Raw genomic sequence first — 45,108 nt, 5'->3', positions numbered from 1 at the left:
CGGTAGTTCAGTTGGTTAGAATACCTGCCTGTCACGCAGGGGGTCGCGGGTTCGAGTCCCGTCCGTTCCGCCACTTATTAAGAGCCCTGAGCTAACGCTCAGGGCTTTTTCTTTGTCTGCAATTTAATTATTGCTGAATCCGCAAAAATCCTCTGCATTTTTCACTCTTTTTCTATAAAGAGCTGAAGCTCATAATCCTCTCAGTTAACGAACATAGTGATTAAAAAGAGGAATTCTATGACTATCCCTGCATTCGGTTTAGGTACTTTCCGCCTGAAAGACGACGTGGTTATCGCTTCTGTTAAAACGGCGCTTGAGCTAGGCTACCGTGCTGTCGACACTGCGCAAATCTATGATAATGAAGCGGCTGTTGGTCAGGCGATTGCCGAAAGCGGCGTACCGCGTAACGAGCTGTATATCACCACCAAGATTTGGATTGAAAATCTCAGCAAAGAAAAACTGATCCCAAGTCTGAAAGAAAGCCTGAAGAAGCTGCGTACAGATTATGTCGATCTGACGCTGATCCACTGGCCATCTCCAGGTGATGCGGTATCTGTTGAGGAATTCATGCAGGCGCTGCTCGAAGCAAAACAGCAGGGGCTGACTCGCGAAATTGGTATCTCAAACTTCACCATTCCGCTGATGGAAAAAGCCATTGCCGCAGTAGGTGCAGAGAACATTGCGACCAATCAGATTGAGCTGTCTCCGTATCTGCAGAGCCGTAAGGTGGTTGACTGGGCGAAAGCACACGGTATCCACATCACCTCTTACATGACGCTGGCTTACGGTAAAGCGCTGAAAGATGAAGTGATTGCGCACATTGCCGCTAAACATAACGCGACCCCGGCGCAGGTTATTCTGGCATGGGCAATGGGGGAAGGTTACTCCGTAATTCCTTCTTCTACCAAACGTGAAAACCTGGCAAGCAACCTGCTGGCGTTGGAACTGCATCTGGATGCCGAAGATAAAAAAGCGATCGCGGCACTGGACTGCAACGATCGTCTGGTCAGCCCGGAAGGCCTGGCCCCTGATTGGGATTAATTGCCTGACCCTCTGTACCCTTTAACCCTCTTTCACAGCTCCTTCGGGAGCTGTTCTTATATATTCACTTAAAAAGTCGATAAATGCCCGAATGCGCGTACTGACGGCACGATCGCTGTAATAAACTGCGCTAAAAGGCATCTCTACCGGCAGACGTTTATCTGCCAATAACTCCATCAGTTCACCCCGCGCGATCTCTTTATCTATCATATAATCTGAAAGACATGCGATGCCGTTGCCATTCAGGCAAAGCTGTTTTAGCGTTTCTCCACTGTTGGAAGAAATTCCGCACTCGACCTCATGCAGCTGTCCGTCGATACAGGCAATCGGCCAGGTATTGAGTGAAACCGGTTCGGAAAACCCCAGACACAGATGCTGGTTTAACTCCTCGACGCTCTCTGGCTTGCCAAAACGGGCAATGTAGTCCGGTGAGGCAATAATCTTACGATAGCTGGTAAATAACGGACGCGCACGTAGACTCGAGTCAGTCAGTGTACCCGCTCGTATAGCAACATCCACTTTTCGTTCAATAAGATTGATGAACGTTTCTGAGGAGACGAGAGACAGCGTCATCTCGGGATACCGCTCCCGGAACGGCTTGATTAGCGGCATCAGGAAATGCAACATCACCGGTGTTGCTGCGTCGATGCGCAGCAGGCCGCGCGGAGTATTACGCGACTCCATGATTTCCGTTTCTGCTGCAGCCATCTCTTGCAGTATCTGCTGCACCCGCCTGAAGTAGCGCTCTCCTTCTTCGGTCAGGCTTAGCTGTCGGGTCGTGCGATTAAGCAAACTGACGCCCAGTTTCATCTCCAGCTTTTTTACTGCCCGGCTGACCGCGGAATTGGCTTGTCCAAGCTGTTCTGCCGCCCGGCTAAAGCTGCCACTTTCCACTACCGCCACAAAAATCGCAAGTTCTTCAGAGGTTGCTTTCATTTTTGCACCTGACGCAAAATTATATTGAGATTTTGAATATTTTTGTCATTAAAACATCCTGGCATACTGCGTGTCATCTGATTACTGATGTTACGGAGTTATTTATGCCTCTCGCTTTATTTGCACTAACAATAAGTGCCTTCGCTATAGGCACTACTGAGTTTGTGATTGTTGGCCTGGTGCCAACCATCGCTCAACAGCTGGCGATCTCGTTACCTTCCGCTGGGATGCTGGTTTCAATCTATGCGCTGGGGGTGGCAATTGGCGCACCGGTACTGACCGCTCTGACCGGACGCCTTCCACGTAAACAGTTACTGGTTGCGCTGATGGTTCTGTTTACAGCGGGGAATTTGCTCGCATGGCAGGCACCCGGGTATATGACACTCATTGTTGCTCGTCTGCTGACTGGGCTGGCACATGGCGTATTCTTCTCGATTGGTTCTACCATCGCGACAAGTCTGGTGCCAAAAGAGAAAGCGGCTTCCGCCATTGCCATTATGTTTGGTGGCTTAACGGTGGCGCTGGTCACCGGCGTGCCGCTGGGAACATTTATCGGTCAGCACTTTGGCTGGCGTGAGACTTTCCTCGCGGTATCAATGTTAGGCGTGATTGCACTGATCAGTAGCCAGTTGTTGATCCCCGCTAACATTCCCGGTCGTGCAGCCGCCAGCATTCGCGACCAGATGAAGGTGCTGACTCATCCCCGTCTGCTGCTGATTTACGCCGTTACGGCACTGGGCTACGGCGGTGTATTCACGGCATTCACCTTCCTGGCACCGATGATGCAGGATCTGGCGGGATTCTCCCCGGCAGCAGTAAGCTGGATCTTATTGGGTTACGGTGTTTCAGTGGCTATCGGTAATATCTGGGGCGGTAAGCTGGCGGATAAACATGGTGCGGTTCCTGCGTTGAAATTCATTTTCGCCGCGCTGTTTGTTCTGCTGATGGTCTTCCAACTGACGGCCTCTACGCAGTACGCCGCGCTGGCTACCATTCTGGTGATGGGGATCTTTGCCTTTGGTAACGTACCGGGATTGCAGGTCTACGTGGTACAGAAAGCTGAGCAATTTACGCCTAATGCTGTAGATGTGGCGTCAGGGTTAAACATTGCGGCGTTTAACATTGGGATTGCACTGGGGTCAGTGATTGGCGGGCAAACGGTCGAGCATTATGGTTTAGCTCAGACGCCGTGGATTGGCGCCCTCATTGTTCTGGTAGCTTTCCTGCTGATGGGGGTCAGCGGTCGTCTTGATAAACCCGTGCGTGTTGCTCTGGGGTAAATCATTGATGTAAGCGCCCACTTACAAAACAAACTGCAATTGTTCGTTGAAAGTGAGTGCTAAAATCCCTATAACAGAAGAACCAGTCCGGCTGCGGACTGGTTGACGTTACAGAGGTTTGAAAGTCTAAAGTGCGAAAAAACACCTATGCCATGCGTTATGTTGCCGGACAACCCGCCGAGCGGATTTTACCGCCGGGGTCGTTTGCGCATATTGGCCAGGCATTACCCGCAGGCGTTCCGTTAAGCAGTGAAGACCGCATTCGCGTGCTGGTATGGAATATTTTTAAACAGCAGCGTGCAGAATGGCAGTCGGTGCTGAAGAATTTTGGCAAAGATGCGCATCTGGTATTATTACAGGAAGCGCAAACCACGCCAGAACTGGTGCAGTTTGCGACCGCTAACTATCTTGCTGCCGATCAGGTTCCTGCCTTTGTGCTGCCTCAGCATCCCTCTGGCGTCATGACGCTCTCTGCTGCTCATCCTGTTTACTGTTGTCCATTGCGCGAGCGTGAGCCTATTTTACGGCTGGCGAAATCGGCTCTGGTAACGGTGTATCCGCTGCCTGACTCTCGATTATTAATGGTGGTGAATATCCACGCGGTTAACTTTAGCCTCGGCGTCGATGTTTATAGTAAGCAGTTACTTCCCATTGGCGATCAGATTGCTCATCACAGCGGCCCGGTTATTATGGCTGGCGATTTCAATGCCTGGAGCCGTCGACGGATGAATGCGCTATACCGCTTTGCGCGTGAAATGTCGCTGCGCCAGGTACGTTTTACTGACGATCAGCGCCGACGCGCGTTTGGTCGCCCTCTCGATTTTGTGTTCTATCGTGGTCTGAACGTGAGTGAAGCCTCTGTGCTGGTCACCCGTGCATCCGATCACAACCCGCTACTCGTTGAATTCAGTCCCGGCAAACCTGAACAATAACGGTGTGTCAGGTCTGCCGTAGGGCAGGCCTGTGATGGTTGCCCTTCCTATTTCACAACAACCGAAGGACAACACAATGACAACACGCTCTCACCATGACAACGTCGAAAAACAGTTTGGCTCTCAGGCTAATGCCTATTTAACCAGTGCGGTGCACGCCTCTGGCCGTGACTTGCAGCGTCTGAGGGAAAGGTTATCGGCATTTCCGCAGGCCCGTGTGTTGGATATGGGATGTGGAGCGGGGCATGCCAGCTTTGTAGCCGCGCAACACGTAAAGCAGGTTGTGGCTTATGATTTATCGTCGCAGATGCTTGAGGTGGTCGCTGAGGCGGCAAAAGACAGAGGCCTGGAGAATGTCGCCACACGCCAGGGTTATGCCGAAAGTCTGCCATTTGAAGATAGCGAATTTGACGTGGTAATTAGCCGCTATTCTGCGCACCACTGGCATGATGTCGGACGCGCGCTGCGGGAAGTGAACCGCGTTCTGAAGCCCGGTGGTGTATTGATTGTGATGGATGTGATGTCGCCAGGCCACCCAGTACGTGATATCTGGTTGCAAACCGTGGAGGCGTTACGCGATACCTCACACGTACGCAACTATTCCAGCGGAGAGTGGTTGTCGTTAATCAATGACGCCAATCTGATTGCCGATACCTTGTTAACCGATCGTCTGGTGCTGGAATTCAGTTCGTGGGTGGCGCGGATGCGCACGCCTGCAGCGTTGATCGACGCGATTCGTGCATACCAACAAAGTGCTTCTGCACAAGTGAAAGACTACTTTGCGTTACAGGAAGATGGCTCGTTTACCAGCGACACGATAATGGTTGAGGCACATAAAGCGGGATAAATAAAAAAGGCACTGGGGGGAAACCAGTGCCTTCATTTCTACAATGCTATCAGGAGTCCGGCATGCCGTTGTTTTTTACAAACAACGTTAGCTGATCGCCTGGCTGTAGATTGTTCGTATCGCTGTTCCAGCGCATCACATCCTTGATGTTAACCCCGTGACGTTTGGCAATGCTCGAGAGCGAGTCGCCTTTACGTACACGATAGGTGATGCTATCGCTGTTGTTCGCCAGACGCTGTGCGCTGGTACCTGCGCCCACCGTCAGATTCTGGCCCACTTTCAGCGACGACCCGCGCAGATTATTCCACTGCTTAAGGTCATTGACGCTCACGCCAAGACGTGAAGCGACGCCAGAAAGCGTATCGCCAGAGCGAACTTTGTAGCTACGACTGTTCAGCGGCGTGTTATCCGCGACCAGCGTTGACTGCACGGCTGCAATTTCGCCTGAAGCCAGAGACTCACGCAGCTTCTCTGCATGCTTCTTTGGAACCATTACATATTGCGGGCCGCTGGCACCCAACGTGGAGCCTTTCACGCCTGCATTGAAGGTCTTCAGCTTGCTGACGGAAATACCCGCCATATCGGCAACCTGAGCCATCTCAACCGGGCTACTTAGGCGAACACGTGCCAACGCGCGGCTTTCGTCTGTTGTTGGCAGACGCACGCCATAGCGTTTGCTGTTTTTGAGTATATCGCTCAATGCCAGCATTTTGGGCACGTATAGCTTCGTTTCCTGAGGCAATGGTAACGACCAGAAGTCAGTGGGTTTACCACGAGCTTTGTTCGTTTTGATTGCCTTCATGACACGACCTTCACCGCTATTATAAGCAGCAACGGTCAGCAGCCAGTCGCCATCAAACATCTTGTTCAGACGCTGCATCATGTCCAGCGCGGCGGTGGTGGAAGCCACAACGTCGCGACGTGCATCATAACTGCGGGTCTGTTTTAAACCATAATTGCGCCCCGTGCTCGGAATGATCTGCCAAATACCTGCGGCATTGGCGCCAGACGTTGCGTGAGGATCAAAAGCGCTCTCCACTATGGGTAGTAGTACCAGTTCCATTGGCATGTTACGTTTCTTAACCTGCCCGGCTATCCAGTACATATACGGCTCTGCCCGTAAAGTTACATCGTGGAGATAGCTCTTATTACGTAAATACTTCTGTTTCTGTTCGCGAATCCGGTTGTTTTCCGGAATTCCCATCTTTAGCTCGTCACCAATGAAAGCCCACAAATCTTGATCAGCAGCGATAGATGTTCCGTCGTCCATCCATCGCGCCTGACTTGTAAACTTTCCTGCTTCCCCTTGACCAGCTGCAGAAAGGCTCTGTGCGTGTTGTTGGACGTTACCAGTATTCTGGCACCCAACAAGCAGGACAGAGGCGAGTAATATCGCTTTTGCCTTCATGTGTGTGTCAATAGTTGCTTAAAAGACGACCGATCATAACGGCGAAGTTTTCAAAAGGCAACCCGGAATTGTCAGAACGTATCTTTCTTTGACCTTAACCAGGCAAAACGCTCTTCAGGTTGTTGCAATATTGTTTCTTTGTTTATTTCATTAATTAAATCAATATCTTCTGTTCTCAAAAAAAGATTATTTCGCCGCTCATTTTTCAGAATTACGGGTAGTGTCATTTGTTTTTTTACGCGTAACTCATTAACTTTACGATAATATTCATTTATGAACGAATCGTGCGGGAGAATGCTTAAGGCAAACTTCATGTTTGCTAATGTGTACTCATGTGCACAACAAATTAATGTATCGTCAGGAAGTTCGTTTATTTTTTTAAGTGATTGATACATTTGAGTTGCTGTGCCTTCGAAAAGTCGACCACAACCGCCAGAAAAGAGCGTGTCACCACAAAATAAGTAAGGATGGCTAAAGTAACAGATATGTCCTAAAGTGTGACCCGGAGTAGCAATTACCCTAAATTCATGCCCCAAAACGAGTGCAATATCGCCATCTTCGACTATGTGTGTCGTTCCCTTATCTTGCGTTTCAGCCGGTCCGTATACCACTATTTGTGGGTAATGTTGCAGGAGTTCTTTCACACCGCCCACGTGATCCTGATGATGGTGGGTTAGCAGGATGGCTTCCGGCACCCAGTTATGCTCTGCAATGGCTTTCAAAACAGGAGCCGCCTCACCCGGGTCCACAATCAGACAATGCTGGTCATTATTTGACAGGACCCAGATGTAATTGTCCTGAAATGCAGGAATACTGTTAAGATTCATATATTACCTCTCAATGCGTAACGGAAGGTTGTGATGAAACCGGCAAGGATCCCTCAAACTGTCGTAGCGCCCGTTAGCTGGGATGATTTGCCCTGGGGCGAACACTATCGTGAGGCGCTGGAGCATCAGCTTAACCCGTGGTTTGCAAAAATGTACGGTTTTCATCTGCTTAAGGTTGGTAATTTAAGCGCAGAAATCGATTCTGAAGCGTGCGCGGTTTCTCATCAGGTAAATGTTTCTTTGCAGGGATCTCCCATGCAGGTGACGGCCGATCCTTTGCATCTTCCCTTTGCCGATAAGTCCGTGGATGTCTGTTTATTGGCCCATACGTTACCGTGGTGCTCTGATCCGCATCGCCTACTGCGTGAAGCCGATCGCGTGTTGATTGATGACGGCTGGTTGATTCTGAGCGGCTTTAACCCGGTAAGCTTGATGGGATTGCGTAAACTGATACCCGTATTGCGCAAGACATCGCCCTATAACAGTCGGATGTTTACCCTCATGCGTCAACTGGACTGGCTATCATTACTGAATTTTGAAGTGCTGCACTATAGTCGTTTTCATGTTCTGCCCTGGAACAAGAAGGGCGGGAAAATGTTAAGCGCCCATATCCCCGCGCTGGGCTGTTTACAGCTGGTGGTTGCGCGCAAGCGAACCATTCCGCTTACGCTCAACCCGATGAAACAAAATAAAAGCAAAACGCCTATCCGTCATGCCGTTGGCGCGACCCGGCAATACCGTAAACCGGACGCTTAAGCCTCAGCCTGATACCCAATATCATCCTGAGTCGGGCTCATGGCCGCGGTGCGCGCAAGCTCATCGCAGCGTTCGTTTTCCGGATGGCCCGCATGGCCTTTAACCCATTCCCATTTGATTTGATGCGGCCCCAGCGCGGCATCGAGACGTTTCCACAGATCGACGTTCTTTACCGGTTTTTTATCTGCTGTTTTCCAGCCGCGCTTCTTCCAGTTGTGAATCCACTGCGTAATGCCCTGGCGCACATATTGGCTGTCCGTGCTGAGTATCACTTCACACTGTTCTTTCAGGGCTTCCAGCGCAACGATTGCCGCCATCAGCTCCATGCGATTATTAGTGGTGAGGTTGTAGCCCTCGCTAAAGGTTTTTTCGCGCCCACGATAACGTAAAATCGCCCCATAACCACCAGGCCCTGGATTTCCCAGGCAAGAACCATCGGTGAAAATTTCTACCTGTTTAAGCATCTCTGGTAGACTTCCTGTTTTAGCAAATCGAAATCAAACGATAAGTCTGACATAAATGACCGTTATGAGCACTGGAATTACACGACAGATCGTCCTCGATACCGAAACTACCGGTATGAACCAGATTGGCGCCCACTATGAAGGCCACAAGATCATTGAGATCGGTGCGGTTGAAGTGGTGAACCGCCGCCTGACCGGCAATAACTTCCATGTTTACCTGAAGCCGGACCGGCTGGTGGACCCGGAAGCGTTCGGCGTACATGGAATCGCAGACGAATTCCTGCTCGATAAACCTACGTTTGCCGATGTAGCCGACGAGTTTCTCGACTACATTCGCGGCGCGGAGCTGGTCATTCATAACGCATCGTTCGATATCGGCTTTATGGATTACGAATTCGCGAAGCTCAAGCGTGATATTCCGAAGACGAATGAATTTTGCAAAATAACCGATAGCCTGGCGCTGGCGAGGAAAATGTTTCCTGGCAAGCGAAACAGCCTTGATGCGTTATGCTCGCGCTATGAGATAGACAACAGTAAACGAACTCTGCACGGCGCATTGCTCGATGCCCAGATTCTGGCCGACGTTTATCTGATGATGACCGGCGGGCAGACCACGATGGCGTTCTCAATGGAAGGCGACAGCCAGCAGCAGAATGACACGGGGATCCAGCGTATTGTGCGACAGTCCAGTAAACTACGCGTTGTTTTCGCCACTGATGAAGAGTTAGCGGCCCATGAGTCACGCCTTGACCTGGTGCAGAAGAAAGGCGGAAGTTGCCTCTGGCGGGCATAGTTTGTACGTTTACCGTATGAAAATGGCCATTCGGGTGATTTTTGCAGCAAACGATTAAAAACGTGAGAAAAAGCGTTGACGAGGCGCGAGGCAATCCGTAATATTCGCTTCGTTCCCAAGCGGAACACAACGCGGAGTGGTAGTTCAGTTGGTTAGAATACCTGCCTGTCACGCAGGGGGTCGCGGGTTCGAGTCCCGTCCATTCCGCCACTATTCAGAAAGCCTGAATCAGAAATGATTCAGGCTTTCGTCGTTTTAGCCCGCCAAAAATAATAATCTCATTATCACGCTTTATCGACCGCGCCCGAGCTTTCGGGTGGGCAACACATCAGGTCATCCTTAACCCGACGCACATCCAGAAGGCGATTAACTTGCGAAGTGATTCATCACGCAGGCGAAGCGGGGTGAAAAGTTATCGCCAATAAGTACCGTTTCCTCATTCAGGTGCTTTAGCATATACAGTTTGTCGGCACGTTCGTAAGCATCGAAGAAGAGATAGTCGACAGCGTCCGTTGCATCATCATCGGGGGATTTTTCTCGCCCATCGGGAGTGAGCATAAAAACGCCTGCGGTATGGCCGAGTGGACGGGCATAGCGAAAGAACAGTTTTCGGTTAACAGCGAACTCGCCGTCGTCACTTTTGAGTTTCCCCTGGACTGACAATGTAAGGTGTCCGGAGTTGTAGCTGGTTATCAGCATTATTCCGTGGAGTTCCTTTTTTGTATTCTGGATGTCGAGTATCGACGTGAATTCCGAGGAGCAGGAAAAACTGATTTCTTGTTTTTTCGCATTCCCGGCGATAATAAAAAAAGCGATAGCCGCTAGCCCAAAAATGGCAATCACGACTGACCATAGTAAAGGAGAGTGATCGCTTTCCTGCTTCATATCATTCCTCATGATGGCGATACTGGCTGATGCAATGGTAATAGCCGAGGTTTAGCCCGCATTCAGCGGCAAACGACCACTCAACCAGATTATGGTTGCTCGCCCAGGTATTGAGATACAGATCTTTTGGGTACGAACAGTTGGGGTTAATACCCACGGACTTGAAAATATCCAGCGCTTTTTTTTCGGTTATGGTGTCGGTGAGGGCGTTTCCTAATATATGCACACGGCATTGCTCGTAGTCGATAGTCCGCAGGATCGCCGCGTCCGTCATCGCGATTTCATTGGGTATCCATGTTAACCACGCTGTCGCCAGCACGGCGATGCCGGTAATTAACGTTGTTATCGTGACAGGCCACAGGTTTCGTTTCTTTTCCCTGGGCGTCAATGCAACATTGACTATTCTGGTGGGCGCTTGCGATTCCTCCAGTTGCTGAATATTGATACTGGCGTCGCTCATCCGAAATCCTATTCGCGGAATAGTGACGATCAGTTCTGCAGGATGGCCCGTAGACGTTATTGCTTTGCGCAGAAATGAAATGTGCTGATTGAGATTAGCATCCGTCGCTCTGGCGCCATTATGCTGGAAAACATTCTGCAGAATTTCATCGCGCGAGGATATCTCTTTACCATTTTGCAACAGATAGAGCAGTAATTGTGTTGCCACATTATTCAATGTGGCCATTTCACCAGATGCCAGGTCTTTTAGGGTATTTTTATGTGGTCTGAAAACTAAGCCATCACCAATAATTACGGATTTAATTTTGTTTATTGGTATATGAGAAATCACTGATGTCTCCTTTAAAGCAGGATATCTCGCATTCGAGTGGGGGAAGCAATAGCATAACATAATTCATTTATAAAAAATGATTGTACCATAGATCACTTTATTAATATTTATATAACAATCTCTTAATATATCTAATAGAATCCTCCAATCTCCTTCCTCTCTTTCACTATCTTATTGTCATTACTCGATTTTGATGCCCAATTTCATTTTTACAAAACATTCATAAATACATTTTGCCTGTTCTTCTGGCTAAATAAAAAAATAGTTGATAGATAAAAACTCTATAAAAACTATAAATGATAGACATTAACACTGGTATTGGCGTGTTTTTTGGCTGTTTTTTAGGTAAACGATCGCTCTACAGACAGTGTTACAACACGATTCCCTGAGTTTGATTAATACCAGATTTTTGCATTGTGTCATTTTTTCGTCGACTTAATATAAGCCCCGAAACAGCGTAAACAACTGTGGACGGTATTTCTGATGGAATACCAATGAAGTTCAAAATACGGGGTGGCTTGAGATGGATTGTTTGCAAGGAAATGCACTTCCGCCACCTGCAGATCAGGGTTTCCCTTGCATAAATTGTCTGTGGAAATAGATCGTCGGAATAACCAAAAAACAGATATAAGGTTAAGTAGTAATATGAAAATGAAAAACGTGGCTGTGGCTTGTGCGCTGATGGCGGGAATGACTTTTACTGCATCTTCTGCTTTCGCTGCAAAAAATGTTGAACCGACTAACGGTAAAATTCACTTCACTGGTTCTCTGGTTAATTCCGCATGCGGTCTGGCCCCAGAATCCAGCCCGGTGCAGGTTAATTTTGGTGAGATCCCAACTTCTCTGTTAAAAGACAACCAACGTGCTGGTGTTAAGCATGCCAAAATCGTTCTGCAGGGCTGCGATACAACTGTTGCGAAAACCGCCACAGTAACCTACACCCCGGCAACGATTGATACCGACAACAATGCGCTGGCTGCATTTACCTCGGGTACAGCAAAGGGCGCGGGCATCGGTATGATTGACAGTGGTAACCAGGACGTGAAATGGGGCGAAGCCGCATCTCAGGTCAACATTACCGATGGCGAAACCGACATTGATTTCGTTGCTTATCTGCAGGCCAACAACGCATCCGCAGCAGTAACCCCGGGTGACTTCGAATCTACCGTTAATTTCCAGATCGATTATCAGTAACGATCTGCTGCGGGCGCAATTATGCGCCTGCTTAACCCTTCCGCGAATAACTGAAAGGAAATGCGGTGATGCCTGGATGGCGTATTTTACTGCTTTTTATCTTCATATCGCCTGCATGGGTTTTGGCTGACACCCATCGTCTTGTCAGTACGCCCGGCAAAATGCGCATGCGGGGAAATATTATTGAGGCTGCCTGTTATGTCGATCCACACGACCGGTCGCTGCTGGTTGAATTTGATGACCTCTCAGCCAGAGATATTTCCGGAAAACCTGAAAAAGTATCTGCGCATGATTTCAGCATTCATTTGCTGGGATGTTCATTAGGGGATTCTCAACACCCCGGGAATCTGTTCCAACGCGCCAATATTACCTTTTCCGGCGCACCGGATAGTGACAATCCTGATTATCTGAGCGTGCAATCGGAAACTGAAAATTTAGCGATAGAAATATATGACGGCAGAGGCAAGCAAATTCATTTGGGTGAGCCATCACCGGATTATGCGCTTAACCCAGGGAAAAACACGCTCAATTTTACGGCTTATTTGATCTCCCGCGACGGAAGAATGACGTCTGGTGAATTTACTGCAGTCACGCATTTTGTTGTGAATTATCTCTGAGCTGCACAGCAATTCGGGTATCTGAAGGTTTGCGAACGAAAATGATCACGCTGAAAACAGATAAAAAACGTCTGGCGCTTTTAATTGCTCTGGTCTGTGCCTCTTCATGGGCTGAAGCGGATGAGTCTATTGAATTTAATACTGACGTCCTGGATGCCAGTGACAGACAAAATGTCGATTTACAGCGTTTTTCCGAAGGCAACTTTGTGACTCCCGGAGAATATCTACTGGATGTTCGTATTAACAGCCAGGAGATCCCTCAGCAGTCGATCCGTTATATCGTTGATCCTGCCAACGCGCATAAATCCATGGCGTGCCTGACGCCGCAACAGCTCGAATTACTGGCGCTCAAAGAAGAGGCGCTGACCTATATTCATCCGATTAGCGCGACCTGCTATGACATTTCCCGCCTGCCGGGTGTGGTGCTGAATAATAGCGCAGGCGTACTGGACATTACCGTGCCACAGGCATGGATGAAATATACCGATCCAGACTGGACGCCGCCGGAGCGCTGGGATAACGGCGTCGCGGGACTGATTTTCGACTACAGCGTTTCGGGCCAGGCCACACATTACGAACAAGGTGGCGATCATTACCGCTCACTGTCTGGTTATGGACAGACGGGCTTTAACCTCGGCGCGTGGCGCTTTCGTGGCCAGTATCAGGCCAATTATGCTTCGGATGAAAATCGTGGGCGTATCGACTGGGATCAGATCTATGCCTATCGCCCGTTACCGATGCAGGCTGCAAAACTGACGGTCGGTGAAATATATCTGAATTCCCAGGTGTTTGATTCAGTGCGATTTACGGGGGCTAACCTCGCCAGCGACGAGCGCATGCTACCACCGAATTTGCAGGGCTACGCGCCCGAAGTGCACGGCATCGCCCGCAGTAATGCGAAGGTCACCGTCAGTCAGCAGGGGCGTGTTATCTATCAAACCACTGTTCCAGCGGGGCCATTTAATATTCAGGATCTACATGGCTCGGTACGCGGCACGCTGGATGTTCGCGTCGAAGAGCAGGATGGCAGCGTACAAACCTTTCAGGTCAATACGGCCGATATCCCTTACCTGACGCGCCCGGGCTATGTTCGTTACAACGCCGCTGTCGGTAAGCCATCGCGTTATAACCACGACGTCCAGGGACCTGCATTTTATAGCGGTGATTTTTCATGGGGGGTCAGCAATGCGTGGTCACTGTACGGTGGCGCGTTGCTCACTGGCAATCGCTATAACGCCTGGTCGATGGGGATTGGGCGGGATTTGAGCTGGTTGGGCGCGCTGTCGGCTGACGCGACGCAATCCGTGAGCCGGGTGAAGCATCAGGCTGAACAAAAAGGGGTGTCCTTTAAGCTCAGCTATGCCAAAACCTTTGATGAATACAACAGCGCCATCACCTTTGCCGGTTACCGTTTTTCACAGCGTAACTTCCGCACCTTCTCGCAGTTCCTCGACGAGCAGTATGAAAATAACAACAGCGCCGGTAACGAAAAAGAGATGTACACCATCACCGGTAACAAGACCTTTTTTGCCGACGACCCGCAATTAGCGACCACGCTGTACCTGACCTATACCCACCAGAATTACTGGGATCGTGGCTCTCAGGATCGTTACGGGGTGTCGATGGGGCACAGCTTTTCGTTCGCAGGCATTCAGGGGATCAGCGCTAACCTTGCTGCTTACCGCTCTGAGTATCAGGGCAAACGGGACGACAGCCTTTCGCTGTCCATTTCGGTGCCATGGAGCGATGGCCGCTCAATGGATTATGAAGTGCAAAACAGCGGCAGCCAGACCAGTCAGATGGTTTCGTATTCCGATAACCGCGACCGTAACAATCCATGGCGACTGCGCGCAGGGGTTTCCGGTGAAGGGCACACCGCGTTTGATGGCTACTACAAGCATCGCAGCATGATGGCGGAACTGGAATCTAACGTCAGCTGGCAGCAATCACGCTATTTCTCCGTTGGTGGCACGATGCGCGGCGGCTTTACCGCAACGCGTCATGGCGCGGCGCTACACAACAGCCAGGCGTCGATGAATACCGCCAGGGTGATGGTTGATACCGACGGTGTGGCGAATGTACCGCTGAACGGCGAACAGGCGCACTCAAACCGCTTCGGTATTGCCGTCGTACCGGACGTCGTCAGCTATCACAGCTTTGATACCCGTATCGATGTGGACGCAATGGACGAGGACATTTCCGCGACCAAAGCCATTGTCACCAACACCCTGACGGAAGGCGCGATTGGTTATCAGCGCTTCGCCGTGGCGCAGGGGCAAAAAATGATGGCGCTGCTGCGCCTGAAAGATGGTTCGGTACCGCCGTTTGGTGCCGAAGTGTTTAACGCCAACGGTGTTAGCGTCGCCATGGTGATGGAAAACGGCATGGCCTGGATTGCGGGTGTGAATCCAGCCGAGCGTCTTTCTGTTGCCTGGGGCGGTCGCGCGCAGTGTCACTTACAGGTGCCTCAACAAATCAACCCGGAAGGTAACGTGCTGTTGCCTTGTGAATAATATCAATAACCTGAATGAATTTTGTCATGAAAAATCAAGCATTTTACTCCGTGCAGCGTTGGCTCAAACCCGTGGTCTGCGGTCTGCTTTTTATTGCAGAGATCAACGCCTCATGGGCGGGTATTGCACTTGACCGTACCCGTCTGATCATCACCGGTGATGCGCGATCTGTCAGCGCGAACTTAACCAACACCAGTCCAAGCATTCCGTTTCTGGCTCAGTCGTGGGTGGAAGACGCCAATGGAACAAAAATTACCTCGCCGTTGATGGTTTTACCGCCGCTGCAGCGGATTAACGGCGGGCAAAAGGGCATTGCGCGTGTGACAAAAACCAGCGGTATTAACGCTCTGCCGCAGGATCGCGAAAGTCTGTTCTACCTGAATGTGCGTGAAATTCCGCCCAAGCCGGATAAGCCGAACGTGCTGCAACTGGCGATGCAGTCACGCATCAAACTGTTCTACCGTCCGACCGCCATCGTGCCGGAAACACCGGGCGCCGTGTGGCAAAACCAACTGGTCTTTCATAAGCAGGGGCAGCGCTGGAGTGTGGATAACCCTACGCCGTACTTCGTTACCTTAATCGGTTTAAGCCGCAAGCCTGAAGCGCAGGGCGGCGACAGGCTGACTGACTTCCCTGGGATTATGGTTTCACCAAAGTCCTCTCTCGATTTCAGCGTGGCCGACGGCAGCGTTAGCCAGTTCAGCATGATGTATGTGAACGATTTTGGCGGTCATCCCGAATTGAAATTCAGCTGCACAGGCAATGTGTGTAAAGCATTGCCGATGGAGCAACAGCCCCGGTAACAGGATTCGTAAATGAAAAAGATGCTTTGCGCTCTGCTGATGGCGGGCATGGCCTGCTCGGTTCAGGCCACAAGCGGTCGCCAGGATATGAGCAATGTGTCCGGCGAGTATGGCAACGTCCGCTTTCATGGGCGAGTGTTCGTTTCGCCGTGCGTGCTGGATATGGCCTCCCGCGATCAGACTATCGATCTTGGTGATATTTCCGCCAGCCGTTTTCGCCAGGGCGGCGATCGCAGCGATCCGGTATTGGTCACGCTGTATCTGAACGGCTGTTTAAAGGGCTCCGGTCATACCTTAAGGGATTTCCCCGGGCAGACCAGTGAGATGCCGGAGCTGGCGCATAGCACGGTGGAACGTGGCGTTTCGATGACCCTAATGGCTGAAGGCGCGCCGGAAAACAGCGATTTGGGGCGCATTCGCGGCGATGTGCGTGGTGCAGGCATTCGGCTACTGACCGAACGCAACCAGTTGATCCACCTGAACCAACCGCAACGCATGTGGATCCTCAAACCGGGCGATAACGCCATTCATTTTCTTGCCGCGCTGGAATCTTTTGGGAGAGAGGTGACCGCCGGAGAATTTAACGGTCTGGTCAGACTCAAGCTGGAGTATCTATGAGCGTATTACGTAAAACGCTGTTGTGGGTGGTGCTGGCAGGCTGTCCGATAGCCGGGCAGGCATTTACACAGGGAGAAGGTGAGCCGGAAGGTGGGTCGCCGCATCAGTACGATATTGAACTGAGCTCGCTGGATGTCAGCAAAAACCACGTGGGTGGCAGAACGGAGCCGTTCCCATGGAATCTGGGTGGCTGGTATGTGGTGAATTTCTATTGCGAACAGGCTGACATCTCCCGAGCACCAATTTACTACACCACCACAACCACGATGCCGCCTTCAAATCAGGGGGCGAACCGTTTTCGGCTAAACGAGTATCTGGATGTGGAAGTTCAGGTGTGGGTTGCCGGGGGCTATAAAAAATATGTGCAGGCGCCTTTTACCAACGTTTCAAACCGCAACAGCAACAACAGCTGTAAAAAGCGTAAGGGCTACACGCGAGCGACTAACGTTGAAAGTGGTTCAAAAGGGAAAGTGACGTTTATTGTCACTAAACCCATTATCAATGGCATCAATATCACTTCCCAGTCGCTGGTGGAGGTGGCCGGGCGCATGGGAAGCGCGGGACCTACGCCAACCACGGCGATTTCTCGCGTGGTGATTAAATCCGGGCTGATTACCGTCCCGGACAAATGCACCTTCAACCGGGGAGACAAAATCAGCATTGAGTTTGGCGATTTGCCTGGATCCGCTGCCCGGCTCAACGGCACTAACTACAGCAAGTCAGTCCCTATACATGTGGTCTGTGAAGGCGGGAGTTTCGATCAGGGCGCGCTGAACATTAATCTTGGTATACAAACGACCACGGCGTCAGGTACGGCGGGGTTTAACGGTAATCTCCTTGGCACGCTGAGCGGCGGACAAAAGCGCGACGATCTCGGCATTATGCTTAAAGACGAAAGTGGTGGCACCGTCGTGCCTAATCAATTCTACAACGTGAAGGGGTTTTACCAGAATCAGGGCGACTGGAATCTCACCGCTGCGCCGGTGGCAAAGCCGGGCGTGGGAAGCGTGAAGGAAGGTGAATTTGAAGCCTCTGCTACCGTTGTCGCGCAGTTTCAGTAGGGGGATGTCATGAGATTCTCGGCGTTATTCGCGACCAGTATGTTACTGCTAGGTGGCATGGCGCAGGCCGACACCAAACTGGTCGGCGGCGACATGTATTTTCACGGCACCATCAGAGCGCTGGCCTGCAGCCTTGCACCGGGAGGCGACAAAATCGAGGTCGATTTCAAGCAAATCGCGACACAGGATCTCTATCTCTCGGGGCGCAGTAAGCCGGAAAAATTCAGCATCCAGTTACGCGACTGCAACCCTGAGGTTTTCCGTGGGATCTCGGTTACCTTCAGCGGTCGTGAGGATGCGGAGCTGACCGATCATCTGGCGCTGGATAGCAGTGAACAAGGCGGCGCGTCAGGGATCGGGATTGGGATGAGCGAAGAGGACGGTACGGCAATCCGCCTTGATGAGAGCACGTCAGTCAAAGAGATAACAGAAGGTTCGATGACGCTGAATTTCTTGGCGTGGGTCGCAGCGGAGCCATCGGCGATAAAAAATCAGTCTCTCGAATACGGTCCGTTCAGCGCCAGCGGGACCTGGACGTTGAACTACCAGTAGCATGATGAACGTACTGAATCGCATTGCGCCGCTGCCTGCGCAGAAATTATTGCTCAGTATTAGTCTGTTTTTTTGGTGTGGGGCCATGCATCTCTACTGGCCGAACAACGGCGGCAGCGGTCTGTCGTTGCCGCTTAATATTACGAGCTGGATCTACGCTGTTGTACTGGCTGCAAGCGTATTGATGCTGGTGCCTCGTCAACGCTGGCGCATCACTGTGCCCGCTGCGGGTTTTACAGTCGGGGCGTTCATCCTGACGTTGCTTTGCCTGCTAACGCCTGATGTCTGGCAGGCCGAGGCACTGCTGGTGGCGGGGGCGTTACTGGGCGGTGTGAGCGTCTATCTGGTCACATTACAAATTCCGCTCACGGCAAACACCCTGACGGCACTGCTGGCTCTGCTATGGGGAGCGTGCGTGATTGAATGTCTGGCGTTTGTCTATCAGTACTGGCATTTGCCGGGCGTTGATTACTGGGAGTTTGCCTGGCGGCGCGGTACGCGACCCTACGGGATATTTCAGCAGGTCAACCTGATGGCCAGCTTCACGGCATGCGGTGTGCTGCTGTCAGCGCCGCTCTTTTTACGTCTGCACCGCGGGTATCGAATTGCCATTGGAATAGGCCTGGTAATGATGGGATTTGTACTGCATGAATCTCAGTCGCAAACCGGCTACTTGTCTCTGGTAGTCGGTGAAGTGCTGCTGCTGGCGGTTTTCCCGGCGCAACGGCGCACGCTACTGCTGCTTCTACTGCCGCTGGCGTTAGGCGTGGTGATAGGGGCAACGGCCCGCCATTTTTTGTCTGTGGTCACGGTCGATCATCTGACGACTTCTCAAGTGCGCTGGACGGTGTTGAAAACGTCGCTGGCATTATTTGTCGAACGCCCGTGGATGGGGTGGGGCGTGGGCAGTTTTGCTGCCGTGTTTCTCGAACGCGCGGGGCCATTGGGGCTGGGCAGCATTTCGCATCCGCACAACGAACTGGTGCTGTGGCTGGTGGAGGGCGGTCTGGTTGGGCTTGCGGGGGTACTCTGTTTTATAGCGGGTGGTTTCTGGCTCTGGCTGCACGGTAATTGCTGGCGTCGCGCCTGCCTGGTGGCGGCACTGCCGGTGGTTATTCATATGTTGACGGAATACCCCGTCAGGCAGTCAACGCCACACTGGCTGCTGTTGATCCTGTTGCTTCGATGTGCAGACAGCGCGCGAACGGGAATACGCCTGGTGCTTACGTCAACGTCGCTGATTCGCGCGGCAGGGTTTATCTCGTTACTGACCGTCGCGCCATTGCTGCTTCTCACGCTGCACACGCAACAGCAATTGACGCTGGCGGAGAGGCAGTCAACGCAGTGGCGTCTTGCCGAACCGCTCCCTGTCGGAGGCTGGCTTCTTACCAGTCGCTATCGGTTTGATGTCCAGATGGGGTATCTGCAACGGTATCAGCGTACCCGGGACGCACGTTGGCTGGAAGCGGTTCGCCGCTGGGCGCCTGATTATGTGCGCGTTCACCCAGACCCTAATGTCTCCTTCACGCAAATCTTACTAGCGTTGCACCAGCGCGACCTGGTCGAGGCGCATCGTTTGGCGACGCGCTTTTGCCTGATATACCCAAACGATCGCCGTATCCCGTGGCTGCAGGATGCACGACGTCCTTTTAATAAAATAATGGAATGATATGAACAGATTCAGTGAACAGGCCCGTTATGTGCCAGAACTTCCCCGCAACGCCGAATTGCTGCGGATCACCGGGATCCGTTTGCAGCGCATTCATTTTTTTGATGACGCATCGCTGGATGTTTGTGAGGTGTTAAGCCAGGTACGCACACCGCTCCCACTGGATCTGTTTTTCAAGCACCTTTCCATCACGGCAAAACAGCAGCTTTTTCTATGGCAAATGCAGCGGGTGCTGGCCCTCTCGGGAAGCTATTCGCTGAATTTATCCGTCAGGATGCTGACCAGTCTGTCATGGATCACGCGTCTCACAAAGCAGGGGCATCAGGGGAGGATTGTTATTGAGATTCAGGATCCGGGCTCCATGATGCGCCTGGATAAGGCAGAGCAGCAGGCCGTATGCATTGCCGTAAAAACGCTGGTGCGTAACGGGTTTCGCGTGTGGCTGGATGATGTTTCGCCTGAGCTATTTTTTGTCTGGCGGCTGTCGGGCATCCGTTTCGATGCCATCAAAATTGAAAGTGGAATGTTTCATCAGTTCAGAACATCGGAGTGGCAGTTGAGGGTTCTGGTCAATCAATTTCGTGGGCTGGGTGAACGGGTTGTCATTGAGGGGGTAGAAACACCACAGGATTATGCCATTTGCCGTATGAGCGGCGCAGATGCTGTACAGGGCTTTCTGTTTGAGCAGGAAATTTTACCGAAAAGCCTGAATCATTGCTGACTCAGGCTCTGAAAATTACTCGCTCAGCGTCTGTGCGATATCTTTTTGCACCTGCTGGCGCTGTTCTGGGGTCAGCACTTTGTTCAGGTCAAAATAGTATTTTACGCGATAATAACGCGCCTGCTGTTCGATGTTGCTGAACGCAGAAAGCTGTTTCTGAACGGCAGCTTCATCCCATTTCCCGGACTTGATGACGTCAATCAACGCGCCGTCTTTAACATCTTTCACCGAAATCTGGCTGACGTTGGTTTCAAGCTGCTGGTGCAGTTTTTTAATCTGCGCCACCTGGTCGTTGGTCAGCTTAAGATGCTGAACGACAGGGTCCTGAGCTGGAGCAGGAACATTGGATACGTTTGCTGCAAGCGTACTAAAAGAAGCGCCCGCTAAGGTAGCCGCCAGCAAAGTCATGCGTAAGAAGTTCTTCATGTCGAGATCCTGATAAGGGAATTATTAACATTGTCAGTCACTCGCTGGTTGCGAGTGATTATCCTTTGCAGAATACGATGCCCGCCGCATGTCGCCACGCGAATTTGTTTTGCGGTTGGTTACGGAGTGAAACAATCCCGCCACGGAAAACGTTGTGCAGCGGGAGTGAAGGCGATAGTTATAGCGTGAACGGGTCGGCGTCTTGCCAGGCGGGAAACTTCTCGCGATACTCGCGTAGCGCTGAGAGTGACAGTTCGGCGTCAATGCGTGTGGCCTGATGCGGCTCGGCGGTGGCAATAATCTCACCCTGCGGATTAATCACCCGGCTGTCACCGCGATAATGATGACCGTTACCGTCTGTGCCCACGCGGTTACATCCTGCTACATAAGCCTGGTTCTCAATCGCCCGTGCGGCAAGCAGAAGCTGCCAGTGCAGCGAACGCGGCGCAGGCCAATTGGCAACATACAACGCCAGGTCGTAATCGTTGCGATTGCGCGACCATACCGGAAAACGCAGGTCATAACAGACCAACGGCAGAATGCGCCAGCCGCGCCATTCAACAATAACGCGCGCGTCACCCGCATGGTAATGCTGATGCTCGTCCGCCATGCGGAACAGATGGCGCTTGTCGTAGAAATGCACATTACCTTCGGGCTCAACCAGAAAAAAGCGGTTTACCGGGCCACGTTCAGACTGGGTAGCAGCGCTGCCCGCGATCAGGGCGTTGGTCTGTTGCGCTTTGGCACGCATCCAGCTTACGACTTCTTCTTGCGGCAACGATTTATTTGCCGCTTCCATGGCAAATCCGCTGGTAAACATCTCGGGCAACACGATGACATCACGTCCGGCGACGGTTTCCAGTTGTCGGTCAAAATGGCGCAGGTTGGCCGGGCCATCCATCCAGATCAAGGGTTGTTGCAGCAGAGTAATTTTCAAACCAGGCACGATCGAGGCTCCTCGTTGAACAACATTTTGACACTGTAGCATGAGCATTAATGAAAATGTGGCAATAAAAAGCCCCGCATTAAGCGGGGCTAAACGTTGTGCGTATATCGTTATGCGGCTTCGACTTTACGCACTTTCTCTGGCAGCTTTACCGGCTGAGTCGCCAGCTCCTCGGGTTCAAAGTCATCCACGTTGATACTGCGCAGGCGGCTCGCTTCAGCTTTCACCAGAATCGCGGCTTCATCTTTATCAATCAGCCCTTTCGCCAGCGCATTGTGCGCCAGTTCGTCGAGACGGGTAAATGGCAGGTTTTTACCCAACTCTTTACAGATCCGCTGGTGGATAGGGTCGGCTGCAATCACGTCCAGCAGCGCCTCTTCCAGCAAACCAACCGGGTTATGCTCGCTTGGCGTCAGATATTGACCACGACCAATACGAGAACGAGTCGCGCTCGGAACCTGCAAAATCTTCGCAACTTTATGGTCCAGCTTGTCAGACGGAGCGTCGTAGTGGCGACCGGTCGGGAAGATAACCACGTTCAGCAAGCCCGCGACCAGACGGTTCGGGAAGTTTTTCAGCAGATCGTCCATCGCCTGTTCCGCTTTGTACAACGCATCCTGTACGCCCCAGTGAACCAACGGCAGGTCTGCTTCATTACGGCCTTCATCGTCATAACGTTTCAGTACCGCGGAGGCCAGATACAGCTGACTTAACACATCGCCCAGACGCGCGGAGATACGTTCACGACGCTTCAGACTGCCACCCAGTACGGCCATGGACACATCTGAAAGCAATGCCAGGTTGGCGCTCAAGCGGTTCAGGTGCTGGTAGTAACGTTTGGTCGCATCGCCGGTTGGCGTGCTGCTGGTTAAGCCACGTGTCAGACCAAGCCAGAAGCTGCGTACTTTGTTACTGCCAACGTGACCGATGTGTTTGAACAGCAGCTTGTCGAACGCATTCACATCGTTACTCTGTGCCGCAGCCATCTCTTCCAGAACATACGGATGGCAGCGAATCGCACCCTGACCGAAGATCATCATGCTACGGGTCAGAATGTTGGCACCTTCTACGGTAATGGCGATTGGCGCACCTTGATAAGCGCGGGCGAGGAAGTTGCTTTCGCCAAGCATAATGCCTTTACCGCCAGTGATATCCATCGCATCAATGATTGACTGCTGCCCGCGGTGGGTACAGTGATATTTCACGATAGCCGACAGCACCGCCGGTTTTTCACCCAGCATAATGCCGTAGGTAATCAGTGATGCCGCAGCGTCCATCACGTAGGCGTTACCGGCAATACGTGCCAACGGTTCTTCAATACCTTCCATCTTACCGATGGAGATTTTGAACTGGCGACGAATGTGTGCATAAGCGCCGGTGGCCATCGCGACCGATTTCACGCCGCCCGTCGAGTTAGACGGCAGGGTAATACCACGTCCCACAGACAGACATTCCACCAGCATGCGCCAGCCCTGACCGGCCATTTTCGGACCACCGATGATGTAATCAATCGGTACAAACACATCTTTACCGAGGGTCGGACCGTTCTGGAACGGCACGTTCAGCGGGAAGTGACGACGCCCAATTTGTACACCTGGCGTTGAGGTTGGGATCAGCGCACAGGTAATGCCGAGATCTTCTTCACCACCCAGCAGTTTTTCCGGGTCGGAGAGTTTAAATGCAAGACCCAGTACCGTCGCGATAGGCGCCAGCGTGATATAACGTTTGTTCCAGGTCAGGCGCATACCCAGCACCTGCTGGCCCTGCCAGTCGCCCATACAAACCACCCCGGTATCAGGGATGGCGCCTGCGTCGGAGCCTGCTTCTGGGCTGGTCAGAGCAAAGCATGGGATCTCCTGACCGCGAGCCAGGCGCGGCAGGTAATGATTTTTCTGCTCTTCGGTGCCGTAATGTTGCAGCAGCTCGCCTGGGCCTAATGAGTTAGGCACGCCAACGGTGATCGCCAGGATCCCGGAAACGCCGGAGAGTTTCTGCAGAACGCGAGCCTGAGCATAGGCTGAGAATTCCAGCCCGCCGTACTCTTTCTTAATGATCATCGCGAAGAAGCGGTGTTCTTTCAGATATGCCCACAGTTCCGGCGGCAGATCCGCGAGTTCGTGAGTGATCTGGAAGTCGTTCGCCATGCGGCACGCTTCTTCCACTGGACCATCAATAAACGCTTGTTCTTCAGCGGTCAGATGCGGCTGAGGATAGTTATGCAGTTTTTTCCAGTCAGGCTTGCCCTGGAACAGGTCACCTTCCCACCAGGTCGTACCGGCATCAATCGCTTCTTTCTCAGTACGCGACATCGGCGGCATGACTTTACGGAAACCGCGGAACACCGGCGCAGAGATCATAGATTTGCGCATCGGCGTAAAGTTAAACGGTACGAGAATAATGGCCAGAGGAACCAGCAGCCAGACTGACCACAGGCCAGCCACGCCAAGCGCAGCCGTCCAGGCGAGCAAAATTAAGCTGCTGAGGAATAAGCTCACGCGGTGATAAAACAGAACGCTGAGCAGAACAACCGTAGCGATAATACTCAAAATCATCATAACGAAAAGCTCCCTTGCTTGTAGGAGGTCTGACCACTTGTGATGATATGTTTGTAGTGGATGTAAATTCTTTTAGCAATGTGTTTACAAAATAATTACAACAAAGCTCACATTGTTGCTGTTTTAACCGGCACAAAAAATCAAAAGCGACAGCCATTCCTGTGGCTTGTACTTCTCGCTGGTAGCGCTATCCGGTACACTGCGTCTTGTCATTTACATTCATGCTGAAGGATATCCTCATGTACCAGGATCTTATTCGTAACGAACTGAGCGAAGCGGCGGAAACGCTGGCTAATTTTCTTAAAGATGACGCCAATATTCACGCCATTCAGCGCGCGGCGGTTCTGTTGGCAGACAGCTTTAAAGCGGGCGGTAAGGTGCTTTCTTGCGGTAACGGCGGTTCCCATTGCGACGCGATGCACTTTGCTGAAGAGCTGACCGGACGCTATCGTGAAAACCGTCCTGGTTACCCTGCTATCGCAATCTCTGACGTTAGCCATATCTCCTGCGTCAGCAACGATTTTGGTTACGATTATGTGTTCTCTCGCTACGTAGAAGCCGTGGGTCGTGAAGGTGATGTCCTGTTAGGCATTTCGACTTCGGGTAATTCCGGTAACGTAATTAAAGCGATTGCCGCAGCGCGTGACAAAGGGATGAAAGTGATCACCCTGACCGGTAAAGATGGCGGAAAAATGGCGGGCAGCGCGGATATCGAAATTCGTGTGCCGCACTTTGGCTACGCTGACCGTATTCAGGAAATTCATATCAAAGTGATCCATATCCTGATCCAGCTAATCGAAAAAGAGATGGTTAAATCATAAGAAGACGATTGCCGGATGGTGGCTGAAGCCTCATCCGGCCTACATGAGCGCCACGTAGGCCTGATAAGCGCAGCGCCATCAGGCAGTTCACGGTTTTAAGGTAGGTGATGTATGTGCGAACTGCTCGGGATGAGCGCAAATGTGCCAACCGATATCTGCTTTAGCTTCACCGGGCTGGTTCAGCGCGGCGGAGGGACCGGGCCGCACAAAGACGGCTGGGGTATAACGTTTTATGAAGGTAAGGGCTGCCGTACGTTTAAAGATCCGCAACCCAGCTTTAATTCGCCTATCGCCAGGCTGGTACAAGACTACCCCATCAAATCCTGTTCCGTGATTGCCCATATTCGTCAGGCGAACCGTGGCGAAGTGGCACTGGAAAATACCCATCCCTTTACCCGCGAACTGTGGGGACGCAACTGGACCTATGCTCATAATGGGCAGCTCAGTGGCTATAAATCGCTGGAAACCGGAAATTTCCGCCCGGTCGGTGAAACCGACAGCGAAAAAGCGTTCTGCTGGCTGCTCCACAAGCTGACGGAGCGTTATCCGCGCACGCCTGGCAATATGACGGCAGTGTTTAAATATATCGCGATGCTGGCAGGAGAACTGCGGGAGAAGGGCGTCTTCAACATGCTGTTGTCTGACGGACGCTATGTGATGGCCTTCTGTTCGACCAACCTGTTTTGGATCACGCGTCGTGCGCCGTTTGGCGTGGCAACATTGCTGGATCAGGACGTGGAAATCGATTTTAGCTCAGAGACCACACCCAATGATGTGGTCACCGTGATTGCCACTCAACCGTTAACCGGCAATGAAACCTGGCAAAAGATTATGCCAGGCGAGTGGGCATTATTTTGTCTCGGGGAGCGTGTAGTTTGATGCCAGTTGCGGCTGAACCACTTCGTGACTCAACGGCTTGCTGACGACGTAACGACCATCGACGACGGAGACGGTCGGTGGTTTACGTGTTTGTTCAAAGTAATCGTATCCCGGCTTTAACTGGGCCCAGAAATCTTTGTAATACGAGAACTTATGGCGCTGCATGTTGGCATCGGTCATGCGGAACGGGTAAATGCTAACCTGTACGCTGGACTGCCCGAACACCAGAGCACCGGTCACAAACTGGAAAATCTCATCAATGCCGTTGTCGGTCATTGCGTAGCAGCCGACGGAAACACAGGCACCGTGGATCATCAGGTACTTACCTTCATAACCGTGTGCGCGGTCATAGGCATTAGGGAAACCAATGTTAATCGCTTTATAGAAGCGACTATCTGGTTTCAGCTGTCCACGCTGAACGCTGTAAAACCCTTCCGGACTTTTGAAATCACCCTGACGCTGCTTCGGACCTAAGCCACCGGAATAATTACAGATCTTATAACTGTCGAGCAATTGATACTGTTCGCCCATCTTGACGTACAGATCCAAGGTTCGCTCTTCTTTGAAGATCTGGATATAAACGGGGGAGCCCATTAATTGCTGCTTATATTCTTTGCTGACAGGCGTAGTCGGGCTGCTGCTGCTCAGCAAACCGGCAAATGAAACGCACGGTAATAAAAGCATCGCAAGAAAAAATGCGATTTTACGCATACTGCTTATTCCTTGATAAAACGATCACACACGCCAGGACGGCAAAAAGAATCCCCAAATCGGATAAATCTGGATCTGGAGCGCTCACATTAGCACCAAGAGAGTTTTTCGCAAGTCTCTCGTGCGGCGTTTACACTTTAGTTTTTCTTTATACGGAAAATTGCGCTTAAAGGCAGTCAGACACTGGCGTATTTTGCTGGTTACTGCGCTTCATTGGGTCTTAATCGTGCTGGATGGATAATGGGTCAGGAACGGCTCAGCATTAGGTACAACCAGACTTCTCACAACATAAAAATACTGTATACTTAAACAGTGATGTGGGGGACAAACGATGCGTAAAATCATACATGTCGATATGGACTGCTTTTTCGCGGCGGTGGAAATGCGCGATAACCCCGCCCTGCGTGATATTCCCATTGCTATTGGCGGCAGTCGAGAACGTCGGGGGGTCATCAGCACGGCCAATTACCCGGCGCGCAAATTTGGCGTGCGTAGCGCAATGCCAACTGGAATGGCATTAAAGCTGTGTCCGCATCTCACTTTATTACCTGGTCGTTACGAGGCCTATAAAGAAGCCTCCCGCCAGATTCAGGCTATTTTCTCCCGCTATACCTCGCAGATAGAACCACTTTCGCTGGATGAAGCCTATCTGGATGTGACCGACAGCACCCACTGCCACGGCTCAGCTACGCTGATCGCTCAGGAAATCCGCCAGACAATTTTTAACGAGTTACAGTTAACCGCCTCTGCCGGAATTGCGCCGGTAAAATTTCTGGCAAAAATAGCTTCCGATCTCAACAAACCCAATGGGCAATATGTGATTACCCCTGCCGATGTTCCTGAATTTCTCAGAACATTACCGTTAGGCAAAATTCCCGGCGTTGGCAAAGTCTCCGCCGCTAAGCTGGAATCAATGGGATTACGTACCTGCGAAGATGTTCAAAAATACGACCTGGCAATGCTGCTCAAACGCTTCGGCAAGTTTGGTCGCGTGCTGTGGGAGCGCAGTCAGGGGATTGACGAACGGGACGTTAACAATGACAGGCTGCGTAAATCCGTCGGCGTGGAGCGTACGCTGGCGGAAGATATTCACGAGTGGTCGGAGTGTGAGGCGATAATAGAACGGCTCTATCCCGAACTGGAACGGCGTCTGGCAAAGGTTAAACCGGATCTGCTGATCGCTCGCCAGGGGATAAAACTCAAGTTTAATGATTTTCAGCAGACTACGCAGGAGCACGTCTGGCCGCGCTTAAATAAAGATGACTTAATTACGACAGCGCGCAAGACCTGGGACGAGCGTAGGGGAGGGCGAGGTGTCAGGCTGGTGGGATTACACGTCACGCTGCTGGATCCACAAATGGAAAGACAGCTACTGTTGGGGCTGTGACTCAGAACAATTGCCGGATGTCGGCGTAAACGCCTTATCCGGCCTACAAACCAGCGTGCAGGCCAGATGGCTACGTAACAACTTTATCCGGCCTACAAACCAGCGTGCAGGCCAGATGGCTACGTAACAACTTTATCCGGCCTACAAATCAGCATGTAGGCCAGATAAACGTAGCGTCATCCGACATTTAGCGCAGAATCTTACTTCGCCGGAATAGACTTCAGCAGTTCAGTCAGCAGCGTCCAGTAATGGCCGACGCTTTCGATATGAACCTGCTCATCCGGGGAGTGTGGACCGGTGATAGTTGGCCCGATGGAAACCATGTCCATATCTGGATACGGTTTCTTGAACAGACCACATTCCAGACCAGCGTGGATGATCTGGATATTCGGCGTTTTATTGAACAGACGCTGATAGGTTTCACGAACCAGGTGCATAACCGGAGAGTTAGCATCCGGCTGCCAGCCTGGGTATCCGCCTTTTGCCTGGGTTTTCGCGCCAGCCAGTTTACCCAGTGAATCCAGCATGCTCACCACGTAGTCTTTACCGCTGTCGATCAGGGAACGGATCAGGCAGTGAATTTCAACGTTGTCGTCAGTCATGGTGACAACACCGACGTTCAGAGAGGTCTCTACCACGCCTTTGGCGACGTCAGAGTTGCGGATTACACCGTTCGGGGTGGCGTTCAGCAGACGCACAAAGCTGTCGCGAGACTGAGCGGTCAGCGCGGCTTTGTCTTGAGTTACGGCATCCAGCAGCAGAGCCAGGTTCTTCTCTTTGGCTTCCAGTTCGTTTTTCAGGATTTCCTGATAGGTGTTGACCAGCGCTTTTAACGCATCAACTTTATCTGCAGCCACGGCGAGGGTGGCAAAGGCTTCACGCGGAATCGCGTTACGCAGCGTACCGCCGTTGAAATCAACCAGACGCAGATCCAGCTCTTCAGCGTGGCCCGCCAGGAAGCGTACCAGCAGTTTGTTCGCGTTACCGAGACCCACGTGGATTTCGCCGCCGGAGTGACCGCCTTTCAGGCCTTTTAACGTCAGCTTAAAGCTCTGGAATCCAGCCGGGATTGCTTCACGGGACAGCGGCAGGTTAGAGGTAAAGTCGATACCGCCTGCGCAACCCATGTAGATCTCACCTTCTTCTTCTGAGTCGGTGTTGATCAGGATATCTGCCTGCAGCCAGTTAGCCTGCAGACCAAACGCGCCATCCATACCCGCTTCTTCGGTCATGGTCAGCAGCACTTCCAGCGGACCGTGTACCACGCTGTCATCAGCCAGAACGGCCAGCGCAGACGCCATACCGATGCCGTTATCCGCACCCAGCGTGGTGCCACGGGCTTTCACCCATTCGCCGTCAATATAAGGCTGGATAGGATCTTTAGTGAAGTCGTGCACGGTGTCGTTGTTTTTCTGCGGGACCATATCCAGGTGCGCCTGCAGAACGACCGACTTGCGGTTTTCCATGCCTGCGGTAGCGGGTTTGCGAATCAGGATATTACCGACTTGATCGCGCTCGACGTGGAAACCTTTCTCTTGGGCCCAGCTCAGAATGTGTTCAGCGAGCTGCTCTTCATGATAGGACGGATGAGGAATAGAACAGATTTTGGCAAAAATATCCCATAGCGGTTGCGGGGATAATTGAGACAGTTCAGACACGTTGAGTCTCCTTGGCGATGTCCTACAAAACTTGCTTGCAGGCCACGGGGTTAGCAGAATTAAAAACACCACAAGTCAGGCTTGCGCGATGCGATTGAGAATACCACTTTCTCCGCTGACGGCTAGCATAAAGCATGCAAAAAGAGGCGCGGATTCCGCGAAACACTGGTTTTTAGTGCGTCAGATCTCTATAATCTCGCGCAACCTATTTCCCCCTCGAACACTTTTTAAGCCGTAGATAAACAGGCTGGGACACTTCACATGAGCGAAAAATACGTCGTCACCTGGGACATGTTGCAGATCCATGCACGTAAACTGGCAAGCCGCCTGATGCCTTCTGAACAATGGAAAGGCATTATTGCCGTTAGCCGTGGTGGTCTGGTGCCGGGCGCATTGCTGGCGCGTGAATTGGGTATTCGTCATGTCGATACCGTATGCATCTCCAGCTACGATCACGACAACCAGCGCGAACTGAAAGTGCTGAAGCGTGCCGAAGGCGACGGTGAAGGTTTCATCGTAATCGATGACCTGGTTGACACCGGTGGGACCGCCGTTGCGATCCGCGAAATGTATCCTAAAGCGCATTTCGTCACTATCTTCGCTAAGCCGGCTGGTCGCCCGCTGGTGAATGATTATGTTGTTGATATCCCTCAGGATACCTGGATTGAGCAGCCGTGGGATATGGGCGTGGTGTTCGTCCCGCCGATCTCAGGTCGCTAATCTAAAAAGTTTTCAACGCCTGGCATTTGCCGGGCGTTGTTCTTTTTGTGCTGTGTCAGGTTACACTATGCCTCAGTGAGTACTCATGGAGGCTGCAATCATGTCACAGGCTAACCTCAGCGAAGTCCTGTTTAAACCCCGCTTCAAACACCCTGAAACGTCAACACTGGTTCGTCGTTTTAATCACGGCGCGCAGCCGTCCGTACAATCTGCCCTGGATGGCAAAACCATTCCGCACTGGTATCGCATGGTGAATCGCCTGATGTGGATCTGGCGCGGCGTCGACCCGCGTGAAATCCTTGAGGTGCAGGCACGTATCGTGATGAGCGAAGCCGAGCGTACAGATAAAGAACTCTACGATACGGTTATCGGCTATCGCGGTGGGAACTGGATCTATGAGTGGGCGAAGCAGGCGATGGACTGGCAACAGAAAGCGTCTATGGAAGAGGATCCGCAAGTGAGCGGACGTCACTGGCTGCATGCGTCTACGTTGTACAACATTGCCGCTTACCCACACCTGAAAGGCGATGAGCTGGCAGAGCAGGCACAGGCTTTAGCCAATCGCGCCTATGAAGAGGCCGCACAGCGATTGCCGGGCACGCTGCGTGAGATGGAGTTTGCTGTTACCGGCGGTGCGCCGATCACCGGCTTCTTACATATGCCAAAAGGCGACGGTCCGTTCCCGACGGTGCTGATGTGCGGTGGCCTCGATTCCATGCAAACGGATTATTACAGTCTGTATGAGCGCTACTTTGCCCCGCGCGGTATTGCCATGCTGACGCTGGATATGCCGTCGGTCGGGTTCTCGTCAAAATGGAAACTGACTCAGGATTCCAGCCTGCTGCATCAGCACGTATTAAAAGCGCTGCCGAATGTTCCATGGGTGGATCACACCCGCGTGGCGGCCTTCGGTTTCCGCTTTGGTGCTAACGTGGCGGTACGGCTGGCGTATCTGGAATCATCGCGTCTGAAGGCGGTGGCCTGTCTGGGGCCAGTGGTTCATGCGCTGCTTAGCGACCCGCAGCGTCAGGCGAGCGTCCCGGAAATGTACCTTGACGTTCTGGCTAGCCGCCTGGGGATGCATGACGCCTCCGATGAAGCGCTGCGCGTTGAGCTTAATCGCTATTCATTAAAAGTGCAGGGCCTGCTGGGGCGACGCTGCCCGACGCCAATGTTGTCAGGGTTCTGGAAAAACGACCCGTTTAGCCCGGAAGAAGAGTCGCGTTTAATCACATCTTCATCTTCAGACGGTAAGCTACTGGAGATCCCCTTCAATCCGGTGTATCGCAATTTTGACAAAGGGCTGCAGGAAATAACCGGTTGGATCAATCAGAGATTGTGTTAAAAGTTTGCTAAATTTTATCGATTTGGTAAAACAGGTGCTTCACCTAAGGAGATCGTAATGACGTTACCGAGTGGGCATCCGAAAAGTAGATTGATCAAGAAATTCACCGCGCTTGGCCCGTATATCCGGGAAGGGCAGTGCGAAGATAATCGATTTTTTTTCGATTGTCTGGCTGTTTGCGTCAACGTAAAACCCGCCCCTGAGAAACGCGAGTTCTGGGGCTGGTGGATGGAACTGGAGGCGCAGGAAAAACGCTTCACGTACAGCTATCAGTTTGGTTTGTTTGATAAAGACGGTAACTGGACGGCGGTGCCGGTGAAAGAGACTGAAGTGGTAGAGCGACTGGAATACACCTTACGTGAATTCCATGAAAAATTACGTGGCTTGTTAACGACGCTGAATCTGGCGCTGGAACCTGCTGACGGCTTTAAGGATGAACCGGTTAAGTTAACGGCATAATGAACAGTGAAATGCCGGATGGCGGCGCAACCCCATCCGGCATTTTTTTATGCTATATCAAAACTGGTAGACCATACCCACCGCAACGATGTCATCATCGTTGATGCCCAGTTTATTATCGCTATCCAGCTGGTTGATTTTATAGTCAACAAACGCGGACATATTTTTGTTGAAATAATATGTTGCGCCCACGTCGATATAATTCACCAGGTCTTCATTGCCGACGCCTTCAATATCTTTCCCTTTAGAAAGTACATAACCCAGTGACGGACGCAGACCAAAGTCAAACTGGTACTGAACAACCGCTTCGAAGTTCTGTGTTTTATTGGCGAAGCCGCCGGAAATTGGCGTCATATTGCGTGTTTCAGAATAGAACGTCGCAATATAAATATCGTTAGCATCATATTTTAAGCCGGTCGCCCAGGCTTCAGCTTTATCACCCGTACCACGAGTTTGCAGATTCTGCTGGTTGGTACGATCGGAGTTGGTATAAGCGCCGCTCACCGCGAAATCGCTGCCGCCAAAGTCATAGGTAACGGAAGTACCAAAACCGTCGCCGTTCTGTTTTTTCACATCACGATCCTGGTTTTTACCCTGGTATTGCAGGGTCAGATCCAGGCCATCCACGACGCCGAAAAAGTCGGTGTTACGGTAAGTTGCCAGACCGCTGGCGCGTTTGGTCATAAAGTTATCGGTCTGTGCGGAGGAGTCACCACCGAATTCCGGGAACATATCGGTCCAGGCTTCCACGTCATACAGCGCGCCCAGGTTACGACCATAATCAAACGAGCCAAAATCTTTTAATTTCACACCGGCGAAGGCCAGACGTGTTTTTTGTTGGTTAGAGTCGCTTTCAGCTTTATTGCCGGCAAACTCTGCTTCCCAACGACCATAACCGGTTAGTTGATCGTTAATTTGCGTTTCGCCTTTAAAACCTAAACGGATATAGCTTTGGTCACCATCTTTGCTGTCATAATCCGTCATGTAATGCATGGCTTTTACTTTGCCGTACAAGTCTAGCTTATTACCATTCTTGTTATACACTTCCGCCGCCTGTACGGATGCCGACGCAACAATTCCCATCACCACTAATGCCAGAGTGCTCTTTTTCATTTTCATTCCTGATTAAAAGTACGCGCTAATATTCACTGGGTGTGATCCCCGTTAAAAGACAGGAGGGTTTTTAACGTCTGGCAATGAACGTTTTATGACAAAGTAAGAATATTTTTAAAAAAGGATGTTTTTATGTTTCTGTAATAAATGCGTCAAAATCTGCCGCTACGCTTGCTGATCCTGCGCAATAAAATTTCATGCTTTGTGCGCTGGTTGTTGGCAACCGGGGCCAGTCCTGCTAAAACGTTCGTTTGATATCATTTTCCCCAATTTTGAATGGCAGAGAATCATGAGTGACAGCCAGACGCTGGTGGTAAAACTTGGCACCAGTGTGTTAACGGGCGGATCCCGCCGCCTGAACCGCGCCCACATCGTAGAACTGGTTCGCCAGTGCGCGCAGCTCCATGCCGCAGGGCATCGTATTGTTATCGTTACCTCTGGTGCGATTGCCGCCGGACGTGAGCATCTTGGTTACCCGGAGCTCCCGGCAACGATAGCTTCGAAACAGCTGTTGGCGGCGGTCGGGCAGAGCCGACTGATTCAACTGTGGGAACAGCTGTTCTCGATCTACGGTATTCATATCGGGCAGATGCTGCTGACGCGTGCAGATATGGAAGACAGAGAGCGCTTCCTCAATGCCCGCGATACGCTCCGCGCGCTGCTGGATAACAACATTGTTCCTGTCATTAATGAGAATGACGCCGTAGCGACCGCTGAGATTAAAGTCGGCGATAACGACAACCTCTCCGCGCTGGCGGCAATTCTGGCTGGAGCCGATAAGCTGCTGCTGTTGACCGATCAGCAGGGGCTGTTCACCGCCGATCCACGCACCAACCCACAGGCTGAGCTGATTAAAGACGTACACGGCATTGATGATGCGTTGCGCGCCATTGCCGGGGATAGCGTCTCAGGTCTGGGAACCGGCGGCATGGGCACAAAACTGCAGGCCGCCGATGTCGCGTGCCGCGCCGGGATTGACACCATTATTGCCGCAGGCAGCAAGCCGGGCGTGATTGGCGACGTGATGGAAGGCGTTTCCGTTGGGACGCGTTTTCATGCTCAGGCCTCTCCGCTGGAGAACCGTAAACGCTGGATCTTTGGCGCGCCGCCTGCCGGGGAGATTACCGTCGATGAGGGCGCGACCGCAGCAATTCTGGAACGCGGCAGCTCATTACTGCCAAAAGGCATTAAAAGCGTGACAGGTAACTTTTCTCGTGGTGAAGTGATCCGCATCTGCAATCTCGAAGGGCACGATATTGCCCACGGCGTCACCCGCTATAACAGCGACGCGCTGCGCCGTATTGCCGGACATCACTCACAACAGATCGACACCATCCTGGGCTACGAATACGGTCCGGTTGCTGTCCATCGCGACGACATGATCACCCGTTAAGGAACAGGCATATGCTGGAACAAATGGGCATTGCTGCCAAAGCCGCGTCATACAAGCTGGCGCTGCTCTCCAGTCGCGAAAAAAATCGCGTACTGGAAACCATTGCTGATGAGCTGGAAGCGCAAACGGAAAGCATCCTCAGCGCGAACATACAAGATGTTGAGCAGGCGCGAGCCAACGGCCTGAGCGAAGCGATGCTCGACCGCCTGGCGCTGACGCTGGCACGTCTGAAAGCGATTGCTGACGATGTGCGCCAGGTCTGTAATCTTGCCGACCCGGTAGGGCAGGTGATTGATGGCGGCCTGCTGGATAGCGGTCTGCGTCTTGAGCGTCGTCGCGTCCCGCTGGGCGTGATTGGCGTGATTTATGAAGCGCGTCCAAACGTCACCGTTGACGTTGCCTCCCTGTGCCTGAAAACCGGCAATGCGGTGATTCTGCGCGGTGGGAAAGAGACCTACCGGACCAACGCGGCGACCGTGGCTGTTATCCAAAAGGCGCTGGAAGCCTGCGGTTTACCCGCGGCTGCCGTACAGTCAATTGATAACCCGGACCGCGCGTTGGTCGCTGAAATGCTGCGAATGGATAAGTACATCGATATGCTGATCCCTCGCGGTGGCGCGGGTCTGCATAAGTTGTGCCGTGAGCAGTCAACTATCCCGGTCATCACTGGTGGTATTGGCGTATGCCATATTTATGTTGATGATACCGCGGAGATCGACCCGGCCCTGAAGATTATCGTTAACGCCAAAACGCAGCGTCCAAGCACCTGTAACACCGTAGAAACTCTGCTGGTGCATCAGGATATTGCTGAGCATTTTCTGCCTGCGTTAAGCCAAAAGATGGCGGATAGCGGTGTTACGCTGCACGGTGATAAAATCGTGATGCAGGTACTGCATGGCCCTGCCAAACTGGTGTCACTGAAACCGGAAGAGCTGGATAACGAGTTTCTGTCTCTGGATCTGAATGTTGTGGTGGTCGAAAATATGGATGGCGCTATCGCCCATATTCGCGAACACGGCACCCAGCACTCGGACGCCATACTGACGCGCACGCTCAGCAACGCCAACCGTTTCGTGAATGAAGTGGACTCTTCTGCCGTGTATGTAAACGCCTCTACTCGTTTTACCGATGGCGGCCAGTTCGGACTGGGTGCGGAAGTGGCGGTGAGCACGCAAAAACTGCACGCACGTGGCCCAATGGGACTGGAAGCACTGACCACATACAAGTGGGTTGGCTTCGGTGACGACACGATTCGTGCATAATTGAAACTGGGTGATGCAATAATAGCCATCTGATTTAAAAGGCTATAAAGGCATCACCCAGTTAATTCTAACCTTCATCCCGCTGCCGTATTTTTTATCCTGCGTTTTTAACATCATCCGCACCAGTCTGGTTCTGACCTATGCATTCTCTGGCGCCAGAAAGGCGGCGTATCACAGAATTTTCCCTGCCTGCATGAATTTTCTTGGTCTTCGTTTCACGTATTGTTCCTATGGCCCGATCTATTAGAATCAATCTCATTTTTATGAGGAGTTGTTGCGTGAAATCGGATATTCACAAACTTAGCATTCCTGTTGTGCCGCTTGGCAACCCGTTTCCTCCCCGTCATTGTTCGCTGTGCCCAAAGGGAGCGGCGATTGATCGTAATAATCAATACAAATTAATAGACAAAAGAAGGCGGTTTAAAGCTGGGGAGATACTCGCCCGACAGGATGAAACCGCGGATATGCTTTTTGTTATCCATGAGGGGTACTGCAAGTCCAGCGTGGAATGTGGCGATAACGTTTTTATCAGCCGCTTTTATGTTCCGGGAGATATCATGGCGCTGGATGCTGTCGAAGGGGGGAAGTACCTGACAACGATTAAGGCGGCAACGGCTGCGGAGGTTTGCCACATTGATATTGCGCGGTTGTTCAAGGTAGCAGAGAAGGAGCCTTCGGTTGCTGCCGCAGTCATCAAGTTTCTCTGCAGGGACAATGGATTCATTGTTGAAAAACTGCGGCGCTATGCGAATAAACATGCTGAGGCTAGGATCGCGGCTTTCCTGGTGGAATTTTACGAGATGCATTTGCGCATCGGCAGGCCAGAAACGACGCTTCGCTTGCCATTTTCTCGGGACGAAATTGCCAGTTATCTCGATCTTAAAATTGAAACCGTTAGCCGCTCATTAAAATCACTTGAACAGCAGAATCTGATTACCTTACATAGGGTACGTACCGTAACAATTAATAGTTATCTTGGTTTAAAACGTTTTATCTAATTTTCTATTTAACGATAATCATTATCTCTCCTGATAAGCCAGGAATATTCATTTTATATGGAAAATTCCTGGTTTTAATTTTGTCAAATAATTATCAATTAGAATGTAGTTTCTGTAGGTGAATGATTTTTTTATAAGAATATTCCCGCGCAAATGGATATATCATGAGAATTTTCTTGCGGCGTTAAAAATTTAGCATAATTGCAACAAATAATAAGCATTATAGAGAAACTATGGAGGTGTTAATTATCTTTATGTTTTGTAAGGGTTTTGCTCTCGTGGTATTTGTATGATCTTTTTGATATTTATCAAAAACATAAAAAAGATGAATTGTTTGATTTGCCTTATTTATTTGGGTGATAGTTCTGATTCGCGGTGTTATTTAAGTAAATTAAACTTAGGAAACTTCTTAGATTATCGTTTTAGTGGGAAAATTCTTAGTCTTTTTGTAATTTTTGCGTTTCAGGGTTTGTTGAGATGTTACTTAATTCAAATGATAATTTTTGGGCGCGGCAATTCTGGCTCGCAATTAATGGAACCGCTGGAGTGACTTAATAATAAGACTCGGTGGTGAGTATGTTCTTAGGAGAAGATAAAAATGAAAAAATTATTATTAGTGACCTCTCTGGCGTCTGTATTTGTTGCGGCAAATGCAATGGCAGATGTCACTGCTTCTGCAACGGCCTCGTGGGACGCGACGGCAACAAAAGATACCACCAGCATGTTGGTCGTCACTCCGCTGAACTCTTTGACTTTCCAGTATGCGGAAGGTCTTAATGGCTTCAACTCCCAGGATGGCGCGTTTGATGTGACTATTCAGGGCCAGGAAACGGCAACTGATTTTGAACTGACCGCTCAGATTATTAGCAATACTCTGACCAACGCCAGTGGCGATGCGTCTACCCTGAACGTAGGGGTGGCATGGAATGGCACTGCGTTGACTAATTCATCAGATACTGTCCTGGTAAATTCCAGCTCGACTTCTGGTCTTGAAAGCCTGATGGCTGATGGCGCTTACAACGGTGCTGATCGCGTCAGCGATCAATCTAACTTCAAATTCACCATTGCGTCTGCGACTTCTGATGGTAGCACGCCGGTAACGGATTACTCTGCACTGCCAGACGGCTATTGGACTGGTGATGTAAAAGTACAGTTCAATGCAACCTGGACGACTCCGTCCGCCTAATAAATAAAAGTTCGGGAGGAGAAATTCTCCCGAATTTATCAGGAATGGTGTCATGAATAAATATTTACCGGCAGCAATGTTGGTAGGGTTGGTAATCTCTTTTTCCAGCTGGGCAATTAACGTCGGTGATATCACGTCGATAATGACTTCTACTGAGAGTTCATTATCGAAAGAAATCACTAATACGACAGATTCGGCTCGTTATGTCAGCGTATCGGTAAAACAACTGTCATCACCTTTAGCGGGCGGAGTCGAAATAAAACCCGTTAATTCCGGGGGATTACTCTCTACGCCTGCCAATCTAATTCTGCCTGGTCAGGCAAAGGATGTTTTTCGCTTCTTTTATAAAGGGCCAGTTGATGATGTCGAGCGTTATTATCGTCTGCAATGGATAGATGAGCCGGTCACCGAGAGCGCGGAAACCCGGGCCAATAAATTGGCTGTTGCGACAGCGTCAGCAGAAATTGGCACGATTTTGGTCGTTGCGCCGCGAAAAGAGCGTTTTGAATATAACCGTAATGGTGATGTTATTAGCAATACTGGCAATGTTTCATTTCGAGTAATCGCCTATGGAGCTTGCAAAGATAATGCTCGCGATCAGGGACGGGGCTGTCGTGAACGTTATTACATTATGCCAGGTACAAAAATAAAACTGCAGTTCACCGACATTAGTAATAGCCGCTCACGCATCGGTATCTGGCACGGTAAGCAGTTTATTACAGTGAAGTGATGGTCAATAGCAGCCATCTGTACGGGATAAATAAAAATACCGGATTGTAAGGATGCATATGACAACAACATATATTGTTGGCGGTAGCATTTGTCTTTTTCTTGCGCTGACACCAGGAACTTCACATGCAGCCCCAGTAAAAGTGGGTAATTACGTTATTCCCAGTGCTTTCGCCCGTTCACTGGAGCAGGGAATGACGGTGCCGGTATATATACGTTACAACGAGACTGATGAGAAAAGTCAGCAAAAAATTGCCGATGCGGTGATTTCGCTTGTTGATGGCAATATTACAGTTAAAGCACTGACTCTTGCTGAATTGCCCAATAATGCTGTGTTATCCGAGAAAACCCGTGCGTTAGTGGAAAAAATCCGTGATGTAAAGTTTCACGATAATACGAATATTGAACTGTCAGATGATGCTCGACTGCAACTTAATGTCTCATCATTTCACCTGGAGATGATTGTCAGCAAAGATGCGTTAACTGAAGCGATTGTCGCGCGCAGTAGCTTGCTTGGACCTTCCAGCGTTGAAACTCTGTCTAACGTCCTGAACTACAACTTTGGTACCTACTACAACGATTACCGAAATGGCAGCAGTACCCGCAGCTATCTGACGATGGACAATACAACATCGCTGCGGGAGCACCACATTAATGTTAACGGTTCGTTTTACGGCATCGGTGACAGCAATGGTACCAGTAAACTTTATCGTGCGATGTATGAGCGCGATTATGAAGGGTATCGACTGGCGCTGGGGATGCTTGATACATGGAATGTCCAGTCTATTGCCAGCCTGAATGCGCTGAATGGTGGGAAAATTTACGGTGTGAGCTACGGGAACAAAGGAAGTACGGTTGTTGAGAATACCGCGCTTTCACTCACGCCGATTACCGTATTTTTGCCAGCCGCTGGTGAGGTTCATGTCTTCCGCGATGGACGTTTACTCAGCGTGCAGAACTTTAATATGGGCAGCTATGAAATTGATACCAGTCGCTTTCCGTATGGTGTTTACGACGTCACGGTAGATATCGTGGTCAATGGGCGGACAATTAATAGTCGTGTCAGCCGGGTTAATAAGATCTTTGCTCGCCAACAAGCTGCTGGAGTTGATCAGCTCTCATGGCAGTTTTTTGGTGGTTCGCTGGATTATGATCGGGTGAGCTATAAGCGTAACCACTATCAGGATTTGGGTAATGAGCAGACCTGGATTGTCGGGGGGGCCGCATCGGTGACGCTGGCGATATTGTCGGGGCTGGGCCTGAAATCAACGATCTACGGTTTTGACAACAATGCGGTTAATGAAACGGATGTCACGCTGAATGTGAATGAATACGTCAGTATTGGCAATCAGATGTTGGTAGCGAACGATTCATCATGGCGAAACATCAGTAACATCAATCTCAATGTCCCTGAGGGATATGGTTCCCTTTGGGCATCTCGTGAAGACAGTAAAATTGGCGATCGCTTGCCCATGCAGGAACGTGATAACTATTCCATTGGCGGAACTCTTAACCTTGGAAAGTTTATTCCTCATGGCGGCTCGCTCACCGTGAGCCAGACGGAGAATCGTTACTCAGGCAATAAATACCGTAATCTGGATTACAACACGACCCTTTATTCAGGCAGGTATGCCACGGTTGGGTTGCGTGCAGGTATTCAGCGTTATTACTACAACAACCGAAATGACGATGGGCGACAGGAACGTTATGTCAGCCTGGACTTATCGTTGCCGTTGGCGACCTGGTTGAGCATGGGCGTCTCCCGAGATCGCTATGGTAGTACCCAGGGTAATCTCAGTGCACGAAAACAGTATGCTGAAGGGCCGATTAAATCGGTCGGATTATCGGCATCAACGCGTCTGAGCGGCGAACAGTATTATGACAATAATTATTCGGTAAACGGCAATTTGAGTTATGACACGAAATATAACGCCGGCACCGTATCGGTAACGCGTTCTGCTGACAACTCCACCAATATGAACTTCTCTTCCCAAGGTTCTCTGGCGTGGGCTGGTAAAGACTTCGGTCTGAGTAAAGAGAGGCAGCGTTCTGGCGTTATCGTAAAAACAGATTTGACCGGCGAGGGGAAACTGGCTGCGAAGATTAATAACCGCAATTATCTTCTCAGCGGTAAATCAAATTTCATTGCACTGCCGCCCTATGCTCAGTACAAGCTGGAAATCCTCAATGATAAAAATTCTGAGGACAGCTTCGATATTGTTTCAGGACGCAAACAGGAGTTGACGCTATATCCGGGTAACGTGGGTGTTATCAACCCTGAAGTGAAAAGCATGGTCACCGTATTCGGTCGCATTCGTTATCCCGATGGACAATTGGCTGCAAATACCGATATCCATAACCACATCGGTAAAACGCGTACGGATGAAAAGGGTGAGTTTGCTATCGATATCGATAAAAAGTATCCGGTTATTACGTTAATTTCTGCCAACGGCAGGGTATGTGAAGCCGATCTGGATCTGGAAAAAGCACGCGGCGCTGCGTGGGTTGGCGATGTGAAATGTGTAACGCAAACCACGATGGCACAGAGGTAATAAAATGAAAGTATTGATTAAATTAGCTACTGTAATCTGTGCCGTAGGGAGTTTTTCACCTGTGCCTGCGTTGGCGTTGAATGCAATCTCTTCGGGATCAGTCAGTAATAACTATTTGTTTATCGAAAATGCCATTGATAGTGAATACTTTATTACCCCATCGGCACTTGATCCGCGTTTCAGCGGGTCAAATACGTGGATAAAATACGGTACCTCTCAGGTCAGTCTCGGGTATTTAGGTTTTGTCGGCTGGACTGCGCCTGGATATTATTATCAGGACATGTGGATTGATAACTCCCCGATTAACGGGCCTTTCCGGGGAATCCGTTGTTATAGTGGCACTCAATGCCCATCAACCGGGTTTATTGCCGGATTGGGCGCTGACAAAAACGGTTTTTATCATGCGCAGGTCGGCTCTGTCGCAGGCGTTATTGGTGGCGCCTACGGATTCGCTTCCCTGACCGATACTGCTTATGAGTACTTCCGCAATGTGCCAACCGGTAGCAGCGAAACCTATGTGTTCAACCGCTGTTATACTTCTGTAAATTATGATTATTCTTCCGGGCAACGGTGCAAAGACCAATCGACAGGATCATGGAATTACGTCAATTACACGTTAACTAAACGCGGTCATCTGTCACTTGTCTCGACTAACGCATTTCAGGAGCTTTGGGTTGCCAGCGATGGTACGCCGAGCATCACCAAAGACTCTGGTTATTGCGAACTTGGCGTGGTGGGCGGTACTGACGGTGTGATTTGCAAAATGGTGAGCTATAACTTGCAACAAACGGCCAATCTGACCGCCTCCTTGACGTTTCGCGCTTTTGTCGACACGGCGATGCTTGGTTTTACGCCCGGAGCGGCCACCGTGAAATACTCTGGGAATGGTTCAAACTGGTATAACTATGGTACTTCAACTGCTTATTACAACGTTTTTACGACATCTGGAGAATACATTTATATTTTTCTGTCAAAAGCATTTTTGAAGAAGCTTGTTGATTCAGGGATCAGCATTACCAACAGTCAGCCGTTTACCTTCGGTTTTTATAATGGCTTAACACCAGAGTCAGGACACTACCAGTTTACCCCTTCGCTACAGCTCAATATTGTGCCAAAGGAATATGGGATCAGTATTATCTCATCGGATAACAGCACCTCGGCAAGCGGCAGCGGCACAATTGGCGAGACTGCTCCGATTGAGATGGATTACACCGTGACGGTTTCGGGGCCTCGTCAGGCTGATAGCATTACCGCACAAGTTATTGGGGAAAGTACGACGATAAACAATGTGCCTTATTGCCTGTTCACCTCTACGCAAGGTGGGTTAGCTGTCCCAATTCCCGCCTTTCTTCAGTACAACAGTCAGTCGGGTGGCGTGGTACAGAAACGAAATAGCTGTAGTGAAGCGGCGATCAGCATGAGAGATGCGCAATGGCAACAGACGCCCTGGGACGCAAATAATACAGATGATGGAAGCTACTTTGCGACTGATTTAAAATTGCTTTTCCCAATGAATGATTCGCGTTCGATGTTGACCGTTTCCGGTGCGGATTGGGAAGGTGTTGTCAGTGCCAGCGGAGAGATAAAAGTGACGGCGAATTGGGTGGGAGTGACGCCATGAGCCACTGTCGTTTGGCGCTAAGATGGATATTGGTCTTGCTTTCCGGGCTAACGGTGTTCTCCGCTCAGGCCGTCTACCTGGAGTCGACTATTTATGAGATGCCATCGGATAAATCATTTATCAGTAAACGAATCTATAACGATAGCCAGAAACAGAACGTGTACAGTATTAGCGCAGTTAAAATAGATAAACCGGGACCGGGAGGTGAAAACAGAAGTGCTATTGCCGAAGGCGAACTTTTGTTTACTCCGCTCAGTTTTTCACTGGCACCGCAGGCAAGTGAGTTTTTTAAGATTTTCTATCGTGGCCCGCAGGACGATAAAGAACGCTATTACCGAATACTGTTTCGTGAAATGCCGATAACGCTGTTTACCGAACGTAATCTAGGGAAAGGCGGACAGGCTCTCCCGGTGATCGCTATGGATACCATATTGGTCGTTCGTCCGAGGAAAATGAACCTGGCCTACACCATTGATGAGATAAACGGGACGTTGAAAAACACAGGGAATACTTTTTTCAAAATTATCGTACACCAGGGGTGTCACTCAACTGATGATGAAGCCACCATGCGTTATGTGTTACCGGGGGAAACCTGGCATAGTAGTGAGTTGAAAACAAAAAACCGGAAATTTATCGTAGCGTTACAGAAATATTTACCCGTGGGTCAGGGTTGCTCAAAAATTAATCATTAGAGGTGTTGGGTCTGAGCCAATATGCCCAGATTATATATTGGACCTATACTGTCACTAGCTTTATAAAACGTAGCATTAAGTTTAGAGTCGATGAAACAATATGTCGTGCATATTGCCGGAAATGTTTATGAATACAAGATCTACGACATCCTCTCTTAGTTTGTCGGTCAGCATAAACTACGGTAATATGTTATTCTGTTGGTCACTGTAGTTATATGTTTTGTAAGTTTTGTATTTATAGCTTTTTGTTTTGTAATGAAGTGAAAGTGAGTAAAGGGATTTGTACTGATTAAGAAATGGAGTTTTTTCTTTTTCAATTTTTAAATGGAACTTACGGTGTGATGAGAATACTCATATGGATAACTGTGATTATAAATTCTGAATTTACGTGATATGGCTTATGGATAAAGTTTTATCACGAATCGCCTTATGATTATTGGAGGTCGAAGGTGTTGTATATTCTCTCGTGAATAGAGCGAGGGACCTGCTATGCCATAAATTCAAGTTGGTGATAACTATGAATACGAAAAAAATTTTTCTGCTCAGTTATGATACTTTCCTTTTTTCAGGAATAAAAGCATGGTTACCAAATCTGGTATTGATCGATGCACGGACATTTATTTCTGGCACGCAGTCAGTTATGTCACAATATCCGTCCTGCTTGCTGGTGATCGATAACCGGTTGCCATTATTATTGGTCAAAAAATGGCTTCAGAGAAACAGTACACAGTTCATCAACATACACTGTATTGTTCTGCGGATGTGCGAAACCCTGCCAGTTAATCGGGGATATGAAGAATATTCCTTTATCAATGGGGGGGAATTGTCGGAGCAGTTGATCGCTCAATTAAAAGAGAGTTTATTGGCACCTAAGGAAGGTGCGAACAAGTTCCTGATATGAGATCATCATATTCATCCGGAGCGCATCCCAGAGGGACATCATGAGCC

General features: G+C 50.5%; 41 protein-coding genes, 1 tRNA gene and 1 pseudogene. 31 read left to right on the top strand and 12 right to left on the bottom strand.

Translation table 11 applies throughout. The annotated features are described in order from the left end of the window. The first annotated feature begins 237 nt into the window (after nucleotides 1-237). Nucleotides 238-1,041, top strand: a complete 804-nt coding sequence (gene dkgB, locus OGY18_RS03720) for a 2,5-didehydrogluconate reductase DkgB (protein WP_003830794.1) — start codon at nucleotides 238-240, stop codon at nucleotides 1,039-1,041. Nucleotides 1,042-1,062: 21 nt separating this feature from the next. Here dkgB and yafC read toward each other — a convergent pair whose 3' ends face one another. Continuing rightward, entirely contained in the window at nucleotides 1,063-1,977 is a 915-nt protein-coding gene (yafC, locus tag OGY18_RS03715; RefSeq protein ID WP_286551784.1) for a DNA-binding transcriptional regulator YafC, read from the bottom strand. A gap of 104 nt (nucleotides 1,978-2,081) precedes the next feature. Between yafC and OGY18_RS03710 the strand changes: the two genes are divergently transcribed. The 3 genes from OGY18_RS03710 (at nucleotide 2,082) to OGY18_RS03700 (ending at nucleotide 5,036) form a co-directional block, all read left to right on the top strand. After that, nucleotides 2,082-3,257, top strand: a complete 1,176-nt coding sequence (locus tag OGY18_RS03710; protein WP_126319178.1) for an MFS transporter — start codon at nucleotides 2,082-2,084, stop codon at nucleotides 3,255-3,257. Between the two features lie 131 nt (nucleotides 3,258-3,388). Further along, nucleotides 3,389-4,189 (top strand): endonuclease/exonuclease/phosphatase family protein, encoded by an 801-nt coding sequence (locus OGY18_RS03705; protein ID WP_008783770.1) that lies wholly within the window; start codon nucleotides 3,389-3,391, stop codon nucleotides 4,187-4,189. Between the two features lie 76 nt (nucleotides 4,190-4,265). Further along, nucleotides 4,266-5,036 (top strand): class I SAM-dependent methyltransferase, encoded by a 771-nt coding sequence (locus OGY18_RS03700; RefSeq protein WP_286551780.1) that lies wholly within the window; start codon nucleotides 4,266-4,268, stop codon nucleotides 5,034-5,036. Between the two features lie 49 nt (nucleotides 5,037-5,085). Here the strand turns inward: OGY18_RS03700 and mltD are convergent, their stop codons facing one another. After that, a complete protein-coding gene (gene mltD / locus OGY18_RS03695) occupies nucleotides 5,086-6,444 on the bottom strand; it encodes a murein transglycosylase D (RefSeq protein ID WP_181509443.1) in 1,359 nt (452 codons plus the stop codon). 71 nt (nucleotides 6,445-6,515) lie between these two features. Beyond that, complete coding sequence (gene gloB / locus OGY18_RS03690; protein ID WP_003830800.1) at nucleotides 6,516-7,271, bottom strand: hydroxyacylglutathione hydrolase; 756 nt, start codon at nucleotides 7,269-7,271, stop codon at nucleotides 6,516-6,518. A 33-nt stretch (nucleotides 7,272-7,304) separates the two neighbouring features. On the opposite strand from gloB, the gene OGY18_RS03685 reads away from it, so the two are divergent. Then, nucleotides 7,305-8,027 (top strand): class I SAM-dependent methyltransferase, encoded by a 723-nt coding sequence (locus OGY18_RS03685; protein ID WP_126319174.1) that lies wholly within the window; start codon nucleotides 7,305-7,307, stop codon nucleotides 8,025-8,027. Here the strand turns inward: OGY18_RS03685 and rnhA are convergent. After that, a complete protein-coding gene (rnhA, locus tag OGY18_RS03680) occupies nucleotides 8,024-8,491 on the bottom strand; it encodes a ribonuclease HI (RefSeq protein WP_063941989.1) in 468 nt (155 codons plus the stop codon). The two genes, OGY18_RS03685 and rnhA, sit on opposite strands and share 4 nt — an antisense overlap. Nucleotides 8,492-8,555: 64 nt before the next feature. On the opposite strand from rnhA, the gene dnaQ reads away from it, so the two are divergent. Together dnaQ and OGY18_RS03670 are read left to right on the top strand one after the other, a co-directional pair. After that, entirely contained in the window at nucleotides 8,556-9,284 is a 729-nt protein-coding gene (gene dnaQ / locus OGY18_RS03675; protein WP_095533177.1) for a DNA polymerase III subunit epsilon, read from the top strand. Nucleotides 9,285-9,417: 133 nt separating this feature from the next. Then, nucleotides 9,418-9,494, top strand: a tRNA-Asp gene (locus OGY18_RS03670). Nucleotides 9,495-9,650: 156 nt separating this feature from the next. On the opposite strand, the gene OGY18_RS03665 is transcribed toward OGY18_RS03670, so the two are convergent. Together OGY18_RS03665 and OGY18_RS03660 are read right to left on the bottom strand one after the other, a co-directional pair. Beyond that, nucleotides 9,651-10,169 (bottom strand): FidL-like protein, encoded by a 519-nt coding sequence (locus OGY18_RS03665; RefSeq protein ID WP_286551776.1) that lies wholly within the window; start codon nucleotides 10,167-10,169, stop codon nucleotides 9,651-9,653. Nucleotide 10,170: 1 nt separating this feature from the next. Next, nucleotides 10,171-10,854 carry a winged helix-turn-helix domain-containing protein gene (locus OGY18_RS03660; protein ID WP_223240930.1) on the bottom strand — a complete coding sequence of 228 codons (684 nt, stop codon included), beginning with the start codon at nucleotides 10,852-10,854 and terminating at the stop codon, nucleotides 10,171-10,173. 750 nt (nucleotides 10,855-11,604) lie between these two features. On the opposite strand from OGY18_RS03660, the gene OGY18_RS03655 reads away from it, so the two are divergent. The 9 genes from OGY18_RS03655 (at nucleotide 11,605) to OGY18_RS03615 (ending at nucleotide 20,707) form a co-directional block, all read left to right on the top strand. Further along, nucleotides 11,605-12,153: a fimbrial protein gene (locus tag OGY18_RS03655; protein ID WP_286551774.1), complete on the top strand. Its 549-nt coding sequence runs from the start codon at nucleotides 11,605-11,607 to the stop codon at nucleotides 12,151-12,153. Between the two features lie 68 nt (nucleotides 12,154-12,221). Next, complete coding sequence (locus OGY18_RS03650; RefSeq protein WP_003830809.1) at nucleotides 12,222-12,770, top strand: fimbrial protein; 549 nt, start codon at nucleotides 12,222-12,224, stop codon at nucleotides 12,768-12,770. Nucleotides 12,771-12,811: 41 nt separating this feature from the next. Beyond that, nucleotides 12,812-15,283 (top strand): fimbria/pilus outer membrane usher protein, encoded by a 2,472-nt coding sequence (locus tag OGY18_RS03645; protein ID WP_286551769.1) that lies wholly within the window; start codon nucleotides 12,812-12,814, stop codon nucleotides 15,281-15,283. A gap of 26 nt (nucleotides 15,284-15,309) precedes the next feature. After that, on the top strand, nucleotides 15,310-16,086 hold the full coding sequence (locus tag OGY18_RS03640; RefSeq protein WP_100247262.1) for a fimbrial biogenesis chaperone: 777 nt from the start codon (nucleotides 15,310-15,312) through the stop codon (nucleotides 16,084-16,086). Between the two features lie 12 nt (nucleotides 16,087-16,098). Continuing rightward, nucleotides 16,099-16,704: a fimbrial protein gene (locus OGY18_RS03635; protein WP_048214874.1), complete on the top strand. Its 606-nt coding sequence runs from the start codon at nucleotides 16,099-16,101 to the stop codon at nucleotides 16,702-16,704. Beyond that, a complete protein-coding gene (locus tag OGY18_RS03630; protein WP_003830813.1) occupies nucleotides 16,701-17,765 on the top strand; it encodes a fimbrial protein in 1,065 nt (354 codons plus the stop codon). The genes OGY18_RS03635 and OGY18_RS03630 overlap by 4 nt, the downstream gene beginning before the upstream one ends. A 9-nt stretch (nucleotides 17,766-17,774) precedes the next feature. After that, nucleotides 17,775-18,317 carry a fimbrial protein gene (locus tag OGY18_RS03625; protein ID WP_003830815.1) on the top strand — a complete coding sequence of 181 codons (543 nt, stop codon included), beginning with the start codon at nucleotides 17,775-17,777 and terminating at the stop codon, nucleotides 18,315-18,317. Between the two features lies 1 nt (nucleotide 18,318). Then, nucleotides 18,319-19,986, top strand: coding sequence for an O-antigen ligase family protein (locus OGY18_RS03620; protein WP_286551765.1), 1,668 nt, complete (start codon nucleotides 18,319-18,321; stop codon nucleotides 19,984-19,986). Between the two features lies 1 nt (nucleotide 19,987). Beyond that, nucleotides 19,988-20,707, top strand: a complete 720-nt coding sequence (locus OGY18_RS03615; RefSeq protein ID WP_286551763.1) for an EAL domain-containing protein — start codon at nucleotides 19,988-19,990, stop codon at nucleotides 20,705-20,707. A gap of 15 nt (nucleotides 20,708-20,722) precedes the next feature. Here OGY18_RS03615 and OGY18_RS03610 read toward each other — a convergent pair whose 3' ends face one another. From OGY18_RS03610 to fadE, 3 genes are all read right to left on the bottom strand, one after another. Then, nucleotides 20,723-21,133, bottom strand: coding sequence for a Spy/CpxP family protein refolding chaperone (locus OGY18_RS03610; protein ID WP_003830819.1), 411 nt, complete (start codon nucleotides 21,131-21,133; stop codon nucleotides 20,723-20,725). 178 nt (nucleotides 21,134-21,311) lie between these two features. Further along, nucleotides 21,312-22,079 (bottom strand): amidohydrolase, encoded by a 768-nt coding sequence (locus OGY18_RS03605; RefSeq protein WP_003830820.1) that lies wholly within the window; start codon nucleotides 22,077-22,079, stop codon nucleotides 21,312-21,314. Between the two features lie 110 nt (nucleotides 22,080-22,189). Next, the gene (fadE, locus tag OGY18_RS03600) at nucleotides 22,190-24,634 is read right to left on the bottom strand and encodes an acyl-CoA dehydrogenase FadE (protein ID WP_003830821.1); all 2,445 of its coding nucleotides are present in this window, start codon (nucleotides 24,632-24,634) and stop codon (nucleotides 22,190-22,192) included. Nucleotides 24,635-24,873: 239 nt separating this feature from the next. Here fadE and lpcA point away from each other — a divergent pair, with 239 nt between their 5' ends. Beyond that, on the top strand, nucleotides 24,874-25,455 hold the full coding sequence (gene lpcA, locus OGY18_RS03595; protein WP_286551762.1) for a D-sedoheptulose 7-phosphate isomerase: 582 nt from the start codon (nucleotides 24,874-24,876) through the stop codon (nucleotides 25,453-25,455). Between the two features lie 111 nt (nucleotides 25,456-25,566). Further along, nucleotides 25,567-26,334, top strand: a complete 768-nt coding sequence (locus tag OGY18_RS03590; RefSeq protein WP_148362411.1) for a class II glutamine amidotransferase — start codon at nucleotides 25,567-25,569, stop codon at nucleotides 26,332-26,334. Here the strand turns inward: OGY18_RS03590 and dpaA are convergent. Continuing rightward, nucleotides 26,305-27,045, bottom strand: a complete 741-nt coding sequence (gene dpaA / locus OGY18_RS03585; protein WP_003830823.1) for a peptidoglycan meso-diaminopimelic acid protein amidase — start codon at nucleotides 27,043-27,045, stop codon at nucleotides 26,305-26,307. The two genes, OGY18_RS03590 and dpaA, sit on opposite strands and share 30 nt — an antisense overlap. 331 nt (nucleotides 27,046-27,376) lie before the next feature. Between dpaA and dinB the strand changes: the two genes are divergently transcribed. Next, complete coding sequence (dinB, locus tag OGY18_RS03580; RefSeq protein WP_286551761.1) at nucleotides 27,377-28,432, top strand: DNA polymerase IV; 1,056 nt, start codon at nucleotides 27,377-27,379, stop codon at nucleotides 28,430-28,432. 200 nt (nucleotides 28,433-28,632) lie between these two features. Here dinB and pepD read toward each other — a convergent pair whose 3' ends face one another. Next, entirely contained in the window at nucleotides 28,633-30,090 is a 1,458-nt protein-coding gene (gene pepD, locus OGY18_RS03575; RefSeq protein ID WP_174785110.1) for a cytosol nonspecific dipeptidase, read from the bottom strand. 261 nt (nucleotides 30,091-30,351) lie between these two features. On the opposite strand from pepD, the gene gpt reads away from it, so the two are divergent. From gpt to crl, 3 genes are all read left to right on the top strand, one after another. Further along, nucleotides 30,352-30,810, top strand: a complete 459-nt coding sequence (gpt, locus tag OGY18_RS03570) for a xanthine phosphoribosyltransferase (protein ID WP_003031380.1) — start codon at nucleotides 30,352-30,354, stop codon at nucleotides 30,808-30,810. 100 nt (nucleotides 30,811-30,910) lie between these two features. Next, the gene (frsA, locus tag OGY18_RS03565; protein WP_003830828.1) at nucleotides 30,911-32,155 is read left to right on the top strand and encodes an esterase FrsA; all 1,245 of its coding nucleotides are present in this window, start codon (nucleotides 30,911-30,913) and stop codon (nucleotides 32,153-32,155) included. A gap of 57 nt (nucleotides 32,156-32,212) precedes the next feature. Continuing rightward, the gene (gene crl, locus OGY18_RS03560; RefSeq protein ID WP_003830830.1) at nucleotides 32,213-32,614 is read left to right on the top strand and encodes a sigma factor-binding protein Crl; all 402 of its coding nucleotides are present in this window, start codon (nucleotides 32,213-32,215) and stop codon (nucleotides 32,612-32,614) included. A 57-nt stretch (nucleotides 32,615-32,671) separates the two neighbouring features. Here the strand turns inward: crl and phoE are convergent, their stop codons facing one another. Beyond that, entirely contained in the window at nucleotides 32,672-33,727 is a 1,056-nt protein-coding gene (gene phoE / locus OGY18_RS03555; protein WP_003830831.1) for a phosphoporin PhoE, read from the bottom strand. A 289-nt stretch (nucleotides 33,728-34,016) separates the two neighbouring features. On the opposite strand from phoE, the gene proB reads away from it, so the two are divergent. From proB to OGY18_RS03510, 9 genes and pseudogenes are all read left to right on the top strand, one after another. Next, the gene (gene proB / locus OGY18_RS03550; protein ID WP_286551757.1) at nucleotides 34,017-35,120 is read left to right on the top strand and encodes a glutamate 5-kinase; all 1,104 of its coding nucleotides are present in this window, start codon (nucleotides 34,017-34,019) and stop codon (nucleotides 35,118-35,120) included. Nucleotides 35,121-35,131: 11 nt separating this feature from the next. Continuing rightward, nucleotides 35,132-36,382, top strand: a complete 1,251-nt coding sequence (proA, locus tag OGY18_RS03545) for a glutamate-5-semialdehyde dehydrogenase (RefSeq protein ID WP_286551754.1) — start codon at nucleotides 35,132-35,134, stop codon at nucleotides 36,380-36,382. Nucleotides 36,383-36,660: 278 nt separating this feature from the next. Next, entirely contained in the window at nucleotides 36,661-37,380 is a 720-nt protein-coding gene (locus OGY18_RS03540; RefSeq protein ID WP_126319150.1) for a Crp/Fnr family transcriptional regulator, read from the top strand. Between the two features lie 598 nt (nucleotides 37,381-37,978). After that, the gene (gene ecpA, locus OGY18_RS03535; RefSeq protein WP_003830835.1) at nucleotides 37,979-38,566 is read left to right on the top strand and encodes a common pilus major fimbrillin subunit EcpA; all 588 of its coding nucleotides are present in this window, start codon (nucleotides 37,979-37,981) and stop codon (nucleotides 38,564-38,566) included. A 52-nt stretch (nucleotides 38,567-38,618) separates the two neighbouring features. Beyond that, the gene (locus OGY18_RS03530) at nucleotides 38,619-39,296 is read left to right on the top strand and encodes an EcpB family pilus assembly chaperone (protein WP_200920765.1); all 678 of its coding nucleotides are present in this window, start codon (nucleotides 38,619-38,621) and stop codon (nucleotides 39,294-39,296) included. Between the two features lie 58 nt (nucleotides 39,297-39,354). Next, the gene (locus OGY18_RS03525) at nucleotides 39,355-41,847 is read left to right on the top strand and encodes a CS1-pili formation C-terminal domain-containing protein (protein ID WP_286551749.1); all 2,493 of its coding nucleotides are present in this window, start codon (nucleotides 39,355-39,357) and stop codon (nucleotides 41,845-41,847) included. A 4-nt stretch (nucleotides 41,848-41,851) separates the two neighbouring features. Beyond that, nucleotides 41,852-43,468, top strand: a complete 1,617-nt coding sequence (locus tag OGY18_RS03520) for a fimbrial adhesin EcpD family protein (protein ID WP_174785107.1) — start codon at nucleotides 41,852-41,854, stop codon at nucleotides 43,466-43,468. After that, nucleotides 43,465-44,160 (top strand): fimbrial biogenesis chaperone, encoded by a 696-nt coding sequence (locus OGY18_RS03515; protein ID WP_126319144.1) that lies wholly within the window; start codon nucleotides 43,465-43,467, stop codon nucleotides 44,158-44,160. The genes OGY18_RS03520 and OGY18_RS03515 overlap by 4 nt, the downstream gene beginning before the upstream one ends. 517 nt (nucleotides 44,161-44,677) lie before the next feature. Next, a pseudogene (locus OGY18_RS03510) lies at nucleotides 44,678-45,037 on the top strand (EAL domain-containing protein); the annotation flags it as partial. Nucleotides 45,038-45,108: the final 71 nt, after the last annotated feature.

This window comes from Citrobacter sp. Cpo142, from assembly GCF_030332425.1.
In the GTDB taxonomy this organism is placed as follows: domain Bacteria; phylum Pseudomonadota; class Gammaproteobacteria; order Enterobacterales; family Enterobacteriaceae; genus Citrobacter; species Citrobacter portucalensis.
The sequence above is the reverse complement of the archived record's forward strand: the minus strand, read 5'-3'. Positions and strand labels throughout refer to the sequence as shown.

Coding starts and splice junctions, on each gene's coding strand:
- dkgB (WP_003830794.1), top strand. CDS start 238: ATGACTATCCCTGCATTCGGTTTAGGTACTTTCCGCCTGAAAGACGAC.
- yafC (WP_286551784.1), bottom strand. CDS start 1,977: ATGAAAGCAACCTCTGAAGAACTTGCGATTTTTGTGGCGGTAGTGGAA.
- OGY18_RS03710 (WP_126319178.1), top strand. CDS start 2,082: ATGCCTCTCGCTTTATTTGCACTAACAATAAGTGCCTTCGCTATAGGC.
- OGY18_RS03700 (WP_286551780.1), top strand. CDS start 4,266: ATGACAACACGCTCTCACCATGACAACGTCGAAAAACAGTTTGGCTCT.
- mltD (WP_181509443.1), bottom strand. CDS start 6,444: ATGAAGGCAAAAGCGATATTACTCGCCTCTGTCCTGCTTGTTGGGTGC.
- gloB (WP_003830800.1), bottom strand. CDS start 7,271: ATGAATCTTAACAGTATTCCTGCATTTCAGGACAATTACATCTGGGTC.
- OGY18_RS03685 (WP_126319174.1), top strand. CDS start 7,305: ATGAAACCGGCAAGGATCCCTCAAACTGTCGTAGCGCCCGTTAGCTGG.
- rnhA (WP_063941989.1), bottom strand. CDS start 8,491: ATGCTTAAACAGGTAGAAATTTTCACCGATGGTTCTTGCCTGGGAAAT.
- dnaQ (WP_095533177.1), top strand. CDS start 8,556: ATGAGCACTGGAATTACACGACAGATCGTCCTCGATACCGAAACTACC.
- OGY18_RS03665 (WP_286551776.1), bottom strand. CDS start 10,169: ATGAAGCAGGAAAGCGATCACTCTCCTTTACTATGGTCAGTCGTGATT.
- OGY18_RS03660 (WP_223240930.1), bottom strand. CDS start 10,854: ATGGCCACATTGAATAATGTGGCAACACAATTACTGCTCTATCTGTTG.
- OGY18_RS03655 (WP_286551774.1), top strand. CDS start 11,605: ATGAAAATGAAAAACGTGGCTGTGGCTTGTGCGCTGATGGCGGGAATG.
- OGY18_RS03650 (WP_003830809.1), top strand. CDS start 12,222: ATGCCTGGATGGCGTATTTTACTGCTTTTTATCTTCATATCGCCTGCA.
- OGY18_RS03645 (WP_286551769.1), top strand. CDS start 12,812: ATGATCACGCTGAAAACAGATAAAAAACGTCTGGCGCTTTTAATTGCT.
- OGY18_RS03640 (WP_100247262.1), top strand. CDS start 15,310: ATGAAAAATCAAGCATTTTACTCCGTGCAGCGTTGGCTCAAACCCGTG.
- OGY18_RS03635 (WP_048214874.1), top strand. CDS start 16,099: ATGAAAAAGATGCTTTGCGCTCTGCTGATGGCGGGCATGGCCTGCTCG.
- OGY18_RS03630 (WP_003830813.1), top strand. CDS start 16,701: ATGAGCGTATTACGTAAAACGCTGTTGTGGGTGGTGCTGGCAGGCTGT.
- OGY18_RS03625 (WP_003830815.1), top strand. CDS start 17,775: ATGAGATTCTCGGCGTTATTCGCGACCAGTATGTTACTGCTAGGTGGC.
- OGY18_RS03620 (WP_286551765.1), top strand. CDS start 18,319: ATGATGAACGTACTGAATCGCATTGCGCCGCTGCCTGCGCAGAAATTA.
- OGY18_RS03615 (WP_286551763.1), top strand. CDS start 19,988: ATGAACAGATTCAGTGAACAGGCCCGTTATGTGCCAGAACTTCCCCGC.
- OGY18_RS03610 (WP_003830819.1), bottom strand. CDS start 21,133: ATGAAGAACTTCTTACGCATGACTTTGCTGGCGGCTACCTTAGCGGGC.
- fadE (WP_003830821.1), bottom strand. CDS start 24,634: ATGATGATTTTGAGTATTATCGCTACGGTTGTTCTGCTCAGCGTTCTG.
- lpcA (WP_286551762.1), top strand. CDS start 24,874: ATGTACCAGGATCTTATTCGTAACGAACTGAGCGAAGCGGCGGAAACG.
- OGY18_RS03590 (WP_148362411.1), top strand. CDS start 25,567: ATGTGCGAACTGCTCGGGATGAGCGCAAATGTGCCAACCGATATCTGC.
- dpaA (WP_003830823.1), bottom strand. CDS start 27,045: ATGCGTAAAATCGCATTTTTTCTTGCGATGCTTTTATTACCGTGCGTT.
- dinB (WP_286551761.1), top strand. CDS start 27,377: ATGCGTAAAATCATACATGTCGATATGGACTGCTTTTTCGCGGCGGTG.
- gpt (WP_003031380.1), top strand. CDS start 30,352: ATGAGCGAAAAATACGTCGTCACCTGGGACATGTTGCAGATCCATGCA.
- frsA (WP_003830828.1), top strand. CDS start 30,911: ATGTCACAGGCTAACCTCAGCGAAGTCCTGTTTAAACCCCGCTTCAAA.
- crl (WP_003830830.1), top strand. CDS start 32,213: ATGACGTTACCGAGTGGGCATCCGAAAAGTAGATTGATCAAGAAATTC.
- phoE (WP_003830831.1), bottom strand. CDS start 33,727: ATGAAAAAGAGCACTCTGGCATTAGTGGTGATGGGAATTGTTGCGTCG.
- proB (WP_286551757.1), top strand. CDS start 34,017: ATGAGTGACAGCCAGACGCTGGTGGTAAAACTTGGCACCAGTGTGTTA.
- proA (WP_286551754.1), top strand. CDS start 35,132: ATGCTGGAACAAATGGGCATTGCTGCCAAAGCCGCGTCATACAAGCTG.
- ecpA (WP_003830835.1), top strand. CDS start 37,979: ATGAAAAAATTATTATTAGTGACCTCTCTGGCGTCTGTATTTGTTGCG.
- OGY18_RS03530 (WP_200920765.1), top strand. CDS start 38,619: ATGAATAAATATTTACCGGCAGCAATGTTGGTAGGGTTGGTAATCTCT.
- OGY18_RS03525 (WP_286551749.1), top strand. CDS start 39,355: ATGACAACAACATATATTGTTGGCGGTAGCATTTGTCTTTTTCTTGCG.
- OGY18_RS03520 (WP_174785107.1), top strand. CDS start 41,852: ATGAAAGTATTGATTAAATTAGCTACTGTAATCTGTGCCGTAGGGAGT.
- OGY18_RS03515 (WP_126319144.1), top strand. CDS start 43,465: ATGAGCCACTGTCGTTTGGCGCTAAGATGGATATTGGTCTTGCTTTCC.